The following is a 57,671-nucleotide window of genomic DNA, read 5'->3' as shown; positions in this document are numbered from 1 at the left end:
ACTTTAGAAAATGTAGGGATTTTCACACGCGATAAGTACGAAAAACTGCCAATTTCTAGCAAAGAGGAGGAGCAAACTCTTATCACACAAATGCCAAATAGTAAAAATAAATTGACTATCCAAACAACTAACGCAACTATCAATTTGCGTACACCACAGTAAATTTGAATATGATAAAAAGGCGAGAAAATCTTCTCACCTTTTTGTTTGCTTATTTTGTACCGAAGAGACGGTCACCTGCATCTCCCAATCCTGGGACGATATAGCCGTGCTCATTGAGTTTTTCATCCAATGCAGCTGTATAGATGTCGATATCTGGGTGTGCTTCCTGAAGAGCTTTTACTCCTTCTGGTGCTGCTACAAGGGCTACAAACTTGATATTTGAAGCGCCGCGTTTTTTCAATGAATCAATAGCTAAGATAGCTGAGCCACCAGTAGCCAACATTGGATCCACTACAAAAATATGGCGTTGGTCGATGTCTTCTGGTAATTTTACCAAGTACTCAACTGGTTGCAAGGTTGTCTCGTCACGATACATACCGATATGACCAACTTTAGCCGCTGGAACCAAGCTCAACAATCCATCTACCATACCAATACCGGCACGAAGAATTGGAACAATGGCTAATTTTTTACCAGCAAGTTGTTTTTGGACTGTTTTAATAATCGGTGTTTCAATTTCCACATCTTCGAGTGGCAAGTCACGCAAAACTTCGTAACCCATCAACATAGCAATTTCATCCACCAACTCGCGAAAATCCTTTGTAGAGGTATCTTTACGGCGTAAGATGGACAATTTATGTTGAATAAGTGGGTGTGAGATGACTTGGAATTTTCCCATGATAAGACTCCTTTATGGTGTTTTTTCTATTCTACCAAAAAATCACAAAAAAATCTTGCCAAAAATGGCAAGACCTTTATTTTTTGAAAACAAGCGCTTCGTATGGACGAAGTGTTGAGGAATTCTTCGAAGGGCTAGCGTAGTTGTGCAGAAAGACTTGACCTTCTGCTGAGAGGCTGTATTCTTGCTCTTCCTGGCTAAAGTTCACAAGGATTGTAAACTCATCATTTTGGTCAAATTTTCGATAAGCCAAAACGAGATCATTGCCCGTTTCCAGTGCTTCAAACTGACCTTCTGCCATCACTGGGTATTGGGCACGAAGTGCAACCAATTTTTGATAGGTGTAAAAAAGTGAATGTTCATCCGCCAAGGCAGCTTCAACATTGAGCCAGCTGTAGTTGTCATTCAAAGCCAACCAAGGTTTTCCTTTTGTAAATCCACCATTTTCTTCACTCGTCCAAGCAAGAGGACGACGTGCATTGTCACGCCCTTTGACGTTAATAGAGTGGATAATCTCCTCTTTTGTATAGCCTTCTTCTAGACGTTCTGCATACATGCGGCGGCTTTCAATATCATCCGCTTCAGAAATGTCCCTTATCGGAGTGTTAACCATACCGATTTCTTCGCCTTGGTAAATGTAAGGGGTGCCTGACATAAAGTGAAGATAGATGGCCAGCATTTTACCGCTGATTTCGCGGTATTCTGGGCTGTCGCTTGCAAATCGTGAAATGGCACGTGGAAGGTCATGGTTGTTCCAAAAGAGGGAGTTCCATCCTTTTCCAACCAAACCTGTTTGCCACTTGGTCATGACCTTGTGGAGGTCTGCTGGATTGAGGGGAGCTAGGTCCCACTTCTCTTTTCCAGGTTGTTGATCTAGCAAAACATGTTCAAATTGGAAGACCATTGAAAATTCACTGCCGTCTGGATTTGAATAAATCGGAGCATTTTCAAGGTTGGCGGACCAAGTTTCCCCAACCGTTACCACATCATGGCTACCAAATGTATGCTGGTTGAGCTCTTTGATGAGGGGATGGAGAGTTGGTCCATCAGCTGTAATTTCCTGCTCTGGCTCTTTCCCAATCAAATCAATCACATCTAGACGGAATCCACCAACTCCCTTGTCCAACCAGAAATTGATCATCTTGTAAATTTCTTCTTTTACAGCGGGATTTTTCCAGTTGAGGTCTGGTTGCTTTTTGGAGAATAAGTGAAGATAGTATTTGTTGAGATGAGGGACATATTCCCATGCTGAGCCTGAAAAACTAGACTTGAGACCGTTGGGCTCATCTGCCCAGACGTAATAATCGTGATAAGGATTTTCAGGACCCTTGAGCGCTTCTTGAAACCACATGTGCTCATCGGAGGTGTGGTTGAGGACTAGGTCCATGATGATTTTAATACCGTATTCATGCCCTTTTGCAATCAACTCATCCATATCTTCCATGCTCCCAAATTCGGGCGCAATGGCCTGGTAATCACTAATGTCGTAACCATTATCATCCATAGGGGACTGGTAAACAGGGCTAAGCCAAATGGCATTGATACCTAGTTTTTCAAGATAAGGGAGACGCTGGGTAATTCCTTTTAGGTCCCCGACACCGTCACCGTTTGAATCTTGAAAGCTTCGCGGATACACTTGGTACAATACCGCTTTTTTCCACCAATCTGTTTTCATATTCTTCTCCTTAATTTTCTTTTTTATCTAATTGCCGAATAACACGAGCTGGATTGCCCGCGATGACAACATTGTCACCAAATGACTTGGTCACAACAGAGCCTGCACCGACTACAACATTATCCCCAAGGGTCACGCCTGCCAAAATTATAGCACCACCACCAATCCAGACACGGTCACCAATGGTAATTGGCGCACCATATTCAGGACCTGCAATCCGCTCTTCAGCATCTAATGGATGTAAAGCTGTATAAAACTGGACATTTGGTCCCAACATGGCATTTTTCCCGATGGTAACAGGACAAGTATCCAAGACCGTCCAGTTGAAGTTGGCATAAAAATCCTCTCCCACATGAACATTACAGCCATAATCCAGAGTCACCGGCGTCTCAACATAAATCCGTTGACCAGTCGTTCCCAGCCAGTCTTTCATCAATTGAGAACGCTTGGCGCCATCCATTTCTTGATTGACAGCCTGACGTTTGATACGAGCTGCATTTCGCAAAGCAACTAATTCTGCATCTCCAGAATTGTATAATTCCCCTGCTAGCATTTTATCTTTTTCTGTCATTCTTTTACTTCTCCTCTATGTCTAAAAGAAAGGTTTTCACTGTTCTTCTATTATAAGTGAAACGCTTCCATTAGTCAAACGTTTGCATAACTCTATTCTCGTTAAAAAAGAAAGAGAGGACTGCTCCTCTCCAATCTTTATAGTTGAATTTTATTTGACCCATCTTCGTCCGTTTCTACAATTTCAAAGCTGTGGTCCTTAAGATTAGCACTTAGCTGGGCTGTGACTCCCGCATCTTCATTGGTCCAAGTGATTTGAAGATTGTGTTCATCCACCATCTTAACGGCAAATTCACCGTCAAAGGCTGGGCTGGTATTGCGGAATTGAAGGAGTTTGAAGAAGGATTTGACCACTGGTCGTTCCACTTCTCGTTCAATCTCGTCTAGATCATAGTAATGACGGTTGATATTGCGACCTTCTTTGGAAGACTCCAAGAGCTCGATATCATTTTCACCCGCCAGAAGACCTACGTAGTAAATCTGTGGAATCCCAGGGGCAAAGCATTGCAGAACACGTGCCAAGAGATAGGCTTGGTCATTATTCCCCAGAGCTGAGTAGTAGGTACAGTTGATTTGGTAAATGTCCAAGTTATTATATGCTTCGGTACTGTAAATCTTCTTGACATTGGCACCCTGTGTGTAGAGAGCTTCGCGAGTAGCTTCTGTCTCCTCATCCGTCAACAAGTCCTTGACATCCACCACTCCGATACCATCATGGGTGTCTAGCGTTGTAAATTGCTTGCGCGGACAAATTTCCATCCAGTGAACCAGACGGTTAACATTACCACTATAGAGGGCATGAAGAACGAGCATTGGTAGCGCAAAGTCATAGACATAGTAGTCCTGGTCCGCAATTTTTTGCTGAATCGTATAATGTTCGTGGATTTCTGGTAGTATTTCAATGCCCTGTGGTGCTAGGAGATTGCGTGGGAAATGCAACATTTCCCAAATATCCGGCTCAACGAAGAAACAGTTGGTGCCGATTTTCTTATTGGCATAGGCAAAGGCATCAAGACGAATAATAGAGGCGCCATGCTTGGCAAGATTTTCCAGATTTTCCTTGATAAAGTTGCGAGTGGTCTCGGTCGTTACATCTAGGTCAATTTGCTGTTCATCAAAGGTACACCAGACTTTTTCCTCAGTCCCATCTGCAAATTGAGCGATGCGGTATGGAGCACGCGGCTTGCGTTTGTAAATCAAATCCACGTCTTCTTGTGTCGGCTCACCGCCTGGCCAGAAGTTTTTATAACGAATGAAGAGATCGGCGTACTTGGATTCGTCTTTCTTTTCCAAGAAGTCAAGGAAGTAAGGGGACTTAGCAGAAATATGATTGATCATGAAGTCAAACATCAGGTAATAATCTTGGCTCAGCGCTTCCACATCTTCCCAACCACCAAAGGCAAGATCCACCTTGGTGTAATCCATTGGTGCAAAACCACGGTCACCAGATGATGGGAAGAATGGCAGGATATGCACTCCTCCCACCGTATCCTTGAGGGGGCCTTCTAGCACTTTTTTCAAATCTTTGAGATTTTTACCCAGACTGTCTGAATAAGTAATCAACATGGCTTGGTTTTTGATTTTCATAGATTCCTCCTTTTACAGAATGTTCACTGGTCTATTTGACAGAACCACTAGTCATACCTGAGATGATATTCTTTTGGAAAATCAGGTAGACAATGAGGATTGGAATAATCCCAACCACATATGATGCAAATGATGGTCCGTAGTCGCTAAAGTATTGTCCTTGGTAGTTGTATTGGAAAAGGGGCATGGTCCAAAGACTGTTGTCACGGTTGAGAACCAGGAGTGGCATGAGGAAGTCATTCCATACCCAGAGGGCATTGATGATGAGAACGGTCGCATGCATTGGCTTCATGAGCGGGAAGATAATTTTCCAGTACATGGTAAATTTACCCGCGCCGTCAATAGCTGCCGCTTCATCCATTTCTGTTGGAACAATGGTTTTAATGTAGCCAACATAGAGGAAAAGAGTTTGTGGAATGGCATAGGTCAAGTACAAGACTGTCAAACCTGGCAAATTTGTCATGCCCAAGTCGCTCATGAGTTTGGACATTGGAAGCATGATAACTTGGAAAGGTACAAACATCCCGATGATCAAGAGAGTATACATGATAGAGAAAATCTTTTTGCGGTCCATGTGGCGTGCGATAGAGAAAGCCGCCATTGGAATCACCAAGATAATCAAACCTACGCTGACTACTGTCATGAAGGTGGAGTTCATGAAGTAAGTGCTGATACCGTCGGTGAAGAGACGTTCATAGTTTGACAGCGTCCATTCTTTAGGTAGCCCAAAGAAATTTCCAGTGATATCCGCAGTCGACTTGAATGAAGAAATCAGCGTCACTGCGAGCGGAATCAACATCAAGAAAATCCCTGCAATAAGAACAATATAAGCTAAAATATGACTTTGTTTTTTTGCTTTCATCTTATCTTCCTCACACTTCAAATTTTCTTGACATGGTAATTTGTACTACAGAGATAATGGTAATAATAACAAAGAGTACAACGGCTACTGCATTGGCATAGCCAAATTGGTTATTGGTAAAGGCATTTTTGAAGACCATGAGTCCCAAGGTTTCTGTCTTACCGTCAGGTCCACCCTTGGTCAATGAATAAATCAAGTCGAAGGCTGTCAAGCCAGATTTCATAGCCATGATGAAAACCATGCTGATAGATGGCAAAAGGAAGGGTACTTCGATTTGGAAGAATTGCTGACGAGGTGTTGCTCCGTCAATCTGTGCTGCTTCTTTGATATCTTCTGGAATAGATTGGAAACCTGCCAAGAAAATAACAACTGGCATGGCCAAACCTTGCCAAAGAGCTACAAAGAGAACAGACCAGAAAACAGACTTTTCATTGAAAAGTAAGTTTGAGCTCAACCATTTGATTCCAAGGGCTTCTCCAATTTGAGGCACCCCGTAGTTGAAAAGTTGGCTGAAAATCAAACCAATAGTAACGGTTGAGAGTACTGCCGGGAAGAAATACCATGTGCGGAAGAAACCAACTGCACGAATTTTACGATTGAGAAGGCTAGCCAGCCAAATCCCTAGCACAATTTCACCAACGACAAGTCCGATTGTAAAGAGAATGGTAAATCCTAAGCTGTGATAAAAGGCCTTGTCATGGAAAATAGTGACATAGTTTTCAAATCCGATAAAGTTAAAGGAACGTGTCAAACCGGTCCAGTCAGTCAGTGAGTAAATCACCCCATTTACCATTGGGTAAAAGAAGAAAACCAACTGCAAGATAACGGGAATGGCCACGAAAATGTAAGCCCAGTATTTACTGATGAAGCTTTTTTTATTCATATCCAAGTTTCTCCTATTATAAGATACGAGGGCGTTTAAAAATCCGTTTGAAAATAGGAAAACTGACGAAGAAACCCGCGGTTCTAGGAAGTTTTATCTTTTTCACTAGGATTTTAGCCCAAGTTCAATTCATTAAGATACGAGGGCGTTTGGAAGTACCCTCTCCCTACTATTCTGTATAAAACAAGAGGCTTGGACAAGGTCCTTGCCTCTTACTTTATTCGACTATTTATTTTTTCATTGTGTCCAAGAATGTGTTCAAATCTGTTGCGTATTTTTTCAAGTCTTTGCTCTTGAAGTAGCTGACGTTAGCATTCCAGAAGTCTTCTTCTGAATCCCAATCAGCGTGCAACCAGATAGCTTGTTGGTCTGTGAAGGCAAGTGACGCAACGTCTGCGATTTGTTCGAATTTGCCAGTTGTTTCGACACCTTTTACAGATGTTGGTGAACCATCTACATCGTAGTATTTTTGCATCACTTTAGCTGAGCTCAAGTATTTAACAAATTCTTTAGATGCTTTTACATTTTTAGAATCTTTTGAGATAGATACAGCCATATCTGCTGCACCGACAGTCATTGGTTTGCTATCAGCTTTCAAGCCTGGCATTGCAAACATACCTACTTCAAAATCAGGTTTTTGTTGAAGAATAACTGGGAGTGCCCATGAACCGTTTGCCATCATGAGAGCGTCACCTTTGGCAAAGGCTGCAACTGTATCAGCGTAAAGAGCTCCTTCTGCATTCTTTTGACCATTTCCAGCCATAAGGTCTAAGTATTGACCAACTGTTTTTGTCAATTCATCGTTGGCAGAAATCTTGCCTTTTTCGCTGTAACGAAGGTAGTCTTCAACCGATTGACGATTGCCACCTGCTGCTTGAAGCCATGCTAACTGAGCGTATCCGTTGAATGTCCAGGCATCTCCAAGTGCTTCTGCAAATGGTGTTTTGCCATCTGCTTTGATTTTTTCAACAGCAGCTTTGAATTCGTCAAATGTTTTTGGTGCTTCGATGCCTAATTTTTTAAAGGCTGTTTTGTTGTAGTAAACACCTGAAACGTTTGTTGTCAATGGAATGTTGTAGATTTTTCCATCAACAGCATAGCTTTGTGCAGCACCATCGTTCAGGTTTGAGAGGATGTCTTTTTCTTCTGTCAAGTCAACAAATTGGCCATCTGCTGCCCAACCTTTGAAGTCAGCATTTTGTGGATAGATGTTAATCACATCAGGAGTTTCGCCATTTGCGATACGTGTTTTCAATACAGTACCGGCATCTGGAACACTTGTCAATTTCACTTTTACATCATCTTGAGACTTGTTGTAGTCATCAACGATTTCTTGCAAAGTTGCTTGCATTTCTTTCTTTTGAGAGAAAAATTCAATCTCTGTTTTTCCGCCTGATTGTGAATTTCCACAAGCAACGAGAAGGCTTGCAAATGCGCATACTGATGCGGCTTTAAGGAATGTATTGACTTTCATAAAATCCTCCTAGATTTTGTTAAAAATATATTGTACACTAAAATAATCTTTTTGAACATGTGGCATGGTCAGGCCGATGTTCATAAGCTCGTCTCCGTAGAAAGTCTCGCCTAAGGCTTCACAATGATAAGCTGCTTCTGGGTCCAAGCCTTTCAAGCGCACTTGGATAAGTGGTGCTTCAGGCTGGGCCAATATTTTCACGAAGGTAAAGACTGCTTGTGATTGGTCTGGACTGATATAGATACCAGCTTGTGTGTTGCTTGTCTTTTTGAGGCGATAATAGTCACCGTACTGGACAGTTGAGCGAATCTCTTTGTAGGTTTGTACCTGCTCTGCCACTTCTTGAATTTCTTCTTGAGGAAGTTGATTGAGGTCCAATTCGTAACCGAAAGCTCCCCCCATCATAGCGACATTTCCTCGTGTTGCAAGCGGGGTAATGCGCCCTACTTGGTGATTTGGTACAGCAGAAACGTGAGCTCCAATAGAGCTGACCGGGTAAACCAAGCTGGTTCCTTCTTGGATAGAAAGGCGACCGATGGCATCTGTATTGTCACTCGCCCAAGCTTGTGGCATGTAGTACATAAGTCCCAAGTCATTTCGACCGCCACCACCCGAACAAGACTCAAAGAGAACTTGTGGGAAGCGAGTCACTAAGCGTTCCAAGGCATCGTAGAGACCCAAGATATAGCAGTGGTAAAATTCATGTTTTTGGTCGTTAGCCAAATCCTCTGGAATAGCTGTAATGTTGCGGTTCATATCCCATTTGACATAAGTAATGTTGGCTGACTCTAAGATAGCCGATACCGTATCCACAATATAATCTACGACTTCTGGCTTGGCAAGATTGAGTACCAATTGCTCCCGACTATAAATATGGTCTCGACCTGAAATCTGAATGGCCCAATCTGGATGTGCTCGGTAGAGATCACTATCAACCGAAATCATCTCAGGTTCAAACCATAGTCCAAATTCCATTCCTAAGTCATTGATAGACCGGGCAAGTCCTCCTAGACCGTTTGGCAATTTTTCTGGATTGACAACCCAGTCTCCCAAAGAAGACTCATCGTCATTTCGCTTACCAAACCAGCCATCATCCAGTACAAAGAGTTCAATTCCTGTCTGGCTAGCTGTTTTGGCAATATCCAAAATCTTTTCTTCGTTAAAGTCAAAGTAGGTCGCTTCCCAGTTGTTAATGAGAATCGGACGTTCCTTGCGAGCAAACTCTCCGCGACAGATATGGTCTCGGATAAAGTTATGACTATCACGCGTCATACCTGTCAGCCCTTTATCCGTGTAAGAAATCAAGGCTTCCGGTGTTTGGAAGGAGTCGCCAGCTTCTAATTGCCAGCTAAAGGTTTCATCATTGATGCCCATACCCCAGCGAGTAGTATCCAGAGCTGTTGTCTCCGCAAAAGCGGTGAAATTGCCACTATAAATCAAATGCGCTGCATAAACTTGACCTGCATCTTCTGTCGCATCCTCGGCAGCTAAGGCCATGAAAGGGGTTCTAGAATGACTAGATGCGCCACGAATACTACCAATGGAATACTTGCCATTTGGCAATGGCGTAACCGTCCATTCTTTTTCATAAGCGTAACGTCCTGTCAAGGTATGCACATGGACATCTCGATGAGGCATATCAATGGTAAAGCTATAAGCCTTTTCAATCTTGCTCGCATAGCGACCAGCCTTGATAAGAGTTGAACGTGTCAGATAGTTGAGTTCTGAAAAAACACTGTAGCTGAGGGTAACTGTCACATCCGTCAATTCATCATAAAGGTCAATCTCTAAAGTCTCAACCTCATCCTCCGAACCAAAACTCTGTGGCAGACCTGGCAGCTCTTTCTTCCCCTTGAAAATGCGGTGCTCCTTGTATTTCAAATCAAGGGCTGTTCCAAATTCATTGCGTAACTCAAGGGCTGCTGTTCTGAAGTCTCCCAGACCATTGCTGCTGTATTCCAACTGCAAGGTATCAATAGAAAATGTTCGGTTTCCCGTAATGGGGCTTGGTGAGAAAGCTCGGTCAAGGTATGTGATTTTGTTACCTGAGCTAAATCGATTGATTTTTTTACCAAAGTAACGATTTACCAGTTGTCCGTTTTCCAAGACTTGCATGACATAGGAAAATTCCCTTGTTTGCAGGTGGAAAAGCTGCATTTCTTCTTGATGATGAATCACTGTTTTTCTCCTGTATTTGTTTTACAAACTCATTCTACCAAATGGAGGCGTTTTCAAAAATGGCATTTTGTAGCTTCTATATGGTATAATGTTTCCAAACAAACTTGGCTGATTTTTTGAAAAAGGAGCGAATGGATGAATATTCTCAATACCTATCACGAACTAGACAGTCATCATTTTGACCTCAATGTAGACCATTTTGGTGCTGAAATTTGTGATAAAAATTACTCTTTCGGTCCTGCCGTCCGAGACGATTATGTCCTGCATTTTATTATTGATGGGAAGGGCAGTTTTACGATTGATGGAAAGACCAGTCAGCTGGCTCAAGGAGATATGTTTCTCCTTCCAAAGGGAAAAGTCACCTTCTACCAGGCAGATGCTCAGCACCCCTGGTCTTATATCTGGGTTGGCTTTAGTGGCTCCCGCGTAGACGCCATTCTCCGACAAACTCAGCTTCTTGACCACTACTATCTCCGTTCAACTCTCACATCCGCTATCCTTGACCAAATGATGACCATTACACAAGTTGTCCCTCACAAATACTTGCCTATCACAGAACTGCAGCTCATCGGCCACCTCAATATGCTCCTTGCAGCTTTAATGGAAGAATTTCCAAAAAAAGAACTTGATGAGTCCCATAATTTAGCGAAAACCTATGTCAAAACAGCTCTCAATCTCATCCACAGTCAGTATGAAAAGCCGATTAAAGTCAGCTATTTAGCTGAACATCTGTCACTCAGCCGTAGCTATCTCTACAAGATTTTCAAGCAGGAGACCGGCTATTCGATTAAAGATTATATCTTGCAAGTTAAGATGAATCGCTCCTGTGAACTCTTGGAAAATATGGACCTTTCTATCACTGAAATCGCCCTATCTGTCGGTTATCCGGATCCTTTGAATTTTAGCTATGCATTCAAAAACTATTTTCACATGAGTCCAACCGACTACCGCAAATCACAAGTTGAAAAGGATTAGTTTCGGCTAATCCTTTTTTCATTTTTCAAAGGCAACGGCAATCCGACGACAACCTTCTTTGACAGTGTCAAAGGTTGTCGCTGCGTTAAAGCGGGCAAAATATTTTCCTTCTGTACCAAAAGCCAGTCCATTATTCAGAACCACTTTTGCCTCTGTCAGCAATTTTTCTTGAATGGCTTCATTAGATAAGCCATAGGCTGAAAAATCAAGCCAGATCAAGTAAGTTCCTTCTGGTTTCATGACCTTAATTTTGGTGTGATTTTCCAGATAATCAACTGTATAGTTAATGTTTTCTTCCAAAACCGTCTTCAATTCTTCCAACCACGGCTTACCAGAACGCAGGGCCACTTCCATTGTAATCAAGCCAACAGTTGGTACTTCGTGTTGATTGTTGGCCAACTGCTGACGGGTAAATTGCATGCGCAAATCTGGATTTTCAATAATGGCAAAGCTATTTTTTGTCCCAGCAATATTAAAGGTCTTTGTTGCAGATGCAAGGACAATGGTAAAGTCCTTATAAGACGGTTGAAGGGTATTAAAACTATGGTGTTTATTGCCAAACAAGGCCAAATCTTGATGAATTTCGTCCGATACGAGAAGAACTCCATGTTTTTGGCAGAGCTGTCCAATCTTTTCCAACTCCTCAACAGACCAGACACGACCACCAGGATTGTGGGGGCTGCAGAGGATATAGAGATTGACATCATGCTCCACAAAGTCTTTTTCTAATTGATCAAAGTCTATCTCGAAATGTCCATTCTTTTCAAGAAGAGAATTGGCAACTAATTTACGATTGTTCAACTTAACTGAACGTGCAAAAGGTGGATAAACTGGCGTGTTGATTGCTACGGCATCCCCGACTTGGGTAAAAGCTTGAATAGCTACCGAGATAGCTGGCACAACTCCTTCGATCAAAACTACATCGTCTCGAGTAACCTTGTATCCATGTTCCGCTTCCTCCCAGTCTAAGATAGCTTGGTACAAGCTATCACTAGCATAGGGATAGCCAAAGACATGCTGGCTAGCGTAGTCAACTAAGGCTTGCTTGACTTCTGGCAAGGGCAAAAAGTCCATGTCCGCAATCCACATCTGCAACAGGTCTGGATTTCCTTCCGTTTTCCGCCATTTTTCACTGTGTTGGCCTAAACGATTGGGCCGCGTCGTAAAATCATACTGTGTCATATTAGCCCTCCAAGGCTTGCTTCAAGTCTGCAATCAAGTCTTCTACATCTTCGATACCGATAGATAGGCGAAGCAAGTCATCTGTCAAACCATAGGAATGACGCACTTCGGCTGGAATATCTGCATGTGTCTGTGTCGCTGGGTAGGTAATCAGACTTTCTACACCGCCCAAACTTTCTGCAAAAGTAAAGACTTGCAGATGATTTAAAATATGACCAATTCTGCCCTGGTCTTTCACTTTGAGGGAAATCATGCCTCCTTTTCCAGTGTAAAGAACTTCCTTCACAGCTGGTGATGATTGCAAGTAATCTACAACCTTTTGGGCATTGCTAGTCGAGCGCTCCATACGAAGTGACAAGGTCTTGAGACCACGCATCAAAAGGTAGGAATCAATCGGTGACAAGGTTGGTCCAGTGGTATTTTGGTCGTAGAAGAGTTTCTCGTAGATGGCTTGGTCGCTAGTCACCAAAACTCCTGCCAAGACATCATTATGACCTGATAGGTACTTGGTCGCTGAATGTAGCACCACATCTGCGCCTAGCGGGATTGGATTTTGATAAATTGGACTGTAGAAAGTATTGTCCACGATAACTTTTGCTCCATGTACATGGGCTAGTTTGGCAATTTTTTCAATATCAAACTCAATCATCAGAGGATTTGTCGGTGTTTCAATGTAAACATAGTCTGTTTCTTCTGAAATCGCCGCAATCATTTCTTCTTCGGTATTGGTATAGGTAAATTCGAAGCGTCCATTGGCTTCCTGCTCATTGAACCAACGGAAAGAGCCACCGTACAAATCACGCGCAGCTACTACCTTACTTCCAACTGGAAATCCACTAAACAGCAAAACCAGAGCAGACATTCCCGAACTTGTCACCAAGGCATAGTCTGCCTTTTCAATAGCCGCCAAAGTCTTCTCCAAAGTCAAGCGTGTCGGATTTTTCGTACGTGTATAGTCAAATCCAGTTGATTTACCAAACTCAGGATGTTGGTAGGTTGTTGAAAGATAAATGGGCGAAATGAGGGCACCGGTCTTCTCATCAGCGTTAATCCCTGCGTGAGCTAAAATGGTATCTACTTTAAAATCTGTCATACATATCTCCCCTTGATTTACTTATCTACCATTGTAGCACTTCTATTATCTATTTCAGCCCCTATTCCCACATATAAATATTAAAAGCACCTCATAAAGAAAGGCTATGATTCTATTGATTACAGCATCAGCCAGACAAACAAAACTGATACCAAAAGGGTGAGCAGAGCGACAAGAAGCACCTTTTTGTCTTCTTTGATTTGATTTTTATCATTGAAAAGAGCAAGACCAAAAATCGGTAAGACCAGCAAAAGCACTAAACATTTCCCAAGTACGGCTCGATGCCAAAATAACGAACCAAAAACAACTGAATTAAACACGGCTTGGTAAAAATACCAGGACTTGTACCATTTTTTATTGATTGTAACTTTCATACATTCCTCGATTTGTTTTTCTATATTACATCAAATTTACAAAAATAAAAAGAGGGGAGTCAGTCACCGCCCTCTCGCTAACAATCTAATCTTCGTCCTTAACACCAGCTTCATGGAGCCACTTGCTATAGTTTTCTTCATCTTCTTGGTTGTCGCGAACCACTTTTGAAACTGTAAATGAAGAGGAAATCAAACCAACAGCCCCCATCAAATAATAACCTTTTACCATCAAAGGTTCTTTCAGCGTATACAAGCCAATCAAAATCAAGGCAACAAAGAAGATAAATGATCCCCAGGCCATGGTAGTAAAGGCAGGTGTGTTACGGTAAACTTTCTTTTTCATTTTATTCATTTTCAGAACTCCTTTATTTAGTGTCCCTATCGTATCATACTCCTTGTTGAGCCACAATAGACTGCTTGTTACATCGGATTCGACGGTGACATTAGCCATCTTGCTACTACTATGATATAATAAGCAAAACGACGAAAAGGAATAGATATCATGATCCGTATTGAACAAGTACTTGCTGTACTCAAAAAAGATAAGAACTTCCGAGAAATTTTAGACCAAGGAAACTACTATTTTGAGTGGGAAAATCTAGCTTTTTCCAAAATCAGCTATGACAGCCGAGACGCGGATGCAGAGACACTTTTCTTTGTCAAAGGTGCCGCCTTCAAAAAAGAATTTTTAGAGCAGGCTATAGAAAATGGCTTACGCTTTTATGTGGCAGAGCAAGATTACCAAGTAGGGATTCCTGCCATTCTTGTCACGGATATCAAAAAAGCCATGAGCTTGCTGGCCATGGAATTTTACGACCATCCTCATGATAAGCTGAAAATCCTTGCCTTTACAGGTACCAAAGGGAAAACGACGGCAGCCTATTTTGCCTATCATATCTTAAAACAAAGCCACAAACCAGCTATGTTTTCTACCATGAATACAACCTTGGATGGCCAAACCTTCTTCAAGTCCCAACTGACAACTCCTGAAAGTTTGGACTTGTTTCGGATGATGGCCCAGGCTGTGGAAAATGGGATGAGCCACCTCATCATGGAAGTATCCAGCCAAGCATTTCTGGTTGACCGAGTATACGGCCTAACATTTGATGTCGGAGTATTTCTGAATATCAGCCCAGACCATATTGGACCGATTGAGCATCCGACCTTTGAAGACTACTTTTACCACAAGCGCTTGCTGATGGAAAATAGCCGAGCTGTTGTCGTCAATAGCGGTATGGATCATTTTCAAGTGGTCAAGGAGCAGGTGAGTCTGATTCTGCATGATTTTTATGGACCAGATTCTGAGAATCAAATTACCCAGTCACAGGCTTTCAACTTCGACCTTTCAGGCCAACTTGCCGGACACTACTCTATCCAGCTCATCGGTAAATTCAACCAAGAAAACGCCATTGCAGCTGGCCTAGCTTGCCTTCGTCTGGGTGCAAGTAAAGAGGACATCCAAAAAGGAATCGCTGAAACTAGCGTTCCCGGACGCATGGAGGTTCTGACTCAAACAAATGGCGCTAAGGTCTTTGTCGACTACGCTCATAACGGAGACAGCTTACAAAAACTGCTTGACGTCGTACTGGAACACCAGACAGGAACCATCACCCTTCTCATCGGAGCTCCTGGTAACAAGGGGGAAAGCCGACGCAAGGACTTCGGACTTCTGCTCAACCACTATCCGGCTGTGCAAGTGATTTTGACCGCAGACGATCCAAACTTCGAAGACCCTGCTGCCATCTGCCAAGAAATTGCCAGCCACATGACTAGACCTTACGAGGTCATCATCAATCGTGAAGCAGCTATCCGAAAAGCTATGGCGGGAACGAAAGAAGACCGCGATGCTGTTATTATCGCTGGAAAAGGGGCAGATGCCTATCAGATTGTCGCTGGCAAAAAGGATGCGTCTTACATCGGTGACTTGGAAATTGCTAAAAAATATCTTTAAACAGGTGTTAAAAACCTGTTTTAATTTTCGCCAAATTGTCAGAAAACTATTGATAAATTAAAAAAACTAGGCTATACTATTCTAGTAGAAAGTGGAGGTTCGGTTTGTCACACATTCAGGCTCAGGCAATTCAAATTGCCTACGAAGACAAGATTATCATCGATGACTTGTCTACCAGTATCCCACAAGGAAAAATTACCACCATCGTCGGAGCAAATGGCTGTGGCAAATCAACGCTCTTAAAGGCTTTGACTCGGATTTTGCCTATCAAAAAAGGCGGAATTTATCTGGATGGAGAAGCTATTGCCAAACTCCCTACCAAGGCAGTGGCTAAAAAGCTTGCCCTTCTTCCTCAGGTTCTCGAAGCAACTGAAGGAATTACCGTCTATGAACTGGTTTCCTACGGACGCTTTCCCCACCAAAATGGACTGGGACATCTCTCTCCAGAAGATCGCGAGAAAATCGCCTGGGCTCTTGAAGTCACTCAAATCAGTTCATTTGCCGATCTGACAGTTGATTCATTGTCTGGCGGACAACGGCAACGCGTCTGGATTGCCATGGCTTTAGCCCAAGACACGGATACTATTTTTCTAGATGAGCCAACTACTTATCTTGACCTCAATCATCAGTTAGAAGTTTTGGAGTTGCTCCAAGAACTTAATCAGACCAGTGGGAAAACCATTGTCATGGTCCTACATGACCTCAACCTCTCTGCTCGATTTTCCGACCATATGATTGCCATGAAAGAGGGAGCTATCCGTTACCAAGGCTCGGCTCAGACCATCATGACTCAAGAAATCCTCAGAGATATTTTTAAGATTGATGCGCAGATTGTCCAGGCCCATCAGCAAGGTTATCCAATCTTGCTCTCTTATTCACTTTGTAAATAAAAATATAAGGAGATACCATGAAAAAAGTTTTTTCATTCTTTAGTTTACTTGTCGCAGTTCTTTTTCTAGCTGCTTGCTCTACTTCTTCTAAGCCAGAAAGCAAAAAAGAAGAAACTCAAATCTCAAGCATGCCGAAAATTGAAGGATTCAGCTACTATGGCAAAGTACCTGAAAATCCAAAGAAAGTCGTTAGCTTAAATTCATCCTATACTGGACATCTGATGAAATTAGGCTTAAATGTTGTCGGTGCTACTTCTTACGATAAGAAAAATCCCGTCTTGAAAGACAAGCTAAGTAAAGCAACCGAGGTTTCTAGTGAGGACCTCGAAGCTGTTGCAGCACTTAAACCAGATGTTATCGTTGTCGGTTCGACAGATGAAAATGTGAAACAATTGGCTGCAATTGCACCAACTGTCGTGGTTGAATACGGAAAACAAAATCACCTCGATATTTTTCTCAGCTGGGGAAAAGTCTTTGGACAAGAGGACAAGGCCAAGAAATGGTTGACAGAATGGAAAGAAAAGACTGCTAAAGTCGCTAAAGAAGTCAAAGCTGTAACTGGCGACAAGGCAACTTTTACCGTTATGGGTCTCTACGAAAAAGAAATCTACCTCTTCGGAAACAACTGGGGACGTGGCGGAGAAGTCATCCACCAAGATCTCGGTTATACTGCTCCTGAGAAAGTTTTGAAAGAAGTTTTCCCAACTGGTTACCTAGCTATTTCTCAAGAAGTTGTAGCTGACTATGCTGGAGATTATCTAATCGTTGCTGCAGAAGACGATAAAACTGGGTCAGCCCTCTATGAAAGTGAAGTATGGAAAAATCTTCCAGCTGTTAAAAATGGACGCATTATTCGTGTTGATGCCAATGCTTTCTATTTCAACGATCCAATGACTCTAGAATACGAACTAGAAACTTTACGTGGTGCCATTCTTGCTACCAAAAACTAAACTCTTTTCAAAGGATAATTTTTCATGAGCCATTTATTAGCCAATGAAAATACCAATAAGCCAAAACCTTTTTGGCTTGTTTTTTTCATTATGACGCTCCTTCTCTTTCTAGGAATCTATCTCAGCCTCCGTTTTGGGGCAGTTTCCTATTCGCATCAGCAAGTCATGCAGGTGCTCACACACCCCTTTGCTACGTCAGAAATACAGAATATCATCCTAGACTTGCGACTCCCTCGCTTAACAGGGGCTATTCTGGTTGGAGCTGCTTTTGCAGTTGCAGGGGCCATTATGCAAGGGGTTACACGCAATTCAATTGCCGACCCTGGTTTGCTGGGAATCAATGCCGGTGCAGGATTGGCTCTGGCAGTAGGCTATAGCTTATTTTCACATCTGCATTATTCACAGATTTTACTATTTTGCCTCATGGGCTCCTTTCTAGCTGCGGTCCTCGTTTTTGGTCTATCCTATCACCCTCGTGGCTACAATCAAATTCGACTCATCTTAGCTGGGGCTATGGTAGCCACTTTATTACAAGCCATCGGACAAGCCTTAACCATTTATTTCCAGCTGTCAAATGCTCTGATTGGTTGGCAAGCAGGTGGTCTGATCGCTACTAACTGGAAAATGGTTGGTTTCATCGCTCCAGTTATCTTGATTGGTTTACTACTTGCACAGCTATTTTCCCATCAACTAACCATTCTTAGTTTAGACCAAACTATCGCTATGGCTTTAGGACAGAAAACGACAAAAATTACCTTTTTATTTTTAGGAATTGTGCTCTTGCTATCATCAGCAGCTGTTGCCTTAGTAGGGTCGATTGCCTTTGTTGGCTTGATTATCCCTCATGTCATTCGGTCATTGACAAGTAAAGATTACCAGAAAATCCTTCCTCTTTCTGCACTAGCAGGTGCTTGTTTCTTCCTCTATGTCGACCTACTAGCTCGGTCAATTCGTCCACCGTACGAAACGCCACTCAACGCGATTATCAGCTTAATTGGACTACCTTGCTTTATTTGGTTAATTAGAAAGGGGAAACAATTATGATGAAAGGTAAAAACTTATGGCTATACTTTCTTGGCGCCATCATCTTAACCGCTCTTCTCTTTATTCTCTCTCTATCTCTAGGTTATAGTCGCTTGGGCATTAAAGATGTGCTAGACGTTCTTTTGGGGCAAGCACCTTCTTCTACCGTACTAATCATCGGTACCATTCGCTTGCCGCGTATTATCGTATGTGTCCTTGCTGGTGCATCTCTAGCTCTTAGTGGACAATTACTACAAACTCTAACCCGAAATCCACTAGCTGATTCTGGTATTTTAGGAATCAATGCTGGTGCTGGTATGGTGGTTGCCTTGATTATTTCCTTTACAGATTTATTGCAATCTAATACACTTGCCTTTATGCCACTCTTGGCGGTACTAGGTGGTGGTTTGACTATTCTTTTTGTCTACTTAGTTTCCTACAAAAGGCATGAAGGAATTAGCCCTAATCGACTGATTTTAGCTGGTATTGGTGTTTCTACTATGCTCTCTAGTACTATGGTAGCAATTGTTGGAAATATCGATCGCTATAAGGTCGAGTATATGGCAAACTGGTTAGCAGGACGCATCACTGGCGACAATTGGCAAACTATTGCAATTCTTTTCCCTATTCTGGTTTTACTATGGATAGCAACCTACAGTCTCAGTGCAAAACTAAATATCCTAAATCTCAATGACCAAGCTGCCCAGGGATTGGGTATTAATTTACCAAGAGAACGATTTACCATTTTGTTTTTATCAACCTGTCTAGCGGCTCTCAGTGTAATTCTCGTTGGAAATATCACTTTTGTGGGTCTAGTATCGGGACACATTACGCGTAAGTTAGTGGGAAGCAATCACCGTATTTCCTTACCATTTTCTATGCTGATAGGTATCGTACTTCTCCTCGTTTCAGACACCATCGGTCGTGTCTTTCTGGTCGGTACAGGCATTCCTACAGGAATCATCGTCTCCATCATCGGAGCACCTTACTTCCTTTATCTTATGAAACAAACAAAATGAACCTAGGACATTGCTCCAGGTTCATTTTTTCGTGAAATATTTTTTTAAGTACTGCAATTCTTCTTCATCTAGGTTGCGATAGTGTCCTAAAGGCAAATCTCCTAGGTCAAACTCGCCAAAGCGGATTCGTTTGAGATAGGTCACCTTGACACCGTAAGCTAAAAACATCTTTTTCACTTGGTGAAATTTTCCTTCCGCAATCCGAATATGAGCGCAGCTTTTTTCCCTACCAGACGAAAGGATCTCCAGCTGAGCAGGCTTGCACTTGGTCCCGTCCAAAAACTCCACACCTGCTAAGAAAAATGTAAGAGCATCATCATCTAGAGGACCATTGACCTCCACATAATAGGTCTTTTCGATATGGTACTGAGGATGAAGTAACCGAAAACCCAGCGGTCCATTATTGGTCAACAAGACCAAACCTTCCGTATCCCGATCCAGTCGCCCAATGGGATAAATCCCCTCTACCCGATTTTCAAGCGCTAGCATATCCACCACCGTCTGGTGCTCCTTGTCTGTCACGGCCGTCACAACACCTGCCGGCTTGTGTAGCAAAAAATACTTGCTCCCATAGCCCCCAACAGGTCGCCCCGCCACTCGGATATCCTGCAAATCCGTATCCACAATCTGATCAATGGCCGTAACAATCTCCCCATCAATCCGAACTTGCCGACTATGCAATAATTTCTTGACTTGATTTCGCGAACCAAAGCCCACCAGTCCTAATAACTTATCTAATCGCATAGAACTAGTATACCAAAAAAAAGAGTGGAACAAAAATCGTGATTTCGCAGAAATCAATTTTGTCGTCCCACCTCCGCACAGTTGGCTAGATTGGTCGAAATTGCTTGCACAGCAAGGAATAAGAGCATTCAGTCAACCACTGCGTCAAACTGTTAAAATTACAAAAAATCAAGAACCTAGGACTGAGTCCCAGGTCCATCATCTAGGAGACTTATAATTTAGCTGCTGCCGCTTGGTCGACAATCACAACCACGTCAGCATGTTTTTGCAGAATAGAAGCTGGAAGTTCTTCGGTTACTGGGCCGTTGACCATGCCATAAACGGCATCTGCCTTTTCTGCACCATAAGCCATCAGTACAATCGTTTTTGATGCCATGATGTTGGCAATTCCCATTGAATAGGCTTGTTTAGGAACTTGATTTTCATCTTGGAAAAAGCGTGCGTTGGCTGCAATGGTAGACGGTGTCAAATCAACCACACGTGTCACACCTTCAAATGAAGCCCCAGGTTCATTGAAACCAATATGACCGTTGCGTCCAATACCTAGAATTTGGAAATCAATTGGATTTTCAGCCAGGATTTGATTGTAGCGAAGTGCTTCTTCTGCTGGATTTTCAGCCAATCCATTTGGCAAATAGCTGACTTTGAGAGGTTTTTCTGCAAAGAGATTTTCCTTCATAAAGTAAGCATAGGACTGTTCATCATCCGCTGATAAGCCGACATATTCATCCAAGTTCACTGATACCAATGAGGATAGGTCGACATCGCTAGCAACGATTTCTTTGTAAAATTCAATCGGTGTCGAACCTGTTGCCAATCCTAGTACCTTGGCACCTTGGTCTAATTTTTCTTTCAATAATTCAAAAGCAACTTTTCCGCCTTCAACTTGGTCTTTTACTGTGATGACTTTCATGGGTCTCTCCTTTGCTTGTTTGGTATATACCAATTGTCTGATTTCATTATACGGTATATACCAATTTTTGTCAAGCAAAATCTTTTTTATGGTATAATGTTTTTATGACTACACAATTATTGATTATCTTTTTATGGGGCGCAGCACTTTGTCTGGCCGCCTATTTTTTGAGACAATACAAGACTTGGAGAAATGCCCTAGCCATTCTAGGTAGCTTTCTGATGATTGCTCCGCTTGCGCTGATTCTCTACTTTTTATTGATTATTTTTGCTTAAGGAGACTTATGAATACTGCTGATTTTGATTTTTATTTGCCTGAAGAGTTGATTGCTCAAACTCCTTTGGAACAACGAGACAGTTCGAAGTTATTGGTCATTGACCGCGAAACTCATGACATGACCGACACACATTTTGACCATATTTTAGATGAGTTACACGCTGGTGATGCGCTGGTCATGAATAATACACGTGTTCTCCCTGCTCGTCTCTACGGTGAAAAACCAGATACACATGGCCACGTCGAATTTCTTCTTTTGAAAGACAAGGGAGGTAATCAGTGGGAAGTTTTAGCCAAGCCTGCCAAACGCCTAAAAGTAGGAACCAAGGTCTCTTTCGGAGATGGTCGCCTCACTGCCACTATCGTCGAGGAATTAGAACATGGTGGCCGCATCGTCGAATTTCACTATGAAGGTATCTTCCTAGAAGTGCTGGAAAGTTTGGGAGAAATGCCGCTTCCGCCATATATCCACGAAAAATTGGAAGACAAGGAACGCTACCAGACAGTCTATGCCAAAGAAAATGGCTCTGCTGCTGCACCGACTGCCGGCTTGCATTTCACAAAAGAATTACTGAAAAAAATTGAAGCCAAGGGTGTCAAACTAGTCTACTTGACACTCCATGTCGGGCTAGGAACTTTCCGTCCTGTCTCTGTGGATAAACTCGATGAACACGAAATGCACTCTGAATTTTACAATCTTAGTCAAGAGGCTGCAGATACTTTGAATCAAGTCAAGGCCAATGGTGGTCGTGTAATCGCTGTCGGTACGACTTCAATCCGCACTATTGAAACCATTGGAAATAAATTTGACGGACAATTGCAGGCTGACTCCGGTTGGACCAATATCTTCATCAAACCAGGCTATCAATTCAAGGTCGTGGATGCTTTTTCAACCAATTTCCATCTTCCAAAATCAACCCTTGTCATGCTAGTATCTGCATTTGCCGGGCGTGAATTTGTCCTAGATGCCTACAAACACGCTGTCGAAGAACACTATCGCTTCTTTAGCTTTGGTGATGCCATGTTCGTCAAATAGGAGATTTTCTATGAATAAAATTGAAAGCCGCCATCAGGTCATTCGCTCCTTGGTATCGGAAAAGAAAATTCATACCCAACAAGAGTTACAAGATTTGCTCGAGTTAAACGGTATCTCTGTGACCCAATCCACCCTATCACGCGATATCAAACTTCTCAATCTTGTCAAAATCAACGAAGACGATACTTCCTATTATGTCATTAACAGCATTGCTCCCGCTCGTTGGGAAAAACGTCTGCGTTTTTACATGGAAGACGCCCTAGTCATGCTCCGTCCAGTCCAACACCAGGTTGTCCTCAAGACCTTGCCCGGTCTTGCCCAATCCTTTGGCTCCATCTTAGATGCCATGGAATTGACAGAGGTTGTCGCAACCGTTTGTGGAGATGACGTGTGTTTGATTGTCTGCGAGGACAATGACACTGCCCAAGCCTGCTTTGAAAAATTAAAAGAATACACACCTCCATTCTTTTTTAGCAATCGATAATATGTGAAAAGACCCTAGGTAAAGCCTAGGGCCTTTTCAAGAGAAAGAAGGAGCTGGATTATAATGGATTTCCTGCTAGGCGATAAATGGCTTCTGCATAGATATCCATAGCTCGATACAAGTCTTCTAGTGGGGCATGTTCATTTTCTTGATGCTCAGTCTGTGGTGTCGTTGGGAAACAGGCCCCGAAGGCGACACAGTTTGACATGGTTCGTGCAAATGTTGCTCCACCGGATGATTGAGCAGGGGTCATATCTCCTGTTTTTTCTTGGTAAACAGCCATCAGCGTAGAGACCAAGGGGCTATCTAGCGGAACATAAAGCGATGGCAGATAGTCAAATTCCTCGTAGGTCAGCTGGAAGTCCGTCGCTTTTTCAGACAATGTCCGAACCAAGGATTCCTTGTCTGCCAAAACAGGAATTCGGATATCCAGTCGGATCTCGGAATAGTCTTCTGTCAAACTAAGACCTGCAATATTAAAGCTGAGTTTTCCAGACGGTTGGTCTTCAACCAAGCCGAATAAACTAGCTCCTGTCGCATCTTCTCCAACTGCTTCTGCTATAAACCGAATCGCCGGATGATCTGTCACTGGAAGAAGAGCCTTGGCTAGGCGAACGATCGCATTCACCCCTTCAGCTGCATCCTTGGAATGTTTGGCCAGACCCAAAACAGTCACCGAGTCGGCTGTTTTTTCATAGTCAAAGCCAAGCTTATCCAATTCGGCTAGGACAGTATCTAACCACGGACCGCTGTAACTAGCCTTGGCTGGTACGACATTGTAGGTTTGACCAGCTTCTAAGCTAAGATCTTTGGCTTCTGGACCTCGTAATGTCGCTTGAAGTAAGCCTTTTTCGGCATAGGTCAGTGGGAATGATGAATCTGGTGCGAAGCCCATTGTGGCAGCTTCTTCCAGTTCATTGTAACGATGGAGGCAACGCCAGAGCGTTTCTTCATCTGTGCCAAATATAAAGCGAATGCGTTTATGGAAGATAACTCCTGCTTCGACCAAGGCTTTGACTGCATAGAGAGCCAGCATGGTTGGACCCTTGTCATCTTGCACACCACGGCCGTAAAGTTTGCCATCTCGAACGTCTGCTTCAAAAGGAGGAGAAACCCATTTCTCCAAATCCCCTGCAGGAACAACATCCAAATGGCAGAGAATCGCAAGTGTCTCCTCACCCTCTCCCAAGTCTGCATAGCCATAATAGCCTTGCGGATCAAGGTAGGTCTTGTAGCCCAGCCCCCTTGTCAACTCCAAGGTGTGTTCCAAGGCGTCTTGAATAGCTTGACCAAAGGGAGTACCATTTTCTCCTTCATGACAGACAGATGGAATGGCAACAATGTCTTTGATTGCTGCAAGCACCTCTGCCCGATGACTTTCTGTAATAAATGTCTTCATAGAACTCCTTTCTTCTTTTCATTATAAAACGTTTAGAAGAAGGTTGCAATGACCAAGATAGCGATACTTGCAAGGAAAACAAGCACAATCAACTTAGCAATGTATTTCCACCATGTACCAATTTCAATACGTCCGAGGGCAAGTGCTCCCATTACGATACCAGAAGTTGGTGTCACTAGATTGAGCAAACCTGAAGCTGATTGGAAGGCTGTGACAACCAAATGAGCTGGAACTTTTGCAAATTCGCCCAAAGGGGCCATAATACCCATGGTCGCTCCTGCTAGACCAGATGTGGATGGAATTAAGAAGGACATTGGCAAGTAGAAAATGTAGGTCAAGACGATGAAGAGTTGTGAAGAGAGACCTTTCAAGCCTTCTTCGCCCCAGTGAAGAATGGTCGCAGTGATGGCACCATCGTTCATAACAACTTGAATACCACGCGCAACAGCACAAATCAAGGCAACGCTGAGCAAGTCTGCTACCCCGTTCATAAACACTTGGATAAAGCGAGATTCTGAAATACCGTAGACAATACCAATCAAAATCGCCATCATGAAGAAAAGCATGGTGATTTCTTGGAAGTACCAAGTTCCCAAGGCAGCTGTTTTCCCAAATACGACACCCAATACAGGAATGTTTTGAAGAGCATCATTCAGACTTGTAAATAAGGTAAAATGTTTGTTCAAATCTGCCCATGGAATCAAGCTAATCACCATGATGATAAAGGTTGCTGCAAAAATCCAGAGCACTCCTTTTTGTTTGCCACTTAGAGTCGCATTGTCTTCGGTTCTTAATTTGAAATAAGCAAGGTCTTCGTCTCGTTTTGCAAAAACATAGGATTTTTCAGGATTGTGCTCAATTTTCCCTGCATAGCGGTAAACATACATAACTGAGATACCGTACATGACAACGAAAAATACCAAGCGCCAAATAATCCCATCAGCAAGTCCGATTCCGGCAGCATCTGACGCTACCCCCGTCGCAAATGGATTGACCGTTGAGGCCAAGCAACCAATTTGTGAACCAATCAAGACAATAGACACCGCAGTTATGGTATCAAATCCAACGGCTAACATAACAGGGATAATCAGAGGATAGAAAGCCATTGTTTCTTCACCCATGCCGTATGTGGAACCACCGAGGGCAAACAAGAGCATGAGAACAGGAATCAACATCTTTTCGCGGCCTTTGTATTTTTTAACAACCGCCGCAATCCCTGTATCTAAAGCACCCGTTTCTGTAACGACACCGAGAAAACCACCAACCATCAGGATAAAGAAAGAAACTTCAATTGCCCCTGATGTCTTGCTGGTCCCAATCATCCCACGGACTGGCGCCATAAAAATGTCATAGAGTCCTTGCTTGCTTGAAGCAATGCGTTGATAAGTTCCAGCAATCAAATTTCCAGCGTCATCCGTCTTGTACTGGCCTGCTGGAATCAGCCAAGTCATGACAGCCATAATGGCGATGATGATGAACAAAACAGTGAAAGATGAAGGCATCCTAAAGCCTTTTTTCTCTTTTTGAGCCATGTCATTAACCTCCTAAATAATATATGCGTGTCCAGATCGGACTTTTCACCGATTGATTTGTAGCTTGTGCTCTTCCGACAGAAAGCACTTGATGTTTTTGTAACCGTTTACAAAAACTCTTGTCCTAAAGGGAGCTCCGAGTTGATTTCCAGCTCCCTTTTCAATCTACCCTTTTGAAATAATCGTGCCGCTTTCTGACTCAATCAAGGCACCGAGATTTTCAAGCGATGTGATAACGGCTTGTGATTCAGGCTTGTGATTGACAAAAGCCATGGCAGCTTGAATTTTTGGTAGCATTGAGCCTGGTGCAAATTGGTTTTGTCCAATGTATTCTTCCAATTCAGCTACCGTTACCCGTTCCAATTTCTCTTGGTTTGGTTTGTTAAAGTTGACAAAGACATAATCCACACCGGTCAAGACGATAAAGAGATCTGCATCCACCAATTCAGCCAAGCATTGGGAAGCAAAGTCCTTATCAATAACGGCTTCAACGCCTGTCAAGGTCCCATCAGCCTCTTTAACGACTGGGATACCGCCACCGCCAGCCGCAACCACCACTTCGCCCGCATTCAACAGTGTGCGAATGGTTGTGATTTCTTTGATACCAATTGGTTTAGGTGAGGCAACAACCTTGCGCCAGCCACGACCAGCATCTTCTTTGAAAGTGGCTCCCGTCTTTTCAGCTTCAGCTTTTGCCTCTGCTTCTGTGTAGAATGGGCCGATTGGTTTGGTCAAATTTTCAAAAGCTGGGTCATCCTTGTCCACAACCACCTGTGTCACAAGAGAGACCACTTCTTTTTCAATCCCTTCCTTGGCCAATTCGTTTTCGAGAGCATTTTGTAGCCAAAATCCGATAGAGCCCTCTGTCATGGCAACAAGTGAATCCAATGGAAAGGCAGGATTTTTAATGGAATCCGCCGCCAAATTTTGCAGTAATAAGTTACCAACTTGCGGTCCATTTCCATGGGTGATGATGAGCTCATCTCCATTTTTTATCAGTTTCACCAGGTGCTTGGCTGTTTGAACCAAGGCTTCTTTTTGAGCTTTTGCTGATGGGTCTGAGGAGAGGATTGCATTCCCTCCCAAGGCCACTACGATTTTACGATTTGTCATAGCTTCTCCTTTTTCTCTGATAATAGAATAGTGGATTTCTTTCGTTTTCAAACGAGGCTTGTAAAATCAAAGAAACTCACTATCATCTCATATAAAAATAGGAGGACTGGGCTTTTGCCTCAGCCCTCCAGCTGTTTGTCAGACAAGACGTCCAACAGGTGCACTTGTAAACTTATACTTTTGGAATAAAGAGCTCGCCCAATGTAGCTGCCATAACTGCTTTGATGGTGTGCATGCGGTTTTCAGCTTGGTCAAACTGGCGAGCGTATTTGCTGCGGAAGACTTCATCTGTCACTTCCATTTCTTCTACACCAAATTTTTCTGCTACATCTTTGCCATAAACCGTATTGGTATCGTGGAAGGCTGGCAAGCAATGCAAGAAGATGAGATTATCATTTTGAGCTTTCTTAATCAAGTCCATATTCACTTGATAAGGTTTAAGCAAGGCTACGCGTTCTGCAAATTTAGCTTCTTCACCCATTGATACCCAAACGTCTGTGTAGAGGACATCTGCTCCTTTGACAGCTTCATCGGCATCTTCCGTCACGAGAATATGAGCGCCAGATTCTTTTGCAAAACCTTCAGCAAGAGCTACAACATCTTCTGCTGGGAAGAGTTCTTTTGGAGAGAAGATATGAACATTGACACCAAGGATAGCACCAGTTACCAAAAGGCTGTTTGCCACGTTGTTACGACCATCACCGCAATAAACCAATGTCAAACCTTCTAATTTGCCAAAGTTTTCTTTCACAGTCAAGTAGTCAGCCAACATTTGAGTTGGGTGCCATGCATCTGTCAAACCATTCCAAACTGGTACACCTGAAAACTCTGCTAATTCTTCTACCATTTTTTGGCTGAAACCACGGAATTCAATCCCGTCAAACATACGACCAAGAACTTTTGCTGTGTCTTCTGTGGACTCTTTCTTGCCAAGCTGGATATCATTTGCTCCCAAGTATTCTGGATGAGCACCCAGATCAATAGCTGCAGTGGTAAAAGCTGCACGAGTCCGAGTAGAAGTCTTTTCAAACAAGAGCGCAATGTTCTTGCCTTCTAGATAACGGTGGGAAATATGGCGTTTTTTCAAATCTTTCAAGTGCGCTGCAAAGTCAATCAAGTATTCCAACTCTGCACGTGTAAAATCTTTTTCTGCTAAAAAATGTCTGCCTTTAAATACGGATGTTGTCATATGCTTCCTCTTTCTATCTCATTCGTTTTTCTATCAAATATCCTCGCGCTCAAATGGCATGGACATACAACGTGGACCGCCACGGCCTCGTACCAATTCACTTCCTGAAATCTTAATCAAGCGAAGACCTTTGGATTCGAGAATGGCATTTGTGATTGTATTGCGTTTGTAAACCACTACGACACCAGGTGCGATGGTCAATGTATTGGAGCCATCATTCCATTGTTCTCGTCCAGCAGCAACATTGTCACCGCCACCGCAACGAATCAAGTCAACTTTTTCAACTCCGAGATTTGCTGCAAGAAGTTCTGCCAAGTCAACTTTTTCTTCTACGATATGTAATTCTTCATTTTCATAAGTGACAGAGTAGACGCGAAGGTCACCTTCAATTTCTGGGTGAATGGTGAATTTATCATAGTCCACCATAGTGAATACAGTGTCCAAATGCATGAACTTGCGGCTATTTGCAAATTCAAAGGCTAAAACCTTCTTGAAGCCAACTCCCCGTTCGAAGATATTGACCAAGAGTTTTTCAATAGACGCTGCATCTGTCCGTTGAGAAATCCCTACTGCTAGCACGTCTTTTGAAAGCACCAACTCATCTCCACCTTCGATACGAGTTGACTCACTTCTGTCATAGACAAATGGAACTTTGCCTGCATAATCTGGATGATGAGTAAAGATGTACTTACCATAAATGGTTTCGCGATTACGCGTTTCAGAGTACATATGGTTGAGCGAAACAGAGTTGCCAATCGTCGCAAATGGATCACGAGTGAAGTAGAGATTTGGCATTGGGTCGATGGCGAATGGATAATTGGATTCTACCAAGTCTGTCAGACCCTTTTCTTCTGCACAAATTTCTGGTAATTCTGATTTCTTAACACCAGCCATTGTTTTTTCAATCAATTCTTGATTGTCGGTGATATTCATCAAAAGCGCACGAAGGGCTTTTTTCGTTGCCCGGCCACGAATATTGGCTTCTTCTAAGTATTCGTTGATGAAGGCTTCTCGAATTTCTGGAGTGACCAGAGACTCAGCTGCAAGCTGTTCCAAGTAGAGAACTTCCACTCCTTCATCACGAAGGGCTTGAGCAAATGCATCGTGCTCTTTTTGGGCGTCTTCTAAGAATGGAATATCATCGAACAAGAGTCGTTCGAGATAGTCAGGCATCAGATTTTCAATTTCTTTACCCGGACGGTGTAGCATAACTTTTTTCAGTTTTCCGATTTCTGAAAAAACATGAATAGGATTTTGTGACATGTGAATCCCTCCTTTTTACCTGTTGTAAGTTTCCTTACCCTTTGTTGATACTACTATACCACCAAATTTAAAACGCTTACACGAAGTATTTGACAATTTATTTGCCAAATATTGTACATTTTAACACAAATTTTTTCATTTTTATATAAATGACAACGCTTTCTTTGACTATTTTATCGATTTTACTCCTTTTTTGAATAAATATTTTTATTGAAAATAAGAAAAAACCGAAACTCTAGCGAGTCTCGGTCAAATGTTCTAAAAAATAATCCTTATCCAAAAAAGTCAGTTGCTTGTGGGAATAACTAATCCGATTTTCCTGCTTCAGCCGCTTCATGACTTGACTAACAGTCTCCCTAGTGGTCGCAGATAATCGGGAAATTTCTTGGATATGGATGGTAAAGGGGAGCGTATCTAATTGAGCCGGTAGGCAGATGTCCCAGTACATGAGGGCCAGAACTTGCTCCACCCGGTCGCTAGCTCGGGATATCATTGCATTGCGCAAGCGCAGCTCCTCAAAACGCAAAATTTTTGACAGCTTCTTGGCGATAAAGAGCATCTGGCGCGGATTGATTTTCGAAAATTCTTCATAATCATCCATAGGAATCATAAAGTATTCCAAATCTGTCTCCGCTACCGCTGTGTAATGGTAGAGACCATCATTGAACATATCACCAAATGGGAAGGCCTCTCCTTGGCGGATATAGTCCAGATAGGTGTAGGTCCCCGTCTGGTCATACTGCTCTATCCGCGCATAACCTTGAAATAAGACAAATAAGTAATCACGACGATCGCCACCAAAGAAAAATATCTGTCCTTTCGGGATTTTACGAAAGCGAATTTCCTTAGCAATCTGGTCAAAATGCTCAACAGGAAAATGTTGAAAAATGGGATTGTTTCGTAAATAGCGATACTGGTCGTTTGTGATCATTCCGTGCAATATGCCTTCCACTTTCTTTTTTAATATATTATAGCATATTTTAAACCACTTTAAAACGCTTTCTTTTTTCTGTAAAAGGATACAAAAACGTCAAACCCCTACTAGCTATTTCAGATCCGTCTATCATTTTTAACAAAATAAAAACATACTAAGCTTAGTAGTGAAGAAATCTCCGACGGGAGAAATCTTCACTACTTTTTCTTTTTTGATAAAGTAGAGGTGTCTTGTTAAGCCGAAGGGGCTTTAGACGCTAGACGTCGCAATAAAAACTAGCAAGACACCTGTTTTAGTTAAAATCTGGTCACAGTATGTGGGACGTTCAACGTCGAGTATTGAAAATGAGATAGCTAAAACAAGGAATCTGACAAGATAAACGAGGTAATCTTATGCGTACAGTATTTGGAATTGATGTGAGTAAAGTAAGCTCTGAAGTGGCTATTCTGGTCAATAGTGAAAAAGTTCATGGCTATTCGATACCCAATGACGCTATCGGTTTTTCGAGGTTGTTAAAGGACTTGAAATCTGTTCAAAACCCAGAAATCATCTTTGAAGCTACAGGTTCCTATACTCGGTTAAACCCTCTAGAAGCCAAAAAGCAATTAGACAGTTTGCGAGTACGTAAAACAGATAAGATTGATGCAGAAAAATTGGCTGAGTCACAATTTATCTTCAATCGCAAGCCTACTTATCGTCAAAAAGAAGTTTACCAAAATTTGCGTGACCTTAGTCGCTTCTATCAAAATCTGACTGAAGACACCGTCCGTGCTAAGAATCGTCTTCATAAGGTCTTGCAAGTGACTTTCCATGAGCTGGAACAACTGCTATCCACACCAACAGGAGAACAATACTGGAATTTAGTTAAGGCCTTTCCAAATAAGAACTTTGTCTTGGAGTTATCAGAAACGGAATTGACAGACGTTATCCTACAATCCACTACTTAAACGGATTTCTGGAAAACGAGTCTCTTCCTTGGTTGATAAATTAGCGGAACTAGCTAAACAGTCTTATTCAGCTGTACAAAAAAACTCTACAATGGTCGAAGAGGTGAGATACTATGCACAAGAACTGCTTAGACTTACAGAACGGAGACAAATCGTATTGGATGAAATGGTCAGCTTGCTCAGCCATTACCTGAACATGAGATACTACTTTCTATCCCTGGTATCGCATAGACTACAGCTACAAGTATTATTGCGAGTTGGGGGACATTCGTCGGTTTCAGTCTGCCAATCAAATCAACGCTTTTATTGGCATTGACTTAAGGCACTACGAATCTGGAAACTATCTGGCACAAGAACACATTACAAAGCGTGGCAACCCTTATGCCAGAAAGATTTTATTTAAGTGTATCCATAACATCACTTCTGCTAGTCACACAAATCCCTCTCACATCGCTGACTTCTATAAGAAACGAAAAAAACAATCGCAAGTCAGCTCAACCAAGCCACATACGATTGCCTCAATACATCGCCTTATTCGGACAATGTATTACCTCATAACGCATAATAAACTTTATGATTACCGTTTAGCTAAAAATTAGTAAAGATAACTATGCCATACTATTGTAACACCTTATTAAAAAATCACTAAATAAGGTGCTGTCTGTGTGTACACTTTTTTCTGTCAAAATGACCTAAAAAAAGGCAATAGACATCATCATTCTACTGACTTTCTAAAAAATGATTCCAATAAGCGTTGATATACTTGACAAATGGTAGAAAAACACCCCCAAAATTAGAGAAGTTCTCTAACCCTAGAAGTGTTTGGTAAAATCATCCTTGTCCTATTTCACCAGAATCGCTAGCGCTTGGTAAGGTTTCAAGGTCACAGTCTCTGTTACAGTAACGTCAGCATAATTACTGATAAGGACTTGACCATTGACATAGTCAGCTGGCAAGTCAAGAGTGACGTCATCTGCAAAGAAGTTGTTGAGAACAAGAAGTTTTTGACCGTCCAACTGACGTTCAAAAGCGTAAACCTTGTCGCTGTCTGTGTAGGCCGCCTTGTAGTCACCTTCTGCAATCAATGGTATGTCTTTACGGAGTTTGATGAGTTTTTGATAGAAGGTAAAGATTGATCCTGATTGTTCAGAGACCACGTTAATTTCCTTATATGATTTACCGGCTTTGAGCCATGGGATACCCGTGGTAAAGCCAGCATTTTCGCTCGCATCCCATTGCATTGGCGTACGAGAATTATCACGCGATTTGGTTTGGATAATCTTGAAGGCTTCTTCTGGAGTCTTGCCTTCATCCAACATGATTTGGTAGGCATTGAGACTTTCAACATCCACATAGTCAGCCATTGAATCATAGTCTGGGTCAATCATGCCGATTTCTTCACCCATGTAGATATATGGTGTGCCGCGTGACAAATGAATAGAAGCTGCCAACATAGTTGCTCCTTCATTGCGGAAATTTTTGACATCCACAAAACGATTGAGAGCGCGTGGTTGGTCATGGTTATTATAGAAGAGAGCATTCCAACCATCTCCCTCGCTCATGCCTTCTCCCCAAGAATGGAAGAGGTCACGAAGGGCGATGAAATCAAAGTCCATGATAGTCCATTTTTGACCCTCCTTGTAGTCGACTTTAAGATGATGGAAGTTGAAGGCCATTGACAATTCTTCACGCTCTGGTGCCGTGTAGAGAATACAATTTTCAATGGTTGTCGCAGACATTTCACCAACGGTCATAAAGGAATCATCTTGACCGAAGCTGGCATTGTTCATCATTTTAAGGTAGTCATGGGTGATTGGACGGTCAGTGTAGGCTGGTTTACCATCATTGATTGGGCAATCTTCCAAAACTTCATCTTTCCCAATCAAGTTGATAACGTCGAAGCGGAAGCCTTTGACACCCTTGTCACGCCAGAAATTAACCACCTTAAAAAGTTCTTCACGGACATGAGGGTTGCGCCAATTGAGGTCTGCTTGAGTCACGTCAAAGAGGTGGAGGTAGTATTTGCCTGTATCGCCAAACGGTGCCCAGGCATTGCCACCGAATTTTGAAACCCAGTCGGTTGGCTCATCACGAAGGATGAAGAAGTCTTGATAGAACTTGTCACCAGCAAGGGCTTTTTGGAACCATTCATGCTCTGTTGAACAGTGGTTGAGTACCATATCCAACATGAAGTCAATATTGTGCTTACGACCAACCGCAATCATTTCTTCAAAATCAGCCATGGTGCCGAAGTCTGGATTGACAGCCGTGTAATCGGCGACATCATAACCATTGTCACGTTGTGGACTTGGGTAAAATGGGTTGAGCCAAATCATATCAATGCCCAACTCTTCAAGGTAAGGCAGTTTTTCAATGATACCACGAAGGTCTCCAATACCATTGCCAGTTGTGTCCTTGTAAGATTTTGGATAAATTTGATAGACAACTTTACGTTTATCGATTGCCATGGGTGTCTCCTTTTTCTTTTTTCATACTCATTAAAATTTAAAAACTGATTTTTGATATTTTCTAACGTAGCAGGTTTATCAATGGTTAAAATCACTGATAAACTACGGTAATCGCTATGGCAACTTACCTAGCTACCTTACTAATTCCATTTTCAAAATGTTATCGATTTTGAAAATTCCATGTTGTGAGATAGTGCGGACGGAAGAAGAAATTATCCAGTGGATGATTTGAGAAATCCAGGGAATGATGAGAAAAACTTTGTTTTTCCTATCTGTCACCTCTAACAGTCTCCCAGACTGTGAGAGCAATCCTAAGATTGAGCCCCCTCACGTCTTTGTTTTAAGGCTCGGGCAAAATAAGTCCACTGGACTTATTCTCTCTCAAAAATTCCGTTATTAGTAACAGCATTGCTGTCACTAATAATTTCACTACGGCGAAAATATCAGGTTTGACTCACTTCGTTCGCTTTTCTAATTTCTAATATTCCATTATCAGATATGTAAATTAAGTTTGCTAGTTTTGATTTTTATTTGAAAATAAACTAAAGGCAGGGCTAGCTACCTTTGAACCTCTAGCTTGCACTGGAAAATGCGTCAAGTCCAGTTTTCATGGACTGGACTTGAAACAATTATATCTATCTCTATTAGAGTTTACGCGCTGTCATCAATTTTTCACCACGCTGGATAGCTCTTGGGAAATCGTGTTCAGCGATTGGCAAGAAATTATCTTGGTTAGTGATGATAACAGGTGTTTCAACTGGGTAACCAGCTGCCTTGATAGCGTCAATGTCAAAGCTAATCAATTTATCACCAGCTTTAACCTTTTCACCTTGAGCTACGTGTGCTGTAAAACCTTTACCTTCAAGGTTAACAGTATCCATACCGATGTGCATCAAGAGCTCAACACCGTCTTCTGACACCAAACCAACAGCGTGTTTAGTTGGGAAAAGAACTGAAACAGTTGCATCAACTGGAGCCACCAATTCACCTTCGCTTGGTTCGATGAGGACACCTTGTCCCATCACACCTTGAGCAAATACAGCATCTTGTGCCTGACTAAGTTCTTTCATTTCCCCAGTCAATGGGCTAATAAGAGTGACTAGAACACCTGCTTCAAGTCCAGTTTCTTCAACGACTGGTTCTTGAAGAGGAACATCAAGCACTGCATCTTCTTCCGTCTTAGCAAGAATACCTGTTTTTTTGAAGAAAATTGTCAAGAAGAATGGTACTATAACAGCTACTGCCATACAGATAAAGAAGAAGCCCATATATTTGATATTGATTGACAAGAAGCCTGGAAGGCCACCAACACCGATAGCGTTAGCTTGAATGTTGAAGGTGGTTGATAAGAAACCCGCAATCCCCGAACCAATCATACCCGCAACAAATGGGTAGATGTATTTCACGTTAACCCCAAAAAGGGCTGGTTCTGTAACACCAAGGTAGGCTGAGATAGTTGCAGGAAGAGAGATTTGTGCTTCCTTCTTATCATGACGGTGCATCCAGTAGTAACCAAGAACGGCAGAACCTTGAGCGATGTTTGACAAAGCAATCATTGGCCACAAACCAGTTGTGTGAGTGCTAGTATCCGCAATCAATTGCGTGTCGATAGCGTTAGTCATATGGTGAAGACCAGTGATAACGAATGGGGCATAAACAGCACCGAAGATTGCTCCGAAGAGCCATTTGAAGGATCCAGTCAAACCGGCAAGAACGACTGCTGAGATACCTTTACCGATAGTCCAACCAAGAGGGCCGAGCACTGTGTGGGCCAAGATAATGGCTGGCAGCAAGGACAAGAATGGTACAAAAATCATTGAAATAACTTCTGGGATACGTTTACGCCAAAAAATTTCAAGGTAAGACAAGCTGAGGCCTGCAAGGAGGGCTGGAATAACTTGTGCTTGGTAACCGATTTTATTAACTGTAAAGGAACCAAAGTCCCAAACCCAACTCTTAGCAATTTCAGCTGCTGGAGTCCCTGCTACTGCGTAAGCATTGAGCAACTGCGGTGACACCAAACAGATACCAAGAATAATACCAAGGATTTGAGTTGTTCCCATTTTACGAGTAACAGACCAAACGATACCTACTGGCAAGAAGTGGAAAATCGCTTCACCTGGAAGCCATAAGAAGGAGTTCACTCCATTCCAAAATTGTGAAACTTGGATAATCGTGTTATAAACCGGCTCACCATTTGCATCAAATACTGGCTTCCCGTCAGCCATAGCTTGGCCAAGCGATTCAAAAGGAACTCCTTCAAGAATATTACGGAAACCAAGAATCAAACCACCTACGATGATAGCTGGAATGATTGGTGTAAAGATTTCAGCCAACATGGTCAGTACGCGCTGAATTGGATGTTGATTTTGTTTGGCAGCTGACTTAGCTACTTCTTTTGACACGCCTTCAATACCTGACACGGCTACGAAGTCATTGTAGAAGATTGGCACATCGTTACCAATGATTACTTGGAACTGACCAGCATTGGTGAAAGTTCCTTTTACTGGTGCTAGACTTTCGATAGCTTTGACATCGGCTGCCTTGTCATCATTCAAGACAAAACGCATGCGAGTCGCACAGTGAGTCACTGCACTGACATTGCTCTTACCACCGATGGCATCTAGGAGGCTTTGAGCTTCTTTTTCAAATTTTCCCATCGTATTTTTCCTTATACCTTTTCATATTTTTTGCAATCACTGCTACCATAGTACACGTCTACTATCCCCCAAGAGGTTATCGACCTGTTTCATAATCTCTACAATCATTGCAAGGGACAAAGTATCAACTGGTTTTCCAGCTTAAAACAACTAAAATCATAAATGCATTTGATTTACATCTACATTGTAAGCGATGTACTATTTGTATGCAAGTTGTTTGGTGCATCTTTTCTGATTTTTTGATAAAATAAGGCGATTTGTATGCTCATTTAAAAACAAGTATGAAAACAATTGAAGGAAAGCAGAAAAAATGAAAAAATATGAAATGATTTTCAAAGAATTAGAACAAAAAATTTTAGATGAATACTACAAGGGAGGAGACTTTTTACCAACCGAAAAAGAGCTGACCATAGAGTATCAAGTTAGCCGGGATACAATCCGAAAATCTTTATCGCTACTGTCTCAAGCCGGACTCATCACCAAAGTACAAGGCTCAGGGTCACAGGTCACCCAACAAGAACATATCACCTTCCCAGTTTCCGAACTGATCAGCTATCAAGAACTTGTTAGCAGTCTAGGACTTTCTTCCAAAACCAATGTGCTCTTTTTAGAGAAAATCCGGATTGATCAAAAACTACATCAGTACACTGGCTTTCCCATTAATAGTATTGTCTGGAAGATTATTCGTCAACGATTAGTCGATGGAATAGCTACTGTTCTAGATATCGATTATTTATCTGCTCGGTTGGTTCCGCGTATGAGCAAAGAAATTGCTGAAAAATCCATCTATGCTTATTTGGAAAAAGAGCTACATCTCGAAATCGCTTTTGCGCGAAAGGATATTCTAATTGATCATGTCCATGAACAAGACAAACAATATTTGGAAATAGGAGAGGATCGCCATGTCGTTTCTATAAAATCTCAGGTTTATTTAGAAGATCAGCGACAGTTCCAATTCACTGAAAGCCGACATAAATTGGATAAGTTTCATTTCATCGACTTCTCCCGCCGTATGAAATTGTAGAAATAACTCATCCTATCATAAAACGCATATCTCATAATGGAGACATGCGTTCTTTTATTGCTTATTTCGCTGCTGCGTACAATTCAGCTACCTTATTCCAGTTGATGATATCAAAGAATGCTTTGATGTAGTTTGGACGTACGTTACGGTAGTTGAGGTAGTAAGCGTGTTCCCAAACGTCAAGTGCCAAGATTGGTTTTTTGCCTTCCATGATTGGAGTGTCTTGGTTAGCTGTTGAAACAACTTCCAATTTACCTTCTGCATTGACAACGAGCCAAGCCCAACCTGAACCAAAACGTGTTGTTGCTGCGGCTGTGAAGGCGGCCTGGAATTCTTCAAATGAACCAAATGCTTCGTTGATAGCTGCTGCTACTTCTTCTGTGATGTCTGTTTTTTCAGGTGAAAGGAGTTCCCAGAAAAGGGCATGATTCAAGTGACCACCACCGTTGTTGATGACTGCTTGGCGGATGTCTGCTGGGATAGCGTCAACATTAGCCAACAAAGCTTCTAGATCTTCACCGATTTCTGGGTGTTTTTCAAGAGCTGCATTCACATTTGCCACGTAAGTTGCATGGTGTTTATCATGGTGAAGCGTCATTGTTTCTGCATCAATAGCTGGTTCAAGAGCATCGTATGCGTACGGAAGATCTGGTAAAATAATTGCCATTTTGGTTTCCTCTTTTCATTTATATGGCTTTATTATATCGAATTCTGAGATAGCTTTCAAAACATTTGTCCGTGATTTAAACCAGGTTGGCAATCTTGAGCAAGGTCATATCAAATAGGAAATCCTTCTCGTAAACACCCGTTTTAATCTGATAGTCCGTCTTAATCAAGAGCCGCACCACTTCCTTCAAAAATCCAAGCGATAAGCCTCGTGAATCTCTCAAGGCAAACTTGACTTGGTAGGGATTGACCTTTCGCCCTTGAATATCGGATAATTCGGTGACAATCTGCTGCTCGCCCCGTCCTTCATGAGTCAGTAACTGCACCTGCAAATAGGTCCGAAATTGGGTCAACAGTACGGCTAATAACTTGATTTCATCTTCTCCTTGTAAGCGCAAGTCGCGCACCAAGCTCTGGGCCTGATTGATTTTTTTAGACAAGATAAGTTGGGTCAAGTCAAACAAGTTGTCCTGCAAGGTTTTCGGAATGGCCAGCTGAATATCCTGATGTGAAATCACAGCTCCCGCTTTGTAGGATTGCAGAAAGACTAAATTTTTTGTCATTTCAGCAAAATCAAGATTCGACTTGACCAAGAGTTCCTCAAAGACGCCAGGCTCCATCTGAATCCCCAAACGGGCTACTTCTTTTTGGAAATAATTTTTCAGGTCAGCCTCTTTCATCTCGTTGGCTTCCAAGACACGCGCATCTCGTTTGAGAATCTTGACCAAGCGGCGCTTACTATCTAATTTCCCCTGAGCGAAAATCACCAAGCGTGTGGTGTCAACAGGATTTTCCAGATAAACTTCAAATTGTTTGAGCTCATCGTCTGTCAAATAACGCTTCTTATCCGTCGTTAAATCCGCAAAATAATCCAATAGGACAATCTTCTCATCAGAGAAAAAAGGCAGCGATACCAAGTCCAAATCTACCTGAGTGTAATCCGACTCTGACATATCAAAATAGGCATAAGCCAAATCACTAGCATCAAATGCAATTTGCTTGAGAAATGCTGACTTTGCTAGTTGAAATTGACCAGGATCATCGCCCGTCAAAACAGTCACCAAGCCCAACTTTTCTTTCTTTATTGTTTGAATTTCTTCTATAATATTCATGATTTCCTCGTATTCTTGCCCTATTATATCATTTTTAGCAGCAAAAAACCGCTCATGGCGGCTTTCCTTATCTTCGATAGCGACGGCTATAAGCCGCACTTTGTGAACGACTGCGACGACGTTGTTTTGCTCTAAATTTAAAATATGCCTTCGTAAGTAAAAATAAACCAAGAGCACCTGCTACAACAATAACTACAAAGATAGGCAGAGAGAGTCTGAATTGATTGGTAGCGGGGCTAGTCCCCTTACTTGACGGTATTGTTTTAGCCGCACTTGCTGCATCTGTCGCTGCTACACCTGAAGACGGGTCAACGGTTCCTGCGATTTGCAAGAGATTTCCATTCAAAGTCAATTGAGGAGATTCGCCCGCTTTGACCAGACCGTAAAGGTTATCTTTGGTGACAATCTGCTTGCCGGCCACATCTTGCTTGCCTGCTGGTGCGATGACTTGTCGGCTGTATTCTGAAAATGTCTTATCTAAAAGCGTATTGATAAAGTAATGTCGGTAGTATTCGCCGTCTTGGTCTGACCAGTCTCCCACTCCCATGACCACGGTAATCAAGCGAATGCCATTGCGCTTGGCTGTCACGATAGCATTAAAAGCAGCACTCGGACTAGAACCTGTTTTTAATCCATCAACACCTTCATAGCCATACTGCAAGCCTGGCAAGGAATAATTATAGGCGTCAAATGTTTCTTCCAACGGTGTACCCGCCTTGACAGTGACCTTGGGATTTTTTGTAAATTCTAGCACCTTTGGGTGCTTTTTCAACAAATGGTAACTTAGAATCGCCAAATCCTTAGCAGTTGTGTCATTTGGAAATTCATGGTTGTAACCAGCTGGGGCATAGTATCCTTCAAAGGCAGAGGCAACTGCACCCGATGCATTGTTAAAATGCGTATTGGTCATTCCAAGGTCTTTGGCCGTTTTATTCATCAGGTCCAAAAAGCTAGCATCATCACCACCATGGATCAAATGAGCCAACATCAGAGTGGTTACATTGGACGATGGAACCAAAGTCATGGTCAACAACTCGCGAACAGTATAGCTTTGTCCTGCTACAATTTTATTATTACTGAGAGCATAAATCCCTGCAATCGCTTGGTCGGTCTCTGTTGCTGTTACTTGCGTATCCAGATTGATTTTTCCTGCGGTGATAGCTTCAAAGGTCAAGTAGACCACCATGGTTTTTGTCGTACTAGCTGGGTCTCGAATGGCATCTGCATTTTCTGCCCAAAGGACCTGACCGGATTCCGCATCCAGTACAATAGACGCCTTAGGAACCATGGCTTCCGTTGCTGGATAGCCTGCTTTTTGCGTCATTGTTAACAAGTCATCTTGGGCCGATACAAGACCTGTCCCTACAAAGAGACTCCAGAGCACGGTCCCCATGACAAATAATACTTTTTTCATATAGCCTCCTTTTGTGAAATCACTTTCATTTTATCATAGACAAGATGATTTTTCTAGCATTTTCAGCAAGATATCGTACATTTTGTTCATTTTCAAAGAATGAAGCGCTTCTCGTCAGAATACGTGATAAAAATGGTACAATTAAAGGGATTGAATATTTTGTAGGGAAAGCTCTGTTCCCTTTATACTGGAGGAATTATGAAACATCTACACATGAAGGATCTCATCTTAACAGGTGCCTTATCTGCTGTCTACTTTGTCGGAGTTGGACTTGGAACACTCCTAGCCTTTCTCATCACGCGTTCAGCAAGTACGGAGTTAGCTCCTGCCTTCGCTGCTCTGTTATGCGGAACCATTTACATACTTTTGATTGCCAAGATTCAAAAGTTTGGTGCCATTAGCTTGATGGGTGCTGTTATGTCCCTCTTCTTCTTCTTTTCAGGGCATTTTCTTCTCGCAGTCATCCCTAGTCTAGGTTGTGCACTGTTAGCCGACTGGATTGCAAGTCAAAAAAATTACCTCAGCTCTGGCCTTAATCTTTTATCTTATGTCATCTTTTCTTTTGGCAATCTCGGTCCTATCTTCTTGATGTGGGTTGCTCGTGACGCCTACATTGAAAAGTTACTCGAGCGCGGCAAGGATATGGACTATGTTAATCGAGTCATGATTGAATTTAATCTTGGAAATGTCAGCTATATCTGCGGCAGCATCATCTTATTTGCCATCATCGGCGGTGTCATCGGACAAAAATTAGTTGCTCGTCACTTTCTGACTTCTGGCCTCGTCAAATGAAATTAGACATTCGCAGTAAAATCCTGGTCCTCTTTCTGACCAATTGGGTCCTGCTCTATCATATTGATGGCTGGATTTATTGGTTGGAAGTTGGTCTTATCCTGCTTCTTATGACTGGACTCTACCAGCAGTGGTGCAAGGCTAGCCTCTATACTCTGTACTTTCTAGCTGCGACCTGCTATTCTTTCTTTTTACAGGAAACTTCGGGCAATGGCTGGCAGGTATTCCTATCATTTGTCTTTATCGGTCTTCGTCAGTTACTGCCTTGCTTCATGATGGGAGGGCTGATTTTGACGACTACGTCAAGCTATGAATTGCTACATGGACTCAGAAAATGGCGTCTGCCTGAGCCTCTCGTTTTGACCTTTGGGGTCATGTTGGGTTTCCTTCCGCTATTGCCTGAGCAAGCGCGACTTATTCACCAAGCACTCCGCCTCAGAGGTGTCTTTCTTAAAAAGAGGGAGTGGCTACTTCATCCATTTTTATATGGAGAATACTTGCTGATTCCCCTCCTGATGGCTACTCTTCGTAGGGCACAAGAATTAACCATGGCTCTGATGACCAAGGGCATGACAAGCACACGAAAACCACACGAATTTTTCACCAGCAAATGGAGCTGGTTAGATTGGGGGATTAGTTTATGGAGCATCGGAATGTGCCTCTACATCAGCCTATCATCACTGCTGATGCCTTGACCTTCACCTATCATCCGACCAACCAATTGGCTTGCCAAATTGATTCTCTGAAGATTTTCCCAGGAGAGTGTATCTTGGTTGTTGGTCCTTCCGGCTCTGGTAAATCAACATTTCTCAAATTACTGAACGGCCTTGCCCCTGAATATTTCGGTGGAAGCTTGTCTGGAAAACTGACCATAGCTGGTTTGGAAGTTGGTCAGGAATCTACCGACATTCTAGCTCAGCAAGTTGCCTCTGTCTTTCAACATCCGAGCAGTCAGTTTTTTCATACGATTGTGGAACATGAACTGGTTCTTCCCTGTGAGCAAAAAGAGATGCCTAGACCGGAGATTGCCAAGAAACTTCAAGAAGTATGCCAGAATTTTGAGCTGGAGAATCTCTTAAAACGCTCTATTCATACCTTGTCAGGTGGCGAACAGCAACGACTGGCGCTAGCTTGTGCCAGCATGCAGGATACGCCTATCTTGGTCCTAGACGAACCAACAGCAAACCTAGATGCAGCTGGTGCAGCCACGATTCAAACGCAAATCCAGCAACTCAAGTCCGCTGGAAAAACCATTCTCGTAGCCGAACACCGTCTGAATAACTGGATTGACCTAGCTGACCGCATCCTCTATTTTTCGGAAAGGCGACTGGAAAAGATATTCACTCGAGACAATATCCAGAAAATGTCTCCCGACCAACGAAAAAATCTAGCCTTACGTAGTCTGGATCTGACCGAAGCCAAGCAACACATTCAGCACAAAATTCACCAGTCATCCAAGCTTGAGTCTAAAAATGGACTATTTATTGAAAAACTCCCCGTTCGCACAAAAGGTCAAGCATCTGGTCTGCTTACTGAGCTTGCTGTTCCCGCTGGCACTGTCATCGGACTCGTCGGTGCAAATGGTTCTGGCAAATCCAGTCTCGCTCAGCAACTGGTCGGTCTTCGGGCGGTTCGCAATGAGAGTATCCTCTGGAATGATACTCCCCAGTCTGCGCCAGAAAGACTACAACACATGAGCCTGCTCCTCCAAGATGTCCGCCTTCAACTCTTTGCCCCGACCGTGGAACAAGAGCTCAGACTAGGAAGCACCTCTCTCGACCAGCTTGAATCGATTCGTCAGGCTTTGAAGTTAGACCATTTAATGAATCGTCATCCTGCTAGCTTGTCAGGCGGTGAACAGCAACGTCTCTTGCTGGCAACCAGCCTCCTCAGCGGAAAAGACTTCCTTATATTAGACGAACCAAGTAGCGGACTGGACTACCTTCAAATGCTGGAAGTTGCTCAACTCCTCCAACAAGCCAAACAGCACGGACAAACAATCCTCCTCATCAGTCATGATAGCGAACTTTTAGACCTCGTTTGTGATAGCATCATTGATTTAGAACAGGCACTACAAAAAAATAACCTAGCTTAAAGGCTTGGGTTATTTTTATTGTTCGTCTGTGAATCGTGGAAGCATATTGATGAGAATCTGTGTCATCTGCTCTGCTGTCTCCTTCTTCCCACGGGTAATCCACATCTGGTAAATCCCAAAAATGGCATGGCTGAGATAGACACTATTGTAGAGTTTTTCGATTGGTACCTTGTCCAAATTTGGATAGTCATCGTAAAGCTCTTTTGAAATCATGGTCTGCAATTTGTTGCGAATATAGGTCTGAATTTCCTTGGTTCCGTTCTGTGTTAATAGCGCAGCAAATAAAAACTCTCTGTCCAAAAACTCGAAAATTTCCAGCAAGGCCTTCTCTTTTTGAAATTCATTTTTATCAAAGACATATTCTAATTTGCTAAAAAGAATCTGCTGATAACGGTCTATCATTTCATATTTATCCTTGTAATGCGTATAGAAGCTAGAGCGACTAATGCCCGCAGTCTTGGCTAATTGACTGGTTGAAATCTCATCAAAACTCTGGTGTTTGAGCAAATCTACCATTGCTTGCTCGATTGCTTTTTTCGTCCGCTCTCTCCGATGATCTGTTGCCATAATTTCCCTTTCCAATTTTTTGACAATTTTATACATGATGTCCAAATACCAGTTTTAAAACTTGTTTTTTGTTCTGCTACGTGTATAATATATTCTATCATATTTTTTAAACAATGTGTCTAAAAGAGGTTAACTATGTTAGAAGAATTAAAAGGACTGCTCAAAAAGCCTATGTCCATGATTACCCTGGTCGGAGTCGCTCTGATTCCTACCCTATATAATGTTATTTTCCTATCCTCCATGTGGGACCCCTATGGAAATCTGGAAAATCTCCCCGTCGCGGTTGTCAACCAAGACCACACTGCTACCCTAGACAATAAATCCATCCACATCGGACAAGATATGGTGGACAACATGTCTAAAAACAAGAACCTGGATTTCCATTTTGTTTCTTCAACCAAGGCTGAAAAAGGATTGGAAAAAGGGGACTACTACATGGTTATTACTTTCCCAGAAGATCTTTCTGAGAAAGCTACAACTTTGATGACGAAAAATCCTCAAAAATTGACCATCACCTATCAAACCACTCAAGGTCACAGTTTCGTTTCAGCAAAAATGAGCGAATCTGCCATGGCCAAACTCAAGGAAAAAGTTTCCAAAAGCGTCACTGAGACCTACACTTCTTCCGTCTTCAAAAACATGACCAAGCTCAACTCAGGGATGAATCAAGCTGCAGATGGCGGACAACAACTCCTTGATGGGACAACCAAGCTACAAGATGGTAGCCAAACATTGACAAGTAATCTTAACACTTTGTCCTCATCTATTCAAACCTTCGCAGCAGGTGCAACTACTTTGAATAGCGGTCTTTCTACCTATACAAATGGTGTGGGAAGTCTGGCTTCCGGCTTAGGAACTCTGTCATCAGGTGTCACAGCCTATACAGACGGCGTCAGCCAATTGACAAATGGAGCGCAGACACTGGATAACAAGTCGCAAGAGCTCCTGGCTGGTATCCAGCAGCTCAAGGATGGCTCAAGCGAAATTCAAAAACTCGTCGATGGCTCCAATCGCCTATCAGCTGGTTTGCAAGAATTAGCGACAAAAGTGACTCCATCTAGTGAGCAAACAACAATTCTTGACCAAATCAAGGCTGCTCTTCCAAAAATCAACGATGGCCTACAATCCATCAATAGCCAGCTAAATGCTGGAGAAACCCCTGATACTTCAACAATTGTCACAACTCTGACTACCATTGCCGGGCAAGCTAAAACCATCCTGGCCAACAGCCAAGCGGACAAAACCGCTAGTTTGACAGCCGTCCAATCAACAACTGCTTACCAAGCTATGACAGCTGAACAACAAGCTGAAATCTCAGCTGCTATCACGAATGCTCCTTCTAGCACTGCCAGTGCAGCGCAAGCTATTTTGCAAAATGTACAAGCCATGTCTGGCTCACTACAAACTATCCAAGGACAAGTTGCTTCCTTAGGTGACTTAAAAGCAGGTATCAACCAACTTGCAACTGCCTCTAGTCAAGCACTTCCTGGTGCTGCAACAAGTATTCAGACCCTTCAAACTGGCCTATCAAGCGTCAATACTGCTGTTAACCAGCAAATGCTGCCAGGTAGCCAACAATTAGCAGCTGGTATCACGACATTACAAACCAAAGTTTCTGATGGATCTGACCGCCTATTGATAGGGGCTCGTCAGTACACAGGTGGTGTTGCCCAATTGACAAGCGGCGCTCTCACTCTACAAAGCAAATCTGACCAACTCAAGTCTGGTACAGCAAGTGCTTCAGCTGGTGCCGACAAACTCGCAAGTAACTCTGGTCAATTGACAGAGGGAGCTAACAAACTTGCTGATGGCGCTGGACAAATCGCTGACGGCTCAACCAAATTAGCCAATGGCGGTCAAACTCTGACCGATGGTTTAGCCGTTCTCAATGCAGGTACCAACAACCTCACTTCATCATTACGCGCAACTAGCGAACAGCTTTCTATCGTCTCTACAACAGATGAAAATGCAAAAACGGTTTCTAACCCTGTTACCATCAAACACCAAGACAAAGACAATGTTAAAAATAATGGTGTCGGAATGGCTCCTTACATGATGTCTGTTTCGATGATGGTTGTAGCCCTCTCAGCTAACGTTCTCTTTGCCAAAGCCTTATCTGGTCGTCATCCTGAAAATCGCTGGCAATGGGCCCGCAACAAGCTCTTCATCAATGGTACCATTGCAACTGCTGGAGCCATTATCCTCTACTTTGCAATCCGTATGATTGGTATTGAACCAAGCCACGAAGGCCTCACACTCGGCATGACACTTTTGGCTAGTTGGACACTGATGACCTTAGTAACAGCCTTGGTTGGCTGGCACAATCGCTTCGGTTCTTATGCCTCACTCATTCTCTTGCTCTTGCAACTGGGTTCTAGTGCAGGTACCTACCCAATCGAGCTCAGCCGCTCCTTCTTCCAAAAAATCCAACCTTATCTTCCAATGACCTACTCTGTATCTGGACTGAGAGAAACTATTTCGCTAACAGGAAATGTTTCTTCCCAAATGACGCACCTCGCCTGCTTCCTCGTCGGATTTATGGTACTGGCATTGTTGATCTATCGTGACCAAGAAGATTTATAAAAGAAAAAACGGAGACTTCTCCGTTTTTTCTTTGTCTACATATCAGGTGCATTGCTTACTTGAATCTGGAAATTTCTTCAGTGACAAGCCGCCCTTACATATTTCTACCAACAATGCCGTAATGAATATCGCGTACAAATGCCTGATCAACTGTTTCTAGTTCAGTTTGGAAATTAGCTGTGTCTAGCTGACTCATATCAAAATGCTGACTAATCCGACCACGCATCACATCCAAAAGCCAACCGAGGTCAGTGCCCGTTTCCTTGGTCTGAAGGACATTTTCTGAAATCAAGTGCTCAACCTGTAAATCGGGTTTTGCCATCATACCATACAGCTGACTTCCTATATGAATATGCCCACCTTCACGCGCGACCGTTTCCCAAACCATTTCTTGAGCTTGATTAAGTTGGGTAAACTGCTCATTTTTCAAACGCATACTCTCAGCATCACTCTCTTGAAAGAGCAGGATACCACCCGGCTTTAGAAATTGTCGCAAATAGGCTAGAATTTCTAGCGGATTTTTCTGATACATCAGCACGCGTCGACCGATGATAGCATCAAAGCTCGCCTTGTCAAATAGCAGAGCTGCTATATCCGCTTCTAGGTATTGAATAGGAAGGAGGCTTTCGACCCCTTTTGCCTGAGACAGAGCCCCACTATTCTGGTCTATGCCGATAAGCTGACCGTTTGCACCCAGCACTTCAGCAGCAAGACGAGTAAACTCGCCGTTCCCACACCCAACATCCAAAACACGCATACCAGGTTTTACCCCTAACTCCAGCAAACGAGTCGAAAAATCATCTCTTTGAAACATCGATTCTCCTTTTCCAGACAATAATTATAACATAAAAACTTACCTATCTAGACTTTTCGTTATCTGAAAATACATTTCGACAACAATTGCTTCTGTCCGACTTGCTTCGATAGTGCTTGTGAAAATGCCAATTTTCCAAGTTGGTAAGATTGGTGGTCTATAGTAGCCATCCCTAGCAATTTACTAGACAAAAGATTTTCCTGACCGATTAAAACTGGGCAAGGTATGTCCAAAGATTGGTAGGCCTCGCGGATACCTGCAGCTACATCATCACTGGTAGCTAAAATCCACTCCAGTCGTGGAAATTTTATCAACTCGTCTACAATGTTTAACCCGTCTTGGATATCATGTATCTGACCAAATGTCGCCAATGGCAGCTCTTCAAACACTTCTTCAAATGCTTGAGTGGCTGCTTTCCATGTGGCAGAGTCTGAATTATTCCGTGAAAAAAGTAAGACTCCCTGTGTCAACCCTTGTTGACTGACAGCTTCAAACATTTCCCGATAGGAGGGCAATCGATTTACATAAGCAGATGATAGGCTAGTTTGCTCTAGTAATTTTTCACAAAGCACAATTTGTCCATATTTTGCATAGTTTTCAATCTCGTCTATCTCAAGTGCACGTGAAGTGAAAATCAAAGCATCAATAGCTCCTTGCCGTAATTGCTCCAAATAGGAACGTTCCAATGTCCGGTGATAATCCGACGGCATCATGACCAATTGATAGTCTGATAGCTTAGCCGCGTCCAACAAACCATTGATCAAATGGGTAAAATATGGATGTCGTGTATGCGGAATGACAACTCCTACCTTGAATGTTTTTCCACGGGCTAGATCTCTTGCAACCTGATTAGGGGCAAAATCTAACTCCGACATTGCTGCAAGTACCTTTCTTCTAGTTTCAACAGATACATGTGGATGATTATTCAAAACACGAGAGACTGTTGACTTTGCAACGCCAACTTTCTTTGCTATATCACTGATAGAGGTCATTCCTGACTCCTTTCTCTCATTACTACTTCAAAAACTGATGGATGCCATACCCTACACCATCATCATCATTTGACTTGGTTACTTGATAAGCTATCGTCTTGATATCCGCCATCGCATTTTCCATAACAATCGGATACCCCACAATTTCTAGCATTGGAATGTCATTATGCCCATCTCCAAATGCGGCTGTAGTAGTCTTACTCAGCTTTTCTTTTTTGAAAATATAGTTAATTCCTTTTGACTTTTTCGCATGAGCATGGGTAATCTCTAGATAAAATTTCCCCGAGCGCTGGATACTGACCGCCTCGATGGATAAACTCTGTAAAAACTTCTCCAAAATCTGCATGGTTTCCTCCTCGAAGGTAATCATCATGATTTTGAAAATGTTTATCCCGCCTTTGAGAAAAATTGTACCATCTGTTATGAAAGTCGGTTGACACTTGGTTAATTCATATTCATAGCGGATACCTTCATCTATTTTATCACAATACCAGTTGTTCAGATCATAGTAAGAAAGACTGACAAACGGAAAATGCTTTCTCACCTGGTGCAAGATTTCCGCAGTTGTTTGTTGCTGAATAACTTCCGCATGGAGTGGTTGCACGCAGCCATTTTGCCAGCGATAAATCAACCCGCCATTAAAACCCACCTGCACATCCGATAAATCTAGCGCCTCAATCGCTTCTCTCATCTCCATAGGAGAACGCGCTGATACCAAAGTCACAGGAATTTGAGCCTGACGAATCAGGTCAGCATTGGACTTACTTACTCGTCCTTGACTATTCAGTAAAGTCCCATCCATATCCACAAAAATACGCTTGATGTTCATTTGTATTGCCTCACTTTCCATTTATGATTTCATTCTAACTGCTGGAACGCGTTCCATGTCAAGCCTTTTTTTTGATTTTTTTAACCTAAAAAGACTAGAACAACCGTTCTAATCTTTTTAGTTACTATATTTTTGTATCCTCCCTCACTTCTTCAAGGAGGCTTGGTAAAGCTGACGAGTTTTAAAACCTTTGTTCAATATGTCGACCATTTCAGCCTTCCGTTTGGTTTGAGTGGCTTCTTGCTTGGCTGAAAAGACGTAACGAGCCCAGTCTTTTTGGTAGCCCGATGTCAGACTGTCGTAAAAATTCAGAGCCGTTTGGTTTCCTACAAGTGCCTGACGAATATCCTCAATCCGCTCAGCATAATCAGCTACTTTTTTAAAAGCTGCCCGAGTGGATTTTTTTGCTTGGGATAAGCCAAGAAAAGCTGCCCATTATCCGCCAATGATTTATTTTCCAAGACCTGCTCGACGACCGATTTCATTTGTGCCAAGTCATAGACATAGGCGACAAGGAGGTCGGCTTGAGCCAGTTCAGCACTGGTAAAATCAAGCCAGCCATCAAAAGGTGACACTTCCTTGCTTGCTACTAGCACCGCTTTTTTATCAAACCGCTGTAGACCCAGCTTCTTTTCAAGACCTGTATCGGTAGTCCCTAGTAGCTTGTCCAGCCAGCGATTCATCATGCTTTGATGGTCTTTTTTGAGGGTAAAGTAAGACCCACGAATGGTGCCAGCCAGCTTGGACTTCTGACGGGCAAACTTGAACTGGTCTACCAACTCACTCGGTACTTCCATGCTGTCAGACAGCTTGAGACCAACTGCCTGCTTTTTGCGGTCATCCATATCGTACAAGATATTGATGGCTAGTCCATCCTCGTAAAATACGTGCGTCCACAGGATATGGTCCTCCAAAAACAGCTGGGAAATTTCCAGAGGCTTGACTGCGAAGGTCAAATCCCGCTCTTCTTTGAGCAAGCGGTCAATGTCTGCCATCAGGTCCGGCTTCTCGGATACAGGTGTCGTCTCGAATGCCACCTTGTATTTATTCCAAAAATAACGGGCTTCATCGGCACGCATACCGGCCAAGGCAGCGCTACTGGCGAGCTTTCAAGGCCGGCTGTGGATACTTCTTTAAAGTCGATTATCATCTATTTTCTCCATTTCTTAGATACACTATTATACAAGTTTTCTGAGAAAATGGAAAATCATTGCTACGCTACCTTACCGTCTCCAACTTCCATGTATTCCAGCCGTAGAAACGGATAGCGCCTTGTTGGTCTGTACGAAAAACAGCCATATTTTGGTCTGAAAATCGTGCCAAGGTTTCCTCATGAGGATGTTGGTAGCGATTCTTTTCTCCAGCGGAAATCAAGGCCACCTTAGCCTTAATATGGTCTAAAAATGCGGGGTCAGATGAACCTTTTGAGCCATGGTGCCCTGCCTTCAAGACGTCTACTGCCAGATCAGGATAGGCTTCAATCAACTGCTCCTCCCCCTCTTTTTCCAAATCGCCCGTGAATAAAAATCGCTTATCCAAGAGCTGCCCATACAAGACCACAGAGTCATTATTTCCACCGTCTCCTGCGCCAAAAGGATAGAGAACTTGCAAGTTGGAACCAAAAATCGAAAACTGATGACCCGCCTCAACCGCCTCTACATGAGCTCCAGTTTTTCTGAGAGTTTCTACAAAATCCGCCTTGTTCAAACTCCCCAGAGACACGTAAATCGTCCCAATCCGAAAAGCCTTACTAACAGCCAGTAAATCCCCCACATGGTCCGTATCGGTATGGGTCAAAACCAGACTATCTATCTGCCCAATACCCCGACTACGCAGATAAGGAATGAGCGTCCGCTCCGCATTGACTTCCTGATTTTTGGCCTGCCAGCCCTCCTTAGCCGCAAAACTCACCCGACCACCCACGTCAATCAACATATTTTTCCCCGTCTTATCCCGCAAAAAAATACTATCTCCCTGACCGATATCCACCACCGTTATTTCATTACTGGGAGGATTTTTTGTGAGGAAAAAAAGCAGAGCTGCACAAGCAAGTAGCCCCGGCGTCCATTTTTTCTGCCCCCACAAATCATATGTCATCCCCAGTAAGATGAGAAGCGCCAGCAAAATAGGAATATCTGGCTTGCCAAACACCAAAGGATGGGGAAAACAATCTGCCAGCGCCAGCATGATTTTTTCCAAAAAGGAAAAGAAAATATTGATCTGGGTCAAGGGATAAATGGCAGAAACCAGAAAAATAGCTGTCAGTCCAGGCAAGAGCAGACTGTCAAACAAGAAAGAAAAAACAAAGGTCAGCAGGATGGAAACCGGCTGAAAACTGTAGAAATAAAAAATCAAAACAGGCAGAACTCCTACTGACAAAGTCAGACTTTCTGTCAGTATTTTCTTGTAACCGGATAATTTTTCAAAGTCAAAAACGGTCAGTAAGAGAGCGTAAGTGAAGCTCAGCACTCCTCCTGCTGTCAAGAGGAAATGTGGGGCGATTAGAAAACAAAGCATGGTCGTTAGAGCAAGATTGTCCAGACGTGTCACGCCAAAATTCCCCACTATTTTTTGAATAAGCGAGCGGATAACCGATACCGAATAGCCTGTCAAACCTGCATAGACAAAAGAAATCGGCAACTGCAACCAGTCCACGATTTCCCGCTGCAGCCCACAACGCAGAAGCAATCGCCTAAAAAGGTCCATAAAAAAGCCAACTTGCATACCCGATAGGGCAAAAAGATGGATAATTCCCAAGCTACTGTAAATATCGCTCATCTCATCAAAATCACTATCCAGATGACCAAATAAAAGCCCGGTCATATAATGATTCATTGGGCTGGGAAAGGTCTGTTTGATATGAACCAAAGCTTGTCTACGCCAACTCGAAATCCATTCCAGAGGATTCCAGCTCCTTTGCGGAGCAATCGCCTTTATCTTTTCAATCCTAACCGTCCTGTAAATCCCTTGTGTCCACAAATAGGCAGCATAATCAAATCCATTGAAATTGCGCCTCCCAGCTGGTTTTTCCACCGTGGCTTCAACTTCTATTGACATCAATTGGGTCAGATTCTGAAAATAGGCCTGCTCTTCTTGAGTCTTTAGTTTGTAAAACACTTGATAGGTTTGCCTCCGAGACTGACCTCGAAAGGATAGGCTGTCTCCATTAACCTTAATGGTATCGGGAAGGATGACTAGTTGTGAAACTTGGTCTGGGGCAGCTGCTTCTCTTGTCAGCGCCAGCCATTTTTCACCGCCAAAAAAGAGAAGACAAAAGAGTAAAATCGGCAAGACTAGCCGCCATTTTCTTCGGTAAATGTTCAGAAATCGGATAGTTAGGCCAGCCGCTACCAGCACCGACCAGACTGAAAATCGGAAAAGGAGAAAATAATAGGCGACCAGCACAAGGGCGAGATGAATGGGGACAATTCCTGTTTTTTTAATCCACTGTGACATACGGACGAATATTTTCCAGAGTCTTGCCGCCAATCCCCGAAACTTGGTTGAGATCGTCAACGGATTTGAAGCCGCCATTAGCTTCTCGGTAGGCAATGATATCCGCCGCTCGTTTGGCTCCAATCCCTGTGATAGTCTGCAAATCAGCTTCTGTCGCTGTGTTCAAATTAACCAAATCCGTATCGGCTGATTCTGCTTCAGCGCTGCTCGTATCCGTCTTTGCCGAGCTATTCACTACCGAAATATTTTCCCCACTAGCAGCGACATAGACCACCGCTTCATCTGACACCTTTTGGGCTAGGTTAATGGACTTCTGGTCTGCATTTGCAGCAAAGCCTCCTGCTGCTGTGAGGGCATCATTTACACGTGCGCCAGCCTTTAATTCATAGAGCCCGGGTTTAGCAACGGCTCCCTTGACATCAACCAGAATGGTGCTGCTTCCCTTTTCATCTAACTTTTCCTCCTTATCCTTTTTTTGAGAGCTGGACGAACTCGTCATTTCAGTTTTAGGAACAGCTGCCACTAGAACGGATTGTTGCTCACTTTTATCCGGCTGACTAAAGACAATAAAACCTCCGACAAGCACCGCCAAACTGACCAAACCAGCCTGCCACTTGTATTCTTTGATAAATTCTAAAATTGTTTCTTGCATAAACTCCTCCTGCTTTATCTATTCGGAGAAAAAAGAAAAAAACTGGACAAAAGTCTCAGCTTTTTTCTTCTAATTTAATATCTGGATTGATGAAGAAACTGGCGATATAGCTTCCAAGGTAGGTCAGCAACAAGACCAATAATACGATAATGATAATTGGAACTCGATAGATGTAGGTCAACAGATTCAATTTTTTAGTCGTTTGATAGGAAGTCGCCAGTGCATCCAGACGATGAAATTCTGACTCAATACGGCGATTGACTTCTGCAATTCCTGCTTCATCCATGCGTTTAATATCTGAAACATCAATTGGATTGCCAAATACGACGTCCACACGTTCACCCGTCAGCAAACCTTTCAAGGCAGTTGGTCCGACATAATTGGCAGGCATGATTTTAACTTTCGCAGTCTTGGCGATAACAGCCACACCACCCTTGAGCTCGCTACTATGACGACTTCCCGATGGAAACATAACCAAAGAGCGATTGCTTTTTTTCAGCATTTTAACCGAATACTTGAGAACAGCCTGACTTGGATTTTCACGGTCAACTGGAAAGGCTCCGCACTTGCGAATCCACCAACCAAAACCACGGTTGCTGAAGAGCTCTTTTTTAGCCATAAAGATAAATTGCTTGGGTGCGGCACCAAATCCTAGGAAAATCGGATCCCAAAAATTTTTATGGGGAGCGACAAGAATATAGTTCTCGTCTTGGGGTAAAATATTTTCCTTATCATGGTAGTGAACATTGCCATTTACTACCCAGAGTAGAAAGACCAATAGATTTCTCAAAAATGAATAAAACATATACTCTCCTTTTCAAATACTCTTTATTATATCATATTTCCACTTCTTTTCAGTAATTTTCTTTCTGCTGACACACTGTCCTATGCTATAATGTTTTTATGACGAACCAAGTATTATTAGACGGAGAGCGCATTGACCAGCTCTTTTCAACAGATGTAAAAATTATTCAAAATCGCGAGGTTTTCAGCTACTCCGTGGATAGCGTCCTCCTATCTCGCTTTCCAAAATTACCTAGCCACGGGCTGATTGTAGACCTTTGTAGTGGCAACGGGGCAGTAGGACTTTTTGCCTCCACCATGACAAAAGCACGGATTGTGCAGGTAGAAATTCAGGAACGATTGGCTGATATGAATCGCAGGTCTATCGCCCTCAATCAACTAGAGGAGCAAGTGTCGGTCATCAAGGACGATCTGAGTCACCTGACCCAGCACATGGAGCGTTCACAGGTGGACCTCATTCTCTGTAATCCTCCCTATTTCAAAGTCGATGAGCAATCCAATCTTAATGAAAGCCAGCATTATCTACTGGCTCGGCACGAAATCACGACTAATCTTGACGCTATCTGCCAAACTGCGCAACAAGTTTTGAAGTCAAATGGTCGTCTGGCTATGGTCCATCGTCCAGACCGGTTTTTAGATATCCTAGAGACCATGAAAGGCTACAATTTGGCACCCAAACGGATTCAATTTGTCTATCCCAAGTCTAGTAAAGAAGCCAACATGCTCTTGATTGAGGCCATCAAAGATGGCTCCACACAAGGATTGAAAATTCTACCACCCTTGGTTGTCCACAAAGAAAATGGCGATTATACAGATGAAATCCACGAGATTTACTATGGAAAATAAGGCCTATATGTACGTGGTCGAATGCGCAGACGGCAGCCTCTACACCGGCTATACCACAGACTTAGAGCGCCGCATTCGAACACACAATGCTGGAAAAGGGGCCAAATACACCAAAACCCGCCTCCCTGTCTCCCTTCTCTACTGGAAAGAATTTGACAGCAAAAACGCCGCCATGTCCGCCGAAGCTCTCTTTAAAAAGAAAACACGACAGGCTAAGTTAGCCTACATTCAAGAACACAAAAACAGGGAATAGCCCTGTTTTTTTAGTTGCACCTCGCCCTGAAAGGGTGCATATATATATTTCCAATATAAAATACGTAATAAACTCAATATCTTTTTGCACAAACTTAACAAGACCTTCTATCGATATATATCTATTTTAGAAAGTATACTATAATTTGTATCGTAAGCGCTTACTTTTTGAAGTTTTAACTTTATGATTCCTTGATTGGAATACGGAGGATAGATATGACATTGAAAAAAATGCTCGTTTTAGGTGTGTCTAGCTTGTCATTGATTGCCTTGAACCAAGCCTTAGCCCAAGACATTCTCGCCGAAGAACATCAACCAGACCGAAGCGTCACCGCAGTTACCACTACAAAAGAAGGAGAGAAACCAGTTTCTACTGAAGAGACCTTGGCACCAGAAACCCTCTCTGAAACCACAGACGAGCCCTCTGACGTAAATGGGGGAGACAAAGATGGAGTTGATAAGGAAGAAGACAAACCCGCTTCTGCCGATGCGAAAAAAACTGAGCCGACTCCAACCGATTCAGCCACTGCTACTACCACAGATACTGCATCAAAACCAGCCGAGTCGGATAAAACTACTGAAGAAGTTATCGATGCCGAGCGAACTAGCAGCATCCGTCCTAAAGAAGTCAAATTCAAGACAAATGATGACATCTTGGATTGGCAACCAGATGCTCGTCCTGATGATGCTATCAACAAGGCCAGTGTGCCATTAGCCAAACGTGAAAAAGGAGAAATCATCAATCCGCTTGCATCTAAAGATGCGAAGGTGCAAGCTGTTTCGCTCATGAATTCAAAAAATAGCAACCACGCCTCTGTCGGTGGAGATGATTTCAAAACCTATGCCTTTGATTATTGGCAATATGTGGACAGCATGGTTTTCTGGGATGGACCCGTTCCTTCACCAGACGTCATCGATGCTGCTCACCGAAACGGAGTTCCCATTTACGGAACACTCTTCTTCAATTGGTCAGATAGCCAAGAAGACCAGGATAAAATCCTTGATTTTATAAAGGAAGACAGCGCCGGCTCTAAGACATTCCCAATTGCACGGAAAATCGTAGATATTGCAAAATATTATGGATTTGACGGCTACTTTATCAACCAGGAAACCAGCGGTTGGGGGCTAGCTGGCAAAGCTGAACAAATGCGCCAATTCATGCTCTACACTAAGGCTTATGCTAAAGAACAACACTATCCCATTGGTATCTCCTGGTATGATGCCATGTCCAATTCTGGTTACCGCAACCACATCAACGGTGTCAGCAAGGCAAATGATACCTTTGTCAAACCAGATACAAATGGTGAGCTGCCATCTGACCACTTCTTTGTGAATTTCAACTGGAGTAAATCTACCAACAATGAAACCATCGAAACCATGAAAGAACACGGACGTAATCCTTACGATGCCTATGCTGGATTGGAACTACAAAAAAGTTCTTACAAAACCTACATTAACCGTGCAGCCTTGATTGGGAAAGATAAAAAAATACTTCTCTCGCTTGGACTCTATACTCCAGATTCTATTTTGGGGCGTTCAAAAGATGGAGCGGATTACCATGAACAAGAAGGGATTTTCTGGGTCGGCGAAGGTGGCAATCCAAAAACAGCCGATGATAGCCACGAATGGTCTGCTATCGCTCGCTTTGTCGTAGATAAAACTCCTATTACAAGCCCACTTTTCAACACCTATTTCAATACTGGCCATGGTAAACAATGGTTTGTAGATGGAAAAGTCAGCAAGAAAGATAGCTGGAATTACCGTTCTATTTCAGAAGTTTTGCCAACATGGCGCTGGTGGATTGAAGCTAAAAAATCCGCTCTCAAAGGAAAATATGACTTTGACGATGCCTTAAATGGGGGAAATTCAATCCAATTTAGTGGAAAATTGGAAGAAAATAACCGCAATGACATCATGCTCTACTCCACAAACTTTACGGCAACAGATAAGACCAAGTTAAAAATTGCCCTCAAAGGCGGCCAAGGAGCCAACCTAAAAGTAGCAGTCAGCACAGCCGCAGATTATGCCAAAAATAGCTTCAAAGAATTTACCCTCACTCCTGGCCAAGACTGGACTGCTAGTGTTGTCGACCTCTCTTCTCTCGCCAATCAAAAGATTTTCGCTATCAAGCTGATTATCGCAAATAAAGAAACAACAGAGGATTTCAATTTACATGTCGGACAATTGGCCATCTATGAAAATGACCAACAGCCCGCAGCACCTGCTAGCGCTAAGGTCAAAGACCAACGTCTCGTAAATGCACAAGAAGCCGAAGCCATTGTCCAAGT

50 protein-coding genes and 3 pseudogenes (2 of these 53 running past the window's edge) are annotated in these 57,671 nt (G+C 42.8%); 19 read left to right on the top strand and 34 right to left on the bottom strand.

Annotated elements, in window-relative coordinates; genetic code table 11:
• On the top strand, window positions 1-162 hold the 3' portion of the coding sequence (locus ABID27_RS01205) for a DUF4097 family beta strand repeat-containing protein (RefSeq protein ID WP_354279660.1). Its footprint begins 876 nt before the window's first position; the window shows 162 of its 1,038 coding nt (coding positions 877-1,038); its start codon lies beyond the left edge, outside the window; its stop codon occupies window positions 160-162.
• A gap of 49 nt (window positions 163-211) precedes the next feature.
• Here ABID27_RS01205 and upp read toward each other — a convergent pair whose 3' ends face one another.
• The 8 genes from upp to ABID27_RS01165 all read right to left on the bottom strand — a co-directional run bounded on the left by upp (window position 212) and on the right by ABID27_RS01165 (window position 10,049).
• Window positions 212-841 (bottom strand): uracil phosphoribosyltransferase, encoded by a 630-nt coding sequence (gene upp / locus ABID27_RS01200; RefSeq protein WP_253362705.1) that lies wholly within the window; start codon window positions 839-841, stop codon window positions 212-214.
• A gap of 76 nt (window positions 842-917) precedes the next feature.
• Complete coding sequence (locus ABID27_RS01195) at window positions 918-2,516, bottom strand: glycoside hydrolase family 13 protein (protein ID WP_253362704.1); 1,599 nt, start codon at window positions 2,514-2,516, stop codon at window positions 918-920.
• A gap of 10 nt (window positions 2,517-2,526) precedes the next feature.
• Entirely contained in the window at window positions 2,527-3,087 is a 561-nt protein-coding gene (locus ABID27_RS01190) for a sugar O-acetyltransferase (RefSeq protein WP_253362703.1), read from the bottom strand.
• Window positions 3,088-3,224: 137 nt separating this feature from the next.
• Window positions 3,225-4,673 (bottom strand): sucrose phosphorylase, encoded by a 1,449-nt coding sequence (gtfA, locus tag ABID27_RS01185; protein WP_354279657.1) that lies wholly within the window; start codon window positions 4,671-4,673, stop codon window positions 3,225-3,227.
• 31 nt (window positions 4,674-4,704) lie between these two features.
• Window positions 4,705-5,535, bottom strand: coding sequence for a carbohydrate ABC transporter permease (locus ABID27_RS01180; protein WP_354279655.1), 831 nt, complete (start codon window positions 5,533-5,535; stop codon window positions 4,705-4,707).
• Window positions 5,536-5,545: 10 nt separating this feature from the next.
• On the bottom strand, window positions 5,546-6,418 hold the full coding sequence (locus tag ABID27_RS01175; protein WP_253362700.1) for a carbohydrate ABC transporter permease: 873 nt from the start codon (window positions 6,416-6,418) through the stop codon (window positions 5,546-5,548).
• A gap of 229 nt (window positions 6,419-6,647) precedes the next feature.
• Complete coding sequence (locus ABID27_RS01170; protein WP_253362699.1) at window positions 6,648-7,892, bottom strand: ABC transporter substrate-binding protein; 1,245 nt, start codon at window positions 7,890-7,892, stop codon at window positions 6,648-6,650.
• A gap of 9 nt (window positions 7,893-7,901) precedes the next feature.
• Window positions 7,902-10,049, bottom strand: a complete 2,148-nt coding sequence (locus tag ABID27_RS01165) for an alpha-galactosidase (protein WP_354279943.1) — start codon at window positions 10,047-10,049, stop codon at window positions 7,902-7,904.
• 156 nt (window positions 10,050-10,205) lie between these two features.
• On the opposite strand from ABID27_RS01165, the gene ABID27_RS01160 reads away from it, so the two are divergent.
• On the top strand, window positions 10,206-11,045 hold the full coding sequence (locus ABID27_RS01160) for an AraC family transcriptional regulator (protein ID WP_354279652.1): 840 nt from the start codon (window positions 10,206-10,208) through the stop codon (window positions 11,043-11,045).
• 18 nt (window positions 11,046-11,063) lie between these two features.
• Here ABID27_RS01160 and ABID27_RS01155 read toward each other — a convergent pair whose 3' ends face one another.
• The 4 genes from ABID27_RS01155 to ABID27_RS01140 all read right to left on the bottom strand — a co-directional run bounded on the left by ABID27_RS01155 (window position 11,064) and on the right by ABID27_RS01140 (window position 14,046).
• On the bottom strand, window positions 11,064-12,227 hold the full coding sequence (locus ABID27_RS01155) for a MalY/PatB family protein (protein WP_354279650.1): 1,164 nt from the start codon (window positions 12,225-12,227) through the stop codon (window positions 11,064-11,066).
• A gap of 1 nt (window position 12,228) precedes the next feature.
• On the bottom strand, window positions 12,229-13,320 hold the full coding sequence (locus ABID27_RS01150; protein ID WP_354279648.1) for a cystathionine gamma-synthase: 1,092 nt from the start codon (window positions 13,318-13,320) through the stop codon (window positions 12,229-12,231).
• A 119-nt stretch (window positions 13,321-13,439) separates the two neighbouring features.
• Complete coding sequence (locus ABID27_RS01145; protein ID WP_253362691.1) at window positions 13,440-13,694, bottom strand: hypothetical protein; 255 nt, start codon at window positions 13,692-13,694, stop codon at window positions 13,440-13,442.
• A gap of 85 nt (window positions 13,695-13,779) precedes the next feature.
• A complete protein-coding gene (locus ABID27_RS01140) occupies window positions 13,780-14,046 on the bottom strand; it encodes a YiaA/YiaB family inner membrane protein (RefSeq protein WP_253362689.1) in 267 nt (88 codons plus the stop codon).
• Window positions 14,047-14,196: 150 nt separating this feature from the next.
• Between ABID27_RS01140 and ABID27_RS01135 the strand changes: the two genes are divergently transcribed.
• From ABID27_RS01135 to ABID27_RS01115, 5 genes are all read left to right on the top strand, one after another.
• Window positions 14,197-15,645 (top strand): UDP-N-acetylmuramoyl-L-alanyl-D-glutamate--L-lysine ligase, encoded by a 1,449-nt coding sequence (locus ABID27_RS01135; protein WP_354279645.1) that lies wholly within the window; start codon window positions 14,197-14,199, stop codon window positions 15,643-15,645.
• Between the two features lie 104 nt (window positions 15,646-15,749).
• A complete protein-coding gene (locus ABID27_RS01130; protein WP_253362685.1) occupies window positions 15,750-16,535 on the top strand; it encodes an ABC transporter ATP-binding protein in 786 nt (261 codons plus the stop codon).
• A 17-nt stretch (window positions 16,536-16,552) separates the two neighbouring features.
• Window positions 16,553-17,485, top strand: a complete 933-nt coding sequence (locus tag ABID27_RS01125; protein WP_354279643.1) for an iron-hydroxamate ABC transporter substrate-binding protein — start codon at window positions 16,553-16,555, stop codon at window positions 17,483-17,485.
• A gap of 24 nt (window positions 17,486-17,509) precedes the next feature.
• Complete coding sequence (locus ABID27_RS01120) at window positions 17,510-18,529, top strand: FecCD family ABC transporter permease (protein WP_354279641.1); 1,020 nt, start codon at window positions 17,510-17,512, stop codon at window positions 18,527-18,529.
• Window positions 18,526-19,527, top strand: a complete 1,002-nt coding sequence (locus tag ABID27_RS01115) for a FecCD family ABC transporter permease (protein ID WP_253362679.1) — start codon at window positions 18,526-18,528, stop codon at window positions 19,525-19,527. Before ABID27_RS01120 ends, ABID27_RS01115 begins: the two co-directional genes overlap by 4 nt.
• Before the next feature lie 21 nt (window positions 19,528-19,548).
• Here ABID27_RS01115 and ABID27_RS01110 read toward each other — a convergent pair whose 3' ends face one another.
• Together ABID27_RS01110 and ABID27_RS01105 are read right to left on the bottom strand one after the other, a co-directional pair.
• On the bottom strand, window positions 19,549-20,271 hold the full coding sequence (locus ABID27_RS01110) for a pseudouridine synthase (RefSeq protein WP_354279639.1): 723 nt from the start codon (window positions 20,269-20,271) through the stop codon (window positions 19,549-19,551).
• A gap of 211 nt (window positions 20,272-20,482) precedes the next feature.
• Window positions 20,483-21,184, bottom strand: coding sequence for a glucosamine-6-phosphate deaminase (locus tag ABID27_RS01105; RefSeq protein ID WP_354279637.1), 702 nt, complete (start codon window positions 21,182-21,184; stop codon window positions 20,483-20,485).
• 104 nt (window positions 21,185-21,288) lie between these two features.
• On the opposite strand from ABID27_RS01105, the gene ABID27_RS01100 reads away from it, so the two are divergent.
• Genes ABID27_RS01100 through ABID27_RS01090 form a run of 3 tightly spaced genes read left to right on the top strand, consistent with a single transcriptional unit; the run spans window position 21,289 to window position 22,980 of the window.
• Window positions 21,289-21,459 (top strand): hypothetical protein, encoded by a 171-nt coding sequence (locus tag ABID27_RS01100; RefSeq protein ID WP_253362673.1) that lies wholly within the window; start codon window positions 21,289-21,291, stop codon window positions 21,457-21,459.
• An 8-nt stretch (window positions 21,460-21,467) separates the two neighbouring features.
• Window positions 21,468-22,496: a tRNA preQ1(34) S-adenosylmethionine ribosyltransferase-isomerase QueA gene (gene queA / locus ABID27_RS01095; protein WP_354279635.1), complete on the top strand. Its 1,029-nt coding sequence runs from the start codon at window positions 21,468-21,470 to the stop codon at window positions 22,494-22,496.
• A gap of 10 nt (window positions 22,497-22,506) precedes the next feature.
• Window positions 22,507-22,980 (top strand): arginine repressor, encoded by a 474-nt coding sequence (locus ABID27_RS01090; protein WP_253362669.1) that lies wholly within the window; start codon window positions 22,507-22,509, stop codon window positions 22,978-22,980.
• Window positions 22,981-23,038: 58 nt separating this feature from the next.
• Here the strand turns inward: ABID27_RS01090 and ABID27_RS01085 are convergent, their stop codons facing one another.
• From ABID27_RS01085 to ABID27_RS01060, 6 genes are all read right to left on the bottom strand, one after another.
• Window positions 23,039-24,379 (bottom strand): dipeptidase, encoded by a 1,341-nt coding sequence (locus tag ABID27_RS01085; protein WP_354279632.1) that lies wholly within the window; start codon window positions 24,377-24,379, stop codon window positions 23,039-23,041.
• A gap of 32 nt (window positions 24,380-24,411) precedes the next feature.
• Window positions 24,412-25,911: a YfcC family protein gene (locus ABID27_RS01080; RefSeq protein WP_354279630.1), complete on the bottom strand. Its 1,500-nt coding sequence runs from the start codon at window positions 25,909-25,911 to the stop codon at window positions 24,412-24,414.
• 165 nt (window positions 25,912-26,076) lie between these two features.
• Window positions 26,077-27,024, bottom strand: coding sequence for a carbamate kinase (arcC, locus tag ABID27_RS01075; RefSeq protein ID WP_253362663.1), 948 nt, complete (start codon window positions 27,022-27,024; stop codon window positions 26,077-26,079).
• A 172-nt stretch (window positions 27,025-27,196) separates the two neighbouring features.
• Window positions 27,197-28,213, bottom strand: a complete 1,017-nt coding sequence (gene argF, locus ABID27_RS01070; protein WP_253362661.1) for an ornithine carbamoyltransferase — start codon at window positions 28,211-28,213, stop codon at window positions 27,197-27,199.
• A 33-nt stretch (window positions 28,214-28,246) separates the two neighbouring features.
• The gene (gene arcA, locus ABID27_RS01065) at window positions 28,247-29,476 is read right to left on the bottom strand and encodes an arginine deiminase (protein ID WP_253362659.1); all 1,230 of its coding nucleotides are present in this window, start codon (window positions 29,474-29,476) and stop codon (window positions 28,247-28,249) included.
• A 235-nt stretch (window positions 29,477-29,711) separates the two neighbouring features.
• On the bottom strand, window positions 29,712-30,407 hold the full coding sequence (locus ABID27_RS01060; protein WP_354279941.1) for a Crp/Fnr family transcriptional regulator: 696 nt from the start codon (window positions 30,405-30,407) through the stop codon (window positions 29,712-29,714).
• A gap of 395 nt (window positions 30,408-30,802) precedes the next feature.
• Between ABID27_RS01060 and ABID27_RS01055 the strand changes: the two are divergent.
• A pseudogene (locus tag ABID27_RS01055) lies at window positions 30,803-31,956 on the top strand (IS110 family RNA-guided transposase).
• A gap of 243 nt (window positions 31,957-32,199) precedes the next feature.
• On the opposite strand, the gene treC reads toward ABID27_RS01055, so the two are convergent.
• Both treC and treP read right to left on the bottom strand, forming a co-directional pair.
• A complete protein-coding gene (treC, locus tag ABID27_RS01050; RefSeq protein ID WP_354279627.1) occupies window positions 32,200-33,825 on the bottom strand; it encodes an alpha,alpha-phosphotrehalase in 1,626 nt (541 codons plus the stop codon).
• A gap of 644 nt (window positions 33,826-34,469) precedes the next feature.
• Window positions 34,470-36,485 carry a PTS system trehalose-specific EIIBC component gene (gene treP, locus ABID27_RS01045; RefSeq protein ID WP_354279625.1) on the bottom strand — a complete coding sequence of 672 codons (2,016 nt, stop codon included), beginning with the start codon at window positions 36,483-36,485 and terminating at the stop codon, window positions 34,470-34,472.
• 310 nt (window positions 36,486-36,795) lie between these two features.
• On the opposite strand from treP, the gene treR reads away from it, so the two are divergent.
• A complete protein-coding gene (gene treR / locus ABID27_RS01040; RefSeq protein WP_253362651.1) occupies window positions 36,796-37,509 on the top strand; it encodes a trehalose operon repressor in 714 nt (237 codons plus the stop codon).
• A gap of 61 nt (window positions 37,510-37,570) precedes the next feature.
• Here treR and sodA read toward each other — a convergent pair whose 3' ends face one another.
• The 3 genes from sodA to ABID27_RS01025 form a co-directional block, all read right to left on the bottom strand.
• Window positions 37,571-38,176, bottom strand: a complete 606-nt coding sequence (gene sodA, locus ABID27_RS01035; protein ID WP_253362649.1) for a superoxide dismutase SodA — start codon at window positions 38,174-38,176, stop codon at window positions 37,571-37,573.
• A 76-nt stretch (window positions 38,177-38,252) separates the two neighbouring features.
• A complete protein-coding gene (gene holA, locus ABID27_RS01030; RefSeq protein ID WP_253362647.1) occupies window positions 38,253-39,287 on the bottom strand; it encodes a DNA polymerase III subunit delta in 1,035 nt (344 codons plus the stop codon).
• A gap of 67 nt (window positions 39,288-39,354) precedes the next feature.
• Entirely contained in the window at window positions 39,355-40,701 is a 1,347-nt protein-coding gene (locus tag ABID27_RS01025; protein ID WP_253362644.1) for a D-alanyl-D-alanine carboxypeptidase family protein, read from the bottom strand.
• 198 nt (window positions 40,702-40,899) lie between these two features.
• On the opposite strand from ABID27_RS01025, the gene ABID27_RS01020 reads away from it, so the two are divergent.
• Genes ABID27_RS01020 through ABID27_RS01010 form a run of 3 tightly spaced genes read left to right on the top strand, consistent with a single transcriptional unit; the run spans window position 40,900 to window position 43,588 of the window.
• The gene (locus ABID27_RS01020) at window positions 40,900-41,493 is read left to right on the top strand and encodes an MptD family putative ECF transporter S component (RefSeq protein WP_253362642.1); all 594 of its coding nucleotides are present in this window, start codon (window positions 40,900-40,902) and stop codon (window positions 41,491-41,493) included.
• Window positions 41,490-42,188, top strand: coding sequence for an energy-coupling factor transporter transmembrane component T (locus ABID27_RS01015; RefSeq protein WP_253362640.1), 699 nt, complete (start codon window positions 41,490-41,492; stop codon window positions 42,186-42,188). Before ABID27_RS01020 ends, ABID27_RS01015 begins: the two co-directional genes overlap by 4 nt.
• A complete protein-coding gene (locus ABID27_RS01010; RefSeq protein ID WP_354279621.1) occupies window positions 42,134-43,588 on the top strand; it encodes an ABC transporter ATP-binding protein in 1,455 nt (484 codons plus the stop codon). Before ABID27_RS01015 ends, ABID27_RS01010 begins: the two co-directional genes overlap by 55 nt.
• 15 nt (window positions 43,589-43,603) lie before the next feature.
• On the opposite strand, the gene ABID27_RS01005 is transcribed toward ABID27_RS01010, so the two are convergent.
• Window positions 43,604-44,155, bottom strand: a complete 552-nt coding sequence (locus ABID27_RS01005; protein WP_253362636.1) for a TetR/AcrR family transcriptional regulator — start codon at window positions 44,153-44,155, stop codon at window positions 43,604-43,606.
• 135 nt (window positions 44,156-44,290) lie between these two features.
• On the opposite strand from ABID27_RS01005, the gene ABID27_RS01000 reads away from it, so the two are divergent.
• Window positions 44,291-46,738, top strand: coding sequence for a YhgE/Pip family protein (locus tag ABID27_RS01000; protein WP_354279619.1), 2,448 nt, complete (start codon window positions 44,291-44,293; stop codon window positions 46,736-46,738).
• A gap of 94 nt (window positions 46,739-46,832) precedes the next feature.
• On the opposite strand, the gene ABID27_RS00995 is transcribed toward ABID27_RS01000, so the two are convergent.
• From ABID27_RS00995 to ABID27_RS00960, 8 genes and pseudogenes are all read right to left on the bottom strand, one after another.
• Entirely contained in the window at window positions 46,833-47,552 is a 720-nt protein-coding gene (locus ABID27_RS00995) for a methyltransferase domain-containing protein (protein ID WP_354279617.1), read from the bottom strand.
• Window positions 47,553-47,611: 59 nt separating this feature from the next.
• Window positions 47,612-48,547 (bottom strand): annotated as a pseudogene (locus ABID27_RS00990) (LacI family DNA-binding transcriptional regulator); the annotation flags it as partial.
• A 19-nt stretch (window positions 48,548-48,566) separates the two neighbouring features.
• Window positions 48,567-49,373 (bottom strand): HAD family hydrolase, encoded by an 807-nt coding sequence (locus ABID27_RS00985; protein WP_354279615.1) that lies wholly within the window; start codon window positions 49,371-49,373, stop codon window positions 48,567-48,569.
• Between the two features lie 144 nt (window positions 49,374-49,517).
• The gene (locus ABID27_RS00980; protein ID WP_354279938.1) at window positions 49,518-49,718 is read right to left on the bottom strand and encodes a YdeI/OmpD-associated family protein; all 201 of its coding nucleotides are present in this window, start codon (window positions 49,716-49,718) and stop codon (window positions 49,518-49,520) included.
• Between the two features lie 314 nt (window positions 49,719-50,032).
• Window positions 50,033-50,523 (bottom strand): annotated as a pseudogene (locus ABID27_RS00975) (DUF8821 family protein); the annotation flags it as partial.
• 68 nt (window positions 50,524-50,591) lie between these two features.
• Window positions 50,592-52,829 (bottom strand): DNA internalization-related competence protein ComEC/Rec2, encoded by a 2,238-nt coding sequence (locus ABID27_RS00970; protein ID WP_354279613.1) that lies wholly within the window; start codon window positions 52,827-52,829, stop codon window positions 50,592-50,594.
• Window positions 52,813-53,481 (bottom strand): helix-hairpin-helix domain-containing protein, encoded by a 669-nt coding sequence (locus ABID27_RS00965; protein WP_253362617.1) that lies wholly within the window; start codon window positions 53,479-53,481, stop codon window positions 52,813-52,815. Before ABID27_RS00965 ends, ABID27_RS00970 begins: the two co-directional genes overlap by 17 nt.
• Window positions 53,482-53,536: 55 nt before the next feature.
• Window positions 53,537-54,286, bottom strand: coding sequence for a lysophospholipid acyltransferase family protein (locus tag ABID27_RS00960; RefSeq protein ID WP_253362615.1), 750 nt, complete (start codon window positions 54,284-54,286; stop codon window positions 53,537-53,539).
• A 98-nt stretch (window positions 54,287-54,384) separates the two neighbouring features.
• On the opposite strand from ABID27_RS00960, the gene ABID27_RS00955 reads away from it, so the two are divergent.
• From ABID27_RS00955 to ABID27_RS00945, 3 genes are all read left to right on the top strand, one after another.
• Window positions 54,385-55,131: a tRNA1(Val) (adenine(37)-N6)-methyltransferase gene (locus ABID27_RS00955; RefSeq protein ID WP_354279610.1), complete on the top strand. Its 747-nt coding sequence runs from the start codon at window positions 54,385-54,387 to the stop codon at window positions 55,129-55,131.
• Window positions 55,121-55,384 (top strand): GIY-YIG nuclease family protein, encoded by a 264-nt coding sequence (locus ABID27_RS00950; protein ID WP_253363283.1) that lies wholly within the window; start codon window positions 55,121-55,123, stop codon window positions 55,382-55,384. Before ABID27_RS00955 ends, ABID27_RS00950 begins: the two co-directional genes overlap by 11 nt.
• Before the next feature lie 215 nt (window positions 55,385-55,599).
• Window positions 55,600-57,671, top strand: the 5' portion of a protein-coding gene (locus ABID27_RS00945; RefSeq protein WP_354279608.1) for an endo-beta-N-acetylglucosaminidase. It continues 1,600 nt past the right edge of the window; only the first 2,072 of its 3,672 coding nucleotides appear in the window; it begins with the start codon at window positions 55,600-55,602; its stop codon lies beyond the right edge, outside the window.

Origin of the sequence: Streptococcus gallinaceus (assembly GCF_040545695.1) — a bacterium.
Classification (GTDB): domain Bacteria; phylum Bacillota; class Bacilli; order Lactobacillales; family Streptococcaceae; genus Streptococcus; species Streptococcus gallinaceus.
The sequence above is the reverse complement of the archived record's forward strand: the minus strand, read 5'-3'. Positions and strand labels throughout refer to the sequence as shown.

What these genes read in the sequence shown, in the direction of transcription:
- ABID27_RS01155 (WP_354279650.1), bottom strand. Translation starts at nt 12,227, where the DNA reads ATGACACAGTATGATTTTACGACGCGGCCCAATCGTTTAGGCCAACAC.
- treP (WP_354279625.1), bottom strand. Translation starts at nt 36,485, where the DNA reads ATGGGAAAATTTGAAAAAGAAGCTCAAAGCCTCCTAGATGCCATCGGT.
- ABID27_RS01145 (WP_253362691.1), bottom strand. Translation starts at nt 13,694, where the DNA reads ATGAAAGTTACAATCAATAAAAAATGGTACAAGTCCTGGTATTTTTAC.
- ABID27_RS01125 (WP_354279643.1), top strand. Translation starts at nt 16,553, where the DNA reads ATGAAAAAAGTTTTTTCATTCTTTAGTTTACTTGTCGCAGTTCTTTTT.
- ABID27_RS01015 (WP_253362640.1), top strand. Translation starts at nt 41,490, where the DNA reads ATGAAATTAGACATTCGCAGTAAAATCCTGGTCCTCTTTCTGACCAAT.
- ABID27_RS01175 (WP_253362700.1), bottom strand. Translation starts at nt 6,418, where the DNA reads ATGAATAAAAAAAGCTTCATCAGTAAATACTGGGCTTACATTTTCGTG.
- arcC (WP_253362663.1), bottom strand. Translation starts at nt 27,024, where the DNA reads ATGACAAATCGTAAAATCGTAGTGGCCTTGGGAGGGAATGCAATCCTC.
- sodA (WP_253362649.1), bottom strand. Translation starts at nt 38,176, where the DNA reads ATGGCAATTATTTTACCAGATCTTCCGTACGCATACGATGCTCTTGAA.
- ABID27_RS01115 (WP_253362679.1), top strand. Translation starts at nt 18,526, where the DNA reads ATGATGAAAGGTAAAAACTTATGGCTATACTTTCTTGGCGCCATCATC.
- arcA (WP_253362659.1), bottom strand. Translation starts at nt 29,476, where the DNA reads ATGTCACAAAATCCTATTCATGTTTTTTCAGAAATCGGAAAACTGAAA.
- ABID27_RS01140 (WP_253362689.1), bottom strand. Translation starts at nt 14,046, where the DNA reads ATGAATAAAATGAAAAAGAAAGTTTACCGTAACACACCTGCCTTTACT.
- ABID27_RS00950 (WP_253363283.1), top strand. Translation starts at nt 55,121, where the DNA reads ATGGAAAATAAGGCCTATATGTACGTGGTCGAATGCGCAGACGGCAGC.
- ABID27_RS00985 (WP_354279615.1), bottom strand. Translation starts at nt 49,373, where the DNA reads ATGAACATCAAGCGTATTTTTGTGGATATGGATGGGACTTTACTGAAT.
- ABID27_RS01090 (WP_253362669.1), top strand. Translation starts at nt 22,507, where the DNA reads ATGAATAAAATTGAAAGCCGCCATCAGGTCATTCGCTCCTTGGTATCG.
- ABID27_RS01020 (WP_253362642.1), top strand. Translation starts at nt 40,900, where the DNA reads ATGAAACATCTACACATGAAGGATCTCATCTTAACAGGTGCCTTATCT.
- ABID27_RS01100 (WP_253362673.1), top strand. Translation starts at nt 21,289, where the DNA reads ATGACTACACAATTATTGATTATCTTTTTATGGGGCGCAGCACTTTGT.
- treR (WP_253362651.1), top strand. Translation starts at nt 36,796, where the DNA reads ATGAAAAAATATGAAATGATTTTCAAAGAATTAGAACAAAAAATTTTA.
- upp (WP_253362705.1), bottom strand. Translation starts at nt 841, where the DNA reads ATGGGAAAATTCCAAGTCATCTCACACCCACTTATTCAACATAAATTG.
- queA (WP_354279635.1), top strand. Translation starts at nt 21,468, where the DNA reads ATGAATACTGCTGATTTTGATTTTTATTTGCCTGAAGAGTTGATTGCT.
- ABID27_RS00955 (WP_354279610.1), top strand. Translation starts at nt 54,385, where the DNA reads ATGACGAACCAAGTATTATTAGACGGAGAGCGCATTGACCAGCTCTTT.
- ABID27_RS01180 (WP_354279655.1), bottom strand. Translation starts at nt 5,535, where the DNA reads ATGAAAGCAAAAAAACAAAGTCATATTTTAGCTTATATTGTTCTTATT.
- ABID27_RS01150 (WP_354279648.1), bottom strand. Translation starts at nt 13,320, where the DNA reads ATGACAGATTTTAAAGTAGATACCATTTTAGCTCACGCAGGGATTAAC.
- ABID27_RS01120 (WP_354279641.1), top strand. Translation starts at nt 17,510, where the DNA reads ATGAGCCATTTATTAGCCAATGAAAATACCAATAAGCCAAAACCTTTT.
- ABID27_RS01085 (WP_354279632.1), bottom strand. Translation starts at nt 24,379, where the DNA reads ATGAAGACATTTATTACAGAAAGTCATCGGGCAGAGGTGCTTGCAGCA.
- ABID27_RS01005 (WP_253362636.1), bottom strand. Translation starts at nt 44,155, where the DNA reads ATGGCAACAGATCATCGGAGAGAGCGGACGAAAAAAGCAATCGAGCAA.
- ABID27_RS00965 (WP_253362617.1), bottom strand. Translation starts at nt 53,481, where the DNA reads ATGCAAGAAACAATTTTAGAATTTATCAAAGAATACAAGTGGCAGGCT.
- ABID27_RS01110 (WP_354279639.1), bottom strand. Translation starts at nt 20,271, where the DNA reads ATGCGATTAGATAAGTTATTAGGACTGGTGGGCTTTGGTTCGCGAAAT.
- holA (WP_253362647.1), bottom strand. Translation starts at nt 39,287, where the DNA reads ATGAATATTATAGAAGAAATTCAAACAATAAAGAAAGAAAAGTTGGGC.
- ABID27_RS01010 (WP_354279621.1), top strand. Translation starts at nt 42,134, where the DNA reads ATGGAGCATCGGAATGTGCCTCTACATCAGCCTATCATCACTGCTGAT.
- ABID27_RS01170 (WP_253362699.1), bottom strand. Translation starts at nt 7,892, where the DNA reads ATGAAAGTCAATACATTCCTTAAAGCCGCATCAGTATGCGCATTTGCA.
- treC (WP_354279627.1), bottom strand. Translation starts at nt 33,825, where the DNA reads ATGGCAATCGATAAACGTAAAGTTGTCTATCAAATTTATCCAAAATCT.
- ABID27_RS00960 (WP_253362615.1), bottom strand. Translation starts at nt 54,286, where the DNA reads ATGTTTTATTCATTTTTGAGAAATCTATTGGTCTTTCTACTCTGGGTA.
- ABID27_RS01000 (WP_354279619.1), top strand. Translation starts at nt 44,291, where the DNA reads ATGTTAGAAGAATTAAAAGGACTGCTCAAAAAGCCTATGTCCATGATT.
- ABID27_RS01190 (WP_253362703.1), bottom strand. Translation starts at nt 3,087, where the DNA reads ATGACAGAAAAAGATAAAATGCTAGCAGGGGAATTATACAATTCTGGA.
- ABID27_RS01135 (WP_354279645.1), top strand. Translation starts at nt 14,197, where the DNA reads ATGATCCGTATTGAACAAGTACTTGCTGTACTCAAAAAAGATAAGAAC.
- ABID27_RS01080 (WP_354279630.1), bottom strand. Translation starts at nt 25,911, where the DNA reads ATGGCTCAAAAAGAGAAAAAAGGCTTTAGGATGCCTTCATCTTTCACT.
- ABID27_RS01160 (WP_354279652.1), top strand. Translation starts at nt 10,206, where the DNA reads ATGAATATTCTCAATACCTATCACGAACTAGACAGTCATCATTTTGAC.
- ABID27_RS01165 (WP_354279943.1), bottom strand. Translation starts at nt 10,049, where the DNA reads ATGCAGCTTTTCCACCTGCAAACAAGGGAATTTTCCTATGTCATGCAA.
- gtfA (WP_354279657.1), bottom strand. Translation starts at nt 4,673, where the DNA reads ATGAAAATCAAAAACCAAGCCATGTTGATTACTTATTCAGACAGTCTG.
- argF (WP_253362661.1), bottom strand. Translation starts at nt 28,213, where the DNA reads ATGACAACATCCGTATTTAAAGGCAGACATTTTTTAGCAGAAAAAGAT.
- ABID27_RS01025 (WP_253362644.1), bottom strand. Translation starts at nt 40,701, where the DNA reads ATGAAAAAAGTATTATTTGTCATGGGGACCGTGCTCTGGAGTCTCTTT.
- ABID27_RS00970 (WP_354279613.1), bottom strand. Translation starts at nt 52,829, where the DNA reads ATGTCACAGTGGATTAAAAAAACAGGAATTGTCCCCATTCATCTCGCC.
- ABID27_RS01105 (WP_354279637.1), bottom strand. Translation starts at nt 21,184, where the DNA reads ATGAAAGTCATCACAGTAAAAGACCAAGTTGAAGGCGGAAAAGTTGCT.
- ABID27_RS01195 (WP_253362704.1), bottom strand. Translation starts at nt 2,516, where the DNA reads ATGAAAACAGATTGGTGGAAAAAAGCGGTATTGTACCAAGTGTATCCG.
- ABID27_RS01060 (WP_354279941.1), bottom strand. Translation starts at nt 30,407, where the DNA reads ATGATCACAAACGACCAGTATCGCTATTTACGAAACAATCCCATTTTT.
- ABID27_RS00995 (WP_354279617.1), bottom strand. Translation starts at nt 47,552, where the DNA reads ATGTTTCAAAGAGATGATTTTTCGACTCGTTTGCTGGAGTTAGGGGTA.